The 57,671-nt window shown below is 57.5% G+C and carries 47 protein-coding genes (2 of these 47 cut by a window edge); 19 read left to right on the forward strand and 28 right to left on the reverse strand.

All coding sequences use genetic code 11. From position 1 onward, the window contains the following. A protein-coding gene (locus ACFFK0_RS12970) for a DUF3048 domain-containing protein (protein WP_377470647.1) crosses the window boundary here: on the reverse strand, positions 1–367 show its beginning. Its footprint begins 1,088 nt before the window's first position; only the first 367 of its 1,455 coding nucleotides appear in the window; it begins with the start codon at positions 365–367; its stop codon lies beyond the left edge, outside the window. Positions 368–530: 163 nt separating this feature from the next. On the opposite strand from ACFFK0_RS12970, the gene ACFFK0_RS12975 reads away from it, so the two are divergent. The 7 genes from ACFFK0_RS12975 to ACFFK0_RS13005 all read left to right on the forward strand — a co-directional run bounded on the left by ACFFK0_RS12975 (position 531) and on the right by ACFFK0_RS13005 (position 9,673). Beyond that, complete coding sequence (locus ACFFK0_RS12975) at positions 531–755, forward strand: hypothetical protein (protein WP_377470648.1); 225 nt, start codon at positions 531–533, stop codon at positions 753–755. 26 nt (positions 756–781) lie between these two features. After that, positions 782–1,225, forward strand: coding sequence for a thiol-disulfide oxidoreductase DCC family protein (locus tag ACFFK0_RS12980; protein WP_377470650.1), 444 nt, complete (start codon positions 782–784; stop codon positions 1,223–1,225). Between the two features lie 1,018 nt (positions 1,226–2,243). Further along, the gene (locus ACFFK0_RS12985; protein ID WP_377470651.1) at positions 2,244–3,194 is read left to right on the forward strand and encodes a ring-cleaving dioxygenase; all 951 of its coding nucleotides are present in this window, start codon (positions 2,244–2,246) and stop codon (positions 3,192–3,194) included. Between the two features lie 82 nt (positions 3,195–3,276). After that, the gene (locus ACFFK0_RS12990) at positions 3,277–4,488 is read left to right on the forward strand and encodes a low temperature requirement protein A (RefSeq protein ID WP_377470653.1); all 1,212 of its coding nucleotides are present in this window, start codon (positions 3,277–3,279) and stop codon (positions 4,486–4,488) included. Between the two features lie 19 nt (positions 4,489–4,507). Next, positions 4,508–5,308: a phosphodiester glycosidase family protein gene (locus tag ACFFK0_RS12995; protein ID WP_377470654.1), complete on the forward strand. Its 801-nt coding sequence runs from the start codon at positions 4,508–4,510 to the stop codon at positions 5,306–5,308. Between the two features lie 155 nt (positions 5,309–5,463). Continuing rightward, the gene (locus ACFFK0_RS13000) at positions 5,464–7,284 is read left to right on the forward strand and encodes a bifunctional metallophosphatase/5'-nucleotidase (protein WP_377470712.1); all 1,821 of its coding nucleotides are present in this window, start codon (positions 5,464–5,466) and stop codon (positions 7,282–7,284) included. Between the two features lie 220 nt (positions 7,285–7,504). Continuing rightward, positions 7,505–9,673, forward strand: a complete 2,169-nt coding sequence (locus tag ACFFK0_RS13005) for an ATP-binding cassette domain-containing protein (protein WP_377470655.1) — start codon at positions 7,505–7,507, stop codon at positions 9,671–9,673. 461 nt (positions 9,674–10,134) lie between these two features. On the opposite strand, the gene ACFFK0_RS13010 is transcribed toward ACFFK0_RS13005, so the two are convergent. Together ACFFK0_RS13010 and ACFFK0_RS13015 are read right to left on the reverse strand one after the other, a co-directional pair. Further along, positions 10,135–11,220 carry a PQQ-dependent sugar dehydrogenase gene (locus ACFFK0_RS13010; protein WP_377470656.1) on the reverse strand — a complete coding sequence of 362 codons (1,086 nt, stop codon included), beginning with the start codon at positions 11,218–11,220 and terminating at the stop codon, positions 10,135–10,137. Positions 11,221–11,236: 16 nt separating this feature from the next. After that, positions 11,237–12,013: a metallophosphoesterase family protein gene (locus ACFFK0_RS13015; protein ID WP_377470657.1), complete on the reverse strand. Its 777-nt coding sequence runs from the start codon at positions 12,011–12,013 to the stop codon at positions 11,237–11,239. Between the two features lie 243 nt (positions 12,014–12,256). Between ACFFK0_RS13015 and ACFFK0_RS13020 the strand changes: the two genes are divergently transcribed. After that, positions 12,257–12,580 carry a 2Fe-2S iron-sulfur cluster-binding protein gene (locus ACFFK0_RS13020; RefSeq protein ID WP_377470658.1) on the forward strand — a complete coding sequence of 108 codons (324 nt, stop codon included), beginning with the start codon at positions 12,257–12,259 and terminating at the stop codon, positions 12,578–12,580. Positions 12,581–12,701: 121 nt separating this feature from the next. Here ACFFK0_RS13020 and ACFFK0_RS13025 read toward each other — a convergent pair whose 3' ends face one another. Then, complete coding sequence (locus ACFFK0_RS13025) at positions 12,702–13,514, reverse strand: phytanoyl-CoA dioxygenase family protein (protein ID WP_377470660.1); 813 nt, start codon at positions 13,512–13,514, stop codon at positions 12,702–12,704. Between the two features lie 130 nt (positions 13,515–13,644). Here ACFFK0_RS13025 and ACFFK0_RS13030 point away from each other — a divergent pair, with 130 nt between their 5' ends. After that, positions 13,645–14,418, forward strand: a complete 774-nt coding sequence (locus ACFFK0_RS13030) for a helix-turn-helix domain-containing protein (RefSeq protein ID WP_377470661.1) — start codon at positions 13,645–13,647, stop codon at positions 14,416–14,418. An 11-nt stretch (positions 14,419–14,429) separates the two neighbouring features. Here ACFFK0_RS13030 and ACFFK0_RS13035 read toward each other — a convergent pair whose 3' ends face one another. From ACFFK0_RS13035 to ACFFK0_RS13050, 4 genes are all read right to left on the reverse strand, one after another. Beyond that, positions 14,430–14,795, reverse strand: coding sequence for a hypothetical protein (locus ACFFK0_RS13035; protein WP_377470662.1), 366 nt, complete (start codon positions 14,793–14,795; stop codon positions 14,430–14,432). Between the two features lie 111 nt (positions 14,796–14,906). After that, positions 14,907–15,953, reverse strand: coding sequence for a GyrI-like domain-containing protein (locus tag ACFFK0_RS13040; RefSeq protein ID WP_377470663.1), 1,047 nt, complete (start codon positions 15,951–15,953; stop codon positions 14,907–14,909). 129 nt (positions 15,954–16,082) lie between these two features. Beyond that, entirely contained in the window at positions 16,083–17,042 is a 960-nt protein-coding gene (locus ACFFK0_RS13045) for a helix-turn-helix transcriptional regulator (RefSeq protein WP_377470664.1), read from the reverse strand. Next, positions 17,035–17,823, reverse strand: coding sequence for a DODA-type extradiol aromatic ring-opening family dioxygenase (locus ACFFK0_RS13050; protein ID WP_377470665.1), 789 nt, complete (start codon positions 17,821–17,823; stop codon positions 17,035–17,037). Before ACFFK0_RS13050 ends, ACFFK0_RS13045 begins: the two co-directional genes overlap by 8 nt. Positions 17,824–17,950: 127 nt before the next feature. Here ACFFK0_RS13050 and ACFFK0_RS13055 point away from each other — a divergent pair, with 127 nt between their 5' ends. Continuing rightward, on the forward strand, positions 17,951–18,082 hold the full coding sequence (locus ACFFK0_RS13055; RefSeq protein ID WP_377470666.1) for a hypothetical protein: 132 nt from the start codon (positions 17,951–17,953) through the stop codon (positions 18,080–18,082). Between the two features lie 242 nt (positions 18,083–18,324). Here ACFFK0_RS13055 and ACFFK0_RS13060 read toward each other — a convergent pair whose 3' ends face one another. Further along, positions 18,325–18,591: a late competence development ComFB family protein gene (locus tag ACFFK0_RS13060; protein ID WP_377470667.1), complete on the reverse strand. Its 267-nt coding sequence runs from the start codon at positions 18,589–18,591 to the stop codon at positions 18,325–18,327. 270 nt (positions 18,592–18,861) lie between these two features. On the opposite strand from ACFFK0_RS13060, the gene ACFFK0_RS13065 reads away from it, so the two are divergent. Next, positions 18,862–19,404, forward strand: coding sequence for an ABC transporter transmembrane domain-containing protein (locus ACFFK0_RS13065; RefSeq protein WP_377470668.1), 543 nt, complete (start codon positions 18,862–18,864; stop codon positions 19,402–19,404). Next, positions 19,401–19,841, forward strand: coding sequence for a hypothetical protein (locus ACFFK0_RS13070; RefSeq protein ID WP_377470669.1), 441 nt, complete (start codon positions 19,401–19,403; stop codon positions 19,839–19,841). Before ACFFK0_RS13065 ends, ACFFK0_RS13070 begins: the two co-directional genes overlap by 4 nt. Positions 19,842–19,974: 133 nt before the next feature. Here ACFFK0_RS13070 and ACFFK0_RS13075 read toward each other — a convergent pair whose 3' ends face one another. The 3 genes from ACFFK0_RS13075 to ACFFK0_RS13085 all read right to left on the reverse strand — a co-directional run bounded on the left by ACFFK0_RS13075 (position 19,975) and on the right by ACFFK0_RS13085 (position 24,482). Beyond that, positions 19,975–20,427, reverse strand: coding sequence for a hypothetical protein (locus ACFFK0_RS13075; RefSeq protein WP_377470670.1), 453 nt, complete (start codon positions 20,425–20,427; stop codon positions 19,975–19,977). A gap of 189 nt (positions 20,428–20,616) precedes the next feature. Continuing rightward, the gene (thiC, locus tag ACFFK0_RS13080) at positions 20,617–22,404 is read right to left on the reverse strand and encodes a phosphomethylpyrimidine synthase ThiC (RefSeq protein ID WP_377470713.1); all 1,788 of its coding nucleotides are present in this window, start codon (positions 22,402–22,404) and stop codon (positions 20,617–20,619) included. Positions 22,405–22,910: 506 nt separating this feature from the next. Beyond that, positions 22,911–24,482 carry a copper amine oxidase N-terminal domain-containing protein gene (locus tag ACFFK0_RS13085; RefSeq protein ID WP_377470671.1) on the reverse strand — a complete coding sequence of 524 codons (1,572 nt, stop codon included), beginning with the start codon at positions 24,480–24,482 and terminating at the stop codon, positions 22,911–22,913. Positions 24,483–24,733: 251 nt separating this feature from the next. Between ACFFK0_RS13085 and ACFFK0_RS13090 the strand changes: the two genes are divergently transcribed. The 6 genes from ACFFK0_RS13090 (at position 24,734) to ACFFK0_RS13115 (ending at position 34,478) form a co-directional block, all read left to right on the forward strand. Beyond that, complete coding sequence (locus tag ACFFK0_RS13090; protein ID WP_377470672.1) at positions 24,734–26,440, forward strand: extracellular solute-binding protein; 1,707 nt, start codon at positions 24,734–24,736, stop codon at positions 26,438–26,440. Positions 26,441–27,362: 922 nt separating this feature from the next. After that, positions 27,363–28,325: an ABC transporter permease gene (locus ACFFK0_RS13095; protein WP_377470673.1), complete on the forward strand. Its 963-nt coding sequence runs from the start codon at positions 27,363–27,365 to the stop codon at positions 28,323–28,325. Positions 28,326–28,357: 32 nt separating this feature from the next. Then, the gene (locus tag ACFFK0_RS13100) at positions 28,358–29,254 is read left to right on the forward strand and encodes a carbohydrate ABC transporter permease (protein ID WP_377470674.1); all 897 of its coding nucleotides are present in this window, start codon (positions 28,358–28,360) and stop codon (positions 29,252–29,254) included. A 99-nt stretch (positions 29,255–29,353) separates the two neighbouring features. Continuing rightward, on the forward strand, positions 29,354–31,135 hold the full coding sequence (locus ACFFK0_RS13105) for an extracellular solute-binding protein (RefSeq protein ID WP_377470675.1): 1,782 nt from the start codon (positions 29,354–29,356) through the stop codon (positions 31,133–31,135). Positions 31,136–31,264: 129 nt separating this feature from the next. Further along, positions 31,265–33,019: a sensor histidine kinase gene (locus ACFFK0_RS13110; RefSeq protein WP_377470676.1), complete on the forward strand. Its 1,755-nt coding sequence runs from the start codon at positions 31,265–31,267 to the stop codon at positions 33,017–33,019. Continuing rightward, on the forward strand, positions 32,994–34,478 hold the full coding sequence (locus ACFFK0_RS13115) for a response regulator transcription factor (RefSeq protein ID WP_377470677.1): 1,485 nt from the start codon (positions 32,994–32,996) through the stop codon (positions 34,476–34,478). The genes ACFFK0_RS13110 and ACFFK0_RS13115 overlap by 26 nt, the downstream gene beginning before the upstream one ends. Positions 34,479–34,520: 42 nt before the next feature. Here the strand turns inward: ACFFK0_RS13115 and ACFFK0_RS13120 are convergent, their stop codons facing one another. The 3 genes from ACFFK0_RS13120 to ACFFK0_RS13130 form a co-directional block, all read right to left on the reverse strand. Next, positions 34,521–37,049 carry an S-layer homology domain-containing protein gene (locus tag ACFFK0_RS13120; RefSeq protein WP_377470678.1) on the reverse strand — a complete coding sequence of 843 codons (2,529 nt, stop codon included), beginning with the start codon at positions 37,047–37,049 and terminating at the stop codon, positions 34,521–34,523. A 319-nt stretch (positions 37,050–37,368) separates the two neighbouring features. Further along, positions 37,369–38,277: a peptidylprolyl isomerase gene (locus tag ACFFK0_RS13125; protein ID WP_377470680.1), complete on the reverse strand. Its 909-nt coding sequence runs from the start codon at positions 38,275–38,277 to the stop codon at positions 37,369–37,371. Between the two features lie 917 nt (positions 38,278–39,194). After that, entirely contained in the window at positions 39,195–40,700 is a 1,506-nt protein-coding gene (locus ACFFK0_RS13130) for a sensor histidine kinase (RefSeq protein WP_377470681.1), read from the reverse strand. Between the two features lie 206 nt (positions 40,701–40,906). Here ACFFK0_RS13130 and ACFFK0_RS13135 point away from each other — a divergent pair, with 206 nt between their 5' ends. Then, on the forward strand, positions 40,907–42,085 hold the full coding sequence (locus tag ACFFK0_RS13135) for a S1C family serine protease (RefSeq protein WP_377470682.1): 1,179 nt from the start codon (positions 40,907–40,909) through the stop codon (positions 42,083–42,085). Positions 42,086–42,506: 421 nt separating this feature from the next. Here ACFFK0_RS13135 and purD read toward each other — a convergent pair whose 3' ends face one another. The 13 genes from purD to purE form a co-directional block, all read right to left on the reverse strand. Next, positions 42,507–43,769: a phosphoribosylamine--glycine ligase gene (purD, locus tag ACFFK0_RS13140; RefSeq protein ID WP_377470683.1), complete on the reverse strand. Its 1,263-nt coding sequence runs from the start codon at positions 43,767–43,769 to the stop codon at positions 42,507–42,509. A gap of 18 nt (positions 43,770–43,787) precedes the next feature. Then, a complete protein-coding gene (locus ACFFK0_RS13145; protein WP_377470684.1) occupies positions 43,788–44,516 on the reverse strand; it encodes an IMP cyclohydrolase in 729 nt (242 codons plus the stop codon). 36 nt (positions 44,517–44,552) lie between these two features. Then, the gene (locus ACFFK0_RS13150) at positions 44,553–45,731 is read right to left on the reverse strand and encodes a phosphoribosylaminoimidazolecarboxamide formyltransferase (protein ID WP_446686279.1); all 1,179 of its coding nucleotides are present in this window, start codon (positions 45,729–45,731) and stop codon (positions 44,553–44,555) included. Positions 45,732–45,758: 27 nt separating this feature from the next. Then, complete coding sequence (gene purN, locus ACFFK0_RS13155) at positions 45,759–46,382, reverse strand: phosphoribosylglycinamide formyltransferase (protein WP_377470685.1); 624 nt, start codon at positions 46,380–46,382, stop codon at positions 45,759–45,761. Beyond that, positions 46,382–47,425 carry a phosphoribosylformylglycinamidine cyclo-ligase gene (purM, locus tag ACFFK0_RS13160; protein WP_377470686.1) on the reverse strand — a complete coding sequence of 348 codons (1,044 nt, stop codon included), beginning with the start codon at positions 47,423–47,425 and terminating at the stop codon, positions 46,382–46,384. Before purM ends, purN begins: the two co-directional genes overlap by 1 nt. 236 nt (positions 47,426–47,661) lie before the next feature. Further along, positions 47,662–49,362, reverse strand: a complete 1,701-nt coding sequence (gene purF / locus ACFFK0_RS13165; protein ID WP_377470688.1) for an amidophosphoribosyltransferase — start codon at positions 49,360–49,362, stop codon at positions 47,662–47,664. Further along, positions 49,347–51,593, reverse strand: coding sequence for a phosphoribosylformylglycinamidine synthase subunit PurL (purL, locus tag ACFFK0_RS13170; RefSeq protein WP_377470690.1), 2,247 nt, complete (start codon positions 51,591–51,593; stop codon positions 49,347–49,349). Before purL ends, purF begins: the two co-directional genes overlap by 16 nt. Then, a complete protein-coding gene (gene purQ / locus ACFFK0_RS13175; protein WP_377470691.1) occupies positions 51,568–52,266 on the reverse strand; it encodes a phosphoribosylformylglycinamidine synthase subunit PurQ in 699 nt (232 codons plus the stop codon). The genes purL and purQ overlap by 26 nt, the downstream gene beginning before the upstream one ends. A gap of 232 nt (positions 52,267–52,498) precedes the next feature. Then, entirely contained in the window at positions 52,499–52,747 is a 249-nt protein-coding gene (gene purS, locus ACFFK0_RS13180) for a phosphoribosylformylglycinamidine synthase subunit PurS (protein WP_377470692.1), read from the reverse strand. Between the two features lie 48 nt (positions 52,748–52,795). Beyond that, on the reverse strand, positions 52,796–53,698 hold the full coding sequence (locus ACFFK0_RS13185) for a phosphoribosylaminoimidazolesuccinocarboxamide synthase (protein ID WP_377470693.1): 903 nt from the start codon (positions 53,696–53,698) through the stop codon (positions 52,796–52,798). A gap of 14 nt (positions 53,699–53,712) precedes the next feature. Next, on the reverse strand, positions 53,713–55,008 hold the full coding sequence (gene purB, locus ACFFK0_RS13190) for an adenylosuccinate lyase (protein WP_377470694.1): 1,296 nt from the start codon (positions 55,006–55,008) through the stop codon (positions 53,713–53,715). A 1,157-nt stretch (positions 55,009–56,165) separates the two neighbouring features. Continuing rightward, positions 56,166–57,551 (reverse strand): 5-(carboxyamino)imidazole ribonucleotide synthase, encoded by a 1,386-nt coding sequence (purK, locus tag ACFFK0_RS13195; RefSeq protein ID WP_377470695.1) that lies wholly within the window; start codon positions 57,549–57,551, stop codon positions 56,166–56,168. Next, positions 57,548–57,671: the end of a 5-(carboxyamino)imidazole ribonucleotide mutase gene (purE, locus tag ACFFK0_RS13200; RefSeq protein ID WP_377470696.1), read on the reverse strand. The gene runs 362 nt beyond the window's last position; 124 of the gene's 486 nt are visible here — the last part of the coding sequence; its start codon lies beyond the right edge, outside the window; its stop codon occupies positions 57,548–57,550. Before purE ends, purK begins: the two co-directional genes overlap by 4 nt.

A 57,671-nucleotide genomic window follows, 5' to 3' on the forward strand; every position in this document is an offset into this window, starting at 1 on the left:
GAGGCTCCGGCTGCGTTTTTGGTTCCGGCTGTGCAGTTGGCTCCGGCTGTGCAGTTGGCTCCAGCTGCGCTGTGGGCTCCGGCTGTGCAGTTGGCTCCAGCTGCGCTGTGGGCTCCGGTTGCGTTTTTGGTTCCGACTGTGCTGTGGGCTCCGGCTGTGCAGTTGGCTCCGGCTGTGCAGTTGGCTCCGGCTGTGCAGTTGGCTCCAGCTGTGCAGTTGGCTCCAGCTGCGCTTTAGATTCCACCCAACCTGCGTGCTCCGGTATTCCGTTTGTCGGCGCCGCCGAAGCGCAGCCTGCCGAAGTCAATGCCGCCAGCATGAGAACGGAGCCAAGTTTTACCGCTGCAGCTTGCGTACGAGACGGCATCGGATCACATCTCCTTCTACATAGGCATCAGCAAAGATTCCCTCAGTTTTTCCAGCCCGCACCGCAATTAACCATTGTTTTATGAAGATGTTGTGACAAGAAGGGATTTCACGAGATGACGTCGAAACCAAAATATACGAACATGGATTCGAGGTGATCGGTAATGTCCTCCTCCAAAACTATATCCTCCGATATCGAATTGCTGACCGCAGCCCTGCTTCAGCGCAAGGTTGCCGTATGGTGCCGCACCGCCGACGACATCTATGTCCTTCTTGATGAAGGGGGCTTGATTGAAAAATATTCCCCCGACTCCGTACGTATCCGCTATGCGCATCGCGACCGGGCGGAATACTATCTGCGGAGCGAATGCGAGTTTCGCATCGAATAATCGATCGAGGGTAGAGGTGAATCCAAATGCCCCATAACGACGCACGGCTTCCGAAAGCCCCTGCTATCGTCCTCTTCGACGGCGAATGCGTCATGTGCTCCTTCATCGTCCGCTTCGTCTACGCCCGCGACCCGCAAGCCCGGCTGCGCTTCGCTCCGCTTCAATCCGATGCCGGACAAATGCTGCTTCAGCGGCACGGTCTGTCGACTGACCGCTTCGATACGTTTGTGCTCGTCGAGGGAGACCGCTGCTACACGAAATCGACGGCCGCACTCCGTCTGGCTCGCCGTCTTCGCGGCTTATGGCCGCTGTGCTGCGCCTTCGTCGTCGTTCCGCGTCCGCTGCGGGACGCTGTCTACGGCTTCGTGGCAAAGAACCGCTACCGCTGGTTCGGCCGAAGTGATGCGTGCATGATGCCGACGCCGGAGCTGAAGCGCCGCTTCGTCGAGCCGCAAGATCTATTAGGTTAGTTCCGTTCCGCCTTTCCCTGCCTGTCCAACACCGCTTCTTTCGGGCCCGTATATCATAAAGAAATCTCATAGAAATGCGGCGCATTCTTAACGGATTTTTCTCACGAAATTTCGCATAACTTGGACAAAGCATGCATGGACACTTACCGCCGGAAATCACGAATGGGACACTCTACGCTCTAGCCACACTTTAGGCCGCATCCGTCTTCTTGCCGCATGCAAAGCGATCGGTAACCGGCAGCTTCATCGATGATTAAGCGGAATTCCTCCATCTATTTAAGCCATAAACTTCAATTATTATGTTTTTGCGGGAAAAGCTCCATCTAATTTATACAAATCTCCCGTTTTGTCGGGAAAAGTATCAAAGTAAGCGGATTCATTCCAACTAATCGGCGCAATTGCGTCCATTTTCCGGATGTAAGCGTAACAAATCCCGCTAGTTATCCGTCCCCACCATGCTCAACCCTACGTTCTTCCTTGACGTTCATACTGCGTACAAATTCGTTCAATCCTGCCGGCCGCCGCTCCCCAATACCGCCGTAAACGTACTCATCTGCGTATCCATCATACCTGCCTACACTCACGGCTGCTAGTAATCTGCCTTCTGCACTTCCGCCGAACGGAGATTAACAAAGCCTATTACCCTATTACCCTATTACCCTATTACCCCATTACCCCATTCCCCCATTACCCCATTACCCCATCACCCCATCCCCCTATCCCCCTGTCACACCGGCATCCCCATCACCCCTATCCCCCCTATTCCCCCTATTCCCCCTATTCTCCCTATTCCCCGGCTTACCTCATGAACAGCCATAACCAATCATGCGTGTCCGAGCCGCATTGCTGCGCAGGCAGCATTTTTACAAATAAAGGGTTGACAAATCCACACAAAACAATTATCTTAAATTTAAAATATTTAAATTTAAATAAATAGTCCAGATGTGATAATCCGAAAAAGTAATCTAAGCAAAGCAATCCCTCTCGATAGCAACCATTTTGAAGGAGAAGACCATTCATGTCTAACATGCAAACAGCGGGCATTCATCATATCACAGCTTTCGTTCGGAATGCGCAGGAGACGGTTGATTTTTATGCGGGAATACTGGGGCTTCGCCTGGTTAAGAAAACGGTCAACTTCGACGCGCCGGAAGTGTACCATCTGTACTTCGGCAACGAATCCGGCGCACCGGGTACGGTCATCACGTTCTTTCCATGGCCGATTTCCAGACAAGGCCGCATCGGCGGCGGGCAGGTCGGGATCACGACCTATGCCGTTCCCGTCGGCAGCTTGGCCTTCTGGTCGTCCCGTCTGACGCAGTATGGCACCCGATTTGAGCGGACGGAGCGTTTTGGCGAGACGTATCTCGGATTCAAAGACCCCGACGGGCTGCTGATCGAGCTCGTGGAGCGGGCTCAAGGCGCACCGAGCCAGTGGACGTTCGGCGGCGTGCCGGCCGACAAAGCGATCAAAGGCTTTGGCGGCGCTGTTCTGTACAGTACGGCCCCGGACGCAACGTCGCAGCTGCTTCAGCGGGTGATGGGGCTGACGAGAGTCGGCCAGGAAGGCGCTTATGAACGGTTCCAATCGTACGGAGATATCGGGAATATCATTGACCTCAATGTGACAGCGATGGAGCAAGGCGCGGGCGGTGCCGGAACCGTTCATCATATTGCATGGCGGGCCAAGGACGATGCCGAGCATGCGCTCTGGAGAAGCCAAGTTGAGGAGTGCGGCTACCATCCGACAGCGATTCTGGACCGGCAGTACTTCCACGCGATCTACTTCCGCGAAGAAGGCGGCATCCTGTTCGAAATCGCAACGGATCCCCCGGGCTTTGCCCGAGATGAAGCGCCCGATGCGTTGGGCGAAAGCATCATGCTGCCTTCGTGGTTCGAAGCGAACCGCGCCGAGATCGAGCGCAGGCTGCCGCCTATTCGAGCGAGGGAGATCGAGCCAAACCGCTGAGTAAGGCGTGACGGCTCATGACACCGCATATCCGGTGTGCTAAGATTTTCACAGATCATGGAAAATGGTTAGGAGAGATTCGATGAAGAGCCTGGCTTCGGGAGCGCCCCTCTTTCGCACGCGAGGAAACGCCGACTCGGGAAAAGTATCGTTTATTGAGCTGTTTTTCGACTTGGTGTTTGTGTTTGCGGTAACCCAGATTTCCCACTCGTTCTTAAAGCATTTCACGCTTGAGGGTGCCGTACAGCTCGGGCTCATGACGATGGCTGTATGGTGGGTTTGGATTTTTACAGCTTGGGTCATCAACTGGCTGAATCCCGAGACCCCGCAAGTCCGGCTTATGCTGATCGCCTTGATGCTGCTCGGATTGGTGATGTCGACATCGATCCCTAAAGCTTTCGAGTCGTCGGGGATGTATTTCGCTATCGCCTATTCCTTGTTTCATGTAGGCCGAACCGTTTTTACCGTATGGGTGTTTCGTAATGGGGCGCCGGAGCTTCGCGTTAATTTTATCCGCATCCTATGCTGGCTGGCCTTGTCGGGCTTGTTCTGGGTCGCCGGCGGTTTCGTGAACGACTCGGCTAGACTTGCGCTCTGGGGCGTTGCTCTCCTGATTGAATATGTCGCTCCTTCGGTCGGCTTCTGGCTTCCGAAGCTCGGCAGAACGCCGACGACCGTATGGGATGTGGAAAGCTCCCATATGGCCGAACGCTGCGGCTTGTTTATCATTATCGCTCTCGGCGAGTCCATCTTGGTGACAGGTGCGACATTTGCCGAGATCGCTTGGAATCCCGTTACGATCGCTGCTTTTGCTTCCGCCTTTGCCGGGACGGTGGCGATGTGGTGGATTTACTTCGATGCTACCTCCAAGACCGGGCATTATTATTTGTCCCAGTCGTCGGACCCCGGCAAAATCGCCCGCTCGGCCTATACCTATACCCATCTTCTGCTCGTGGCCGGCATTATCGTGTCCGCCGTTGCGGATGAGCTCGTATTGGCTCACCCATTGGGCCCTGCCGGTGCCAAGACGGCGCTCGTGCTTCTTGGCGGGCCGGCGCTCTTTCTGCTCGGGAATCTGTTCTTCCTGCGCATCGTAGGCGGCATGTTCCCGATTCCGTATTTGGCCGGTCTTGCCGCGCTAGTTGTGCTGGCGGGCTTCGCCGGCATGCTGCCAGCCCTGCTGCTGTCGATCCTCACGACGCTCCTGCTCGCTGCCGTCTCCATATGGGGGCATGTATTCTGTAATCAAGTGTCCCGTAAACGCTCGGCACTGTCCCCATCTACGAATATCTAATGTTAGGATGCGACTCGCTATGAATGTATCTTACCGACTGACGCAGGGAAGGCTGCTGACCGTCTTCCTGTTCATCTTATTGACCGGTGCCGGTGTCGCCGCTCTGCTAAACGATTATGAGGCTAGCCGTGCGCAAGACTACGGCTATTACCGCTATGACAGGCTGCGCGCCTCGAACGGCGTCGACCTTCATGTGCTGCGGACGACGCCGGAGCATGTTCGCCTGCAGGCGATCGAGAGCAACGTCACGGCGACGCCGTACACCGGCATCAACGGGGGCTTCTTCTGGGAGGGCGCGCTGCTCAGCATCGCCGTCGTGAACGACGCGCCGCTTAAGGGTGCTCCGGGCGACTATGGGTCCGGCTGGTACAATACGGGCGTCGACAGCAACTTGAAGCGCGGCACTCTAGTGTGGGACGCCGCCGCGCAGCGGTACAGCGTTCAGCTCGTCTCCCATGCCGGCGAGCTGAACGTCACGGACAAGCTCCGCTATTGGGCGCAGGGCGGCGTCAGTATGCATTTGGCCGACGAACGCAGCGCCGAGCTGGCCCTCACCCAAGAGCAAATGCCGTCTTACGACCAGCCGCATATGCGCTCTGCGCTCGTCTACGACCAAGCGCAGCGGCTGTACATGATCGTCACGCCGACGAGATGCACGATTGCCGAGCTTCGGTCGGCCATTATCGAGACGCTTGGCCCCAGCGGTCTTGTCGACGGCGTCTATCTCGACGGCGACGGCTCCTCGCAGCTGCAGTCCGGCCGCATCCGGCTGACCGGCGACCGCCGCGAAGTGTATCAGATGCTGGCCATTGTGCCGTGAACGGATGTGGAAACGTTTTACTATAACTTTACATTCTCTTAATTCTTCAATAATAGTACTCTCTTATACTTATTTCCAAATAAGAGAGGAGAGTGACAGATTTGAACGTACGCAAAATCACCCTTACCGCCGCAGGCGCTTCGCTGATCAGCGCCATGCTGGCCGGCTCCGCCTTGGCCGCACCGCTGAACGCGGTCAGCCATGCCGGCTGGATGCAGAAGAAGCAGCTGATCGAAGGTGTAGAGAACGGCAACCTGGCTCTGCAGCAGCAGGTGACGCTTGCCGAAGTCGTAACCGTGCTGGCACGGGCGAAAGGCGAGAAGAGCCTCAAGGCCGACCCGGCTATCCGCCACTGGGCATCCGCTCAGCTGTCGTGGGCGAAAGGCTTTGGCGCCATCACAGCGGAGGAGACCGCCGCACCGAACCAGAACCCGAAGGCCGCCCGCATTGCGGAGATCGCCGGTAAGGTCGGATATACGCTCGCTCTGTCTGCGGACGCTCCGGTTACTCGCGAGGCGTTCTTTAACGCATTGGGCGACGCTGCAACCTTACATATTACGATCGGACATACGAACGACGTTCACGGTCATATCGAAGAGAACAAAAGCGGCAAGGAATTCGGCTATGCCAAGATGGCTACCTTGATCAAGGAATGGAAAGCCGAGAACAAGAACTTCCTGCTGCTGGACGCGGGCGATACGTTCCAGGGCACCGTATTCGTGAACCAGTTCAAGGGCGAGTCGATCGTGCCGATCCTTAACTATTTGAGCTATAACACGATGGCGGCCGGCAACCACGAGTTCGACTTCGGCTACGAGCAGCTGCTGAAGCTGCGCGACATGCTGAAGTATCCGGTCATTAACGCGAATGCGTTCAAGGAGGACGGCACGAACCTGCTCCCTCCGGTGTACGAAGCGGAAATCGGCGGCAAGAAGTTCGCGTTCCTCGGCTTCGTGACGGAAGAGACTGCGATTTTGACGCACCCGGACAACGTCAAGGGCATCACGTTCAAGGATCCGGTCGAAGTGGCCAAGACGATGGTGCCTGAGCTGAAGAAGACGCATGACCACGTCATCGTCGTTTCCCACGTCGGCATCGAAACCGACCGCGAAATCGCCAAGAACGTGCCGGGCATCGACCTGATCGTCGGCGGCCATTCCCACACGCCGGTGAAGACGCCGGAGCTCGTCAACGGTACCTACATCGTGCAGGACTGGGAATACGGCAAGTCGCTCGGCCGCGCGGATCTGTATTACCTCGGTAACGAGCTGGTCAACTTCTCCGGCGGTCTGCTGGAGTATGACGATAACGTGAAGGAAGATCCGGAAGTTGCCGCTATGGTGAAGCAGATTTCGGCGGAAATCGACAAGGCTCTGAACGTAGTGATCGCGAAGGCTGAAGTCAACCTCGACGGCGACCGTACGATCGTCCGCAAGCAAGAATCGAACCTCGGCAACTACATCACCGACACGATGCTCGCCCGTACGAAGGCGATTGCCGGCTATGAAGCCGATGTTGCGCTGACGAACGGCGGCGGCATCCGCACGCAGGTTCCGGCAGGCGACATTACGAAGAAAATGCTGTACGACGTGCTTCCGTTCCCGAACACCGTCGTCGTGATGGATGCGACGGGCAGCGAGCTGAAGGCGGCTCTCGAGAACGGCGTCAGCCAAGTCGAGAGCGGCGGCGGCCGGTTCCCGCAAATTGCCGGCATGTCGTTCGTCTATGACGCTACGAAGCCTGCTGGCGAGCGCGTGAAAGAAGTGAAGGTTGGCGGCAAGCCGCTCGACCTGGAGAAGACGTACCGACTGGCAACGAACGACTTTATCGCAGCGGGCGGCGACGGCTACTCGATGTTCACCGGCAAGAAGTTCTACAATACCGGCATTACGCTGTACGAAATGATGGAAGAAGCGATGATCAACCAGAAGACGATCAACGTGAAAACCGAAGGCCGGATCGTAGAGTCGCACTAATTTCTATCGTTACTTTCGCGAAATCCCCCTGTCCCTCCGGACGGGGGGTTTTTGTTGGTTGCTTGTCTGTTATCGAATGCGGGAGCTCGCATCAACCTGTCACGATTTGTTCGGGCTGCCGCCGAAGCAAGCAGGAATGCCGTTCGCTTTAGCGAATAGAGCACATAGTGATTATGACGCCAAAGTTCGACAACACCGGCATCCGGGAGGAAGCTCTTCCATGATACGACTCATCGTTTATTTGCTTCGGCAATACGGCAAGCACCGACTGCACAGTGCCGGAATCCTGCTCTGCATGGCGCTCGGACTTGGATTTACGTCGGCGTTCTCGCTGAGCTTCAAATACTATTCCGACCGATTCCTGTCGCAAGCAAGCTACGAGCGGCTTCTTCCTTTGCTATTCGCGCTGCTCGGCGGGTTTGTCGTGTATTTCTTCTCCCAGCTGCTCAAGGAGTATTGGCTAGCCAGGCTGGCCGCTGCCGTCGCGAACGGCGTGCGCCATACGCTGTTCGAGCAGCTGCAGCGGCTGCCCGTATCGTATTACGGCAAGGTCGGCCGCGGCAGTCTGACCGCACGCTTTACGTCCGACCTGTCGGCGATCCAGACCTCATTCTTGGCGCTGGCTCCCGCGGCTTATGCGCTGATCGCGACCGCCTTGTACGTCATGCTGACGATGACGCTGCATTGGAGTCTAGGCGTGCTGTCGCTAGTCGGAATCTCGCTGTCTCTAATCGTGCCGTTCTTCCTGAACCGCTCGGCCGAGCGCCAGTTCGACGAATTGAAGAAGCGGCAAGTTGTCGTCAACGATTATATTCAGGAGCATTTTGTCGTGTACAAAACGATTCGCGCCTACAATCTCCGCCAGTGGGAGCTCAGCCGCCTGCAGCAGGCCGGGGAAGGTCTGCTGCCGCTGGCCTCTAGGGCGCAGTTCACGGCCAAGATGGTCCCGGTCTCGGTAACATCGGCGATGCTGCTTTTCAATATTATGACAATTTTGGCCGGGGCTTATTTCGTTATGGAGGGCGAACTATCCATCGGGGTTCTGCTGGCGTTCCAGAGCTTGTTCATGGCGCTGAGCCAGCAGGTCAAGGAGCTGACGCAGCAGGCGCCCCAGCTGGCTGCGGCGTCGGCCAGCCTGATGCGAATCGAGCGGCTGCTAAGCGAGCAGCCCGGTCCTGATGCCGCCGTGCCGGAGGCTGCCGCTGCGCTGGAACATGTCGATACAGACATCGCCCTGCAGGGCGTTACCTTCGGGTATTCGTCGCAGACGCCGGTCATTGAAGGGCTGCAGCTGCGGGTTCCGATATCCAGCTATGTAGCGATCATCGGCATGAACGGCTCGGGGAAGAGCACGGTCGTCAGCCTGCTGATGCGATTCTATGAGCCCCACGAGGGCTCGGTGGAGTTCGACGGGCTGGATGTGCGGCGGCTGTCCGCAGAGTCGCTGCGGGAACGGCTCGGATACGTGTCGCAGGATACCGAGCTGATGCGGCTGTCGATTCTGGAAAATATTCGGCTCGGCAAGCCCGGCGCTACGGATGAGGAGGTCATCGCCGCCGCGGAGGCGGCGGGCATTCACCGCTGGATCTCCGGGCTCCCGCAAGGGTACGACACGAACTGCGGGGACAACGGGCATATGCTGTCGGGCGGGCAGAAGCAGCGGATCGCCATCGCCCGGGCGCTCGTGCGCGACCCCGACATTTTGCTGCTCGACGAAGCGACGTCGGCGCTTGATCCCGAGAACGAGGCGTTCATCCATCGTACGATGCGCAGCCTGGCGGGCTCGAAGACGGTCATCAATGTGACGCACCGGCTGTCGGCGGTGACGGACGCGGATTTGATTGTGCTCATGGACGCCGGAAAGCTGGTTCAGGTCGGCACTCATGCGGAGCTGATGGCCAATTGTGCGCTCTACCGGCATCTATGGAACAAGCAGAGCGGCTTCGACGTGAGCGGCGACGGCAGAACGGCTCGCATCGATGTCGAGCGGCTGGAGCGCATTCCGCTGTTCGCAGGGCTGGAGGACGAGTTCCTGGAATTTGTTAGCCAATGCTTGACTACGGAATTCGTGCAGGCGGGCGAAACGGTCGTGGAGCGCGGCGGCGAAGGTGACAAGCTGTACATCGTTGCGCGCGGAACAATCGAGGTGCTGAAGCCGCTGCCGGATGACGGCGACGCGGAGGGGCGGGTGGCGGTGCTGGAGGACGGGGATCATTTTGGCGAAATATCGCTTATGCTCTCTATGCCGCGCACAGCGACGATCCGTACCGTGACGCCGTGTACGTTCTTGACGATTCACCGCACGCTGTTCCAGACGATCCTGGACCGGGCGTCGCCGGAGCTGCGCTGGCGGCTGGAGCAGTCGTGCCGGGAACGGCTGACGTATTGATATGGCTGGAGGCGGTGGCGTTTGATATACTGCAGGACGCGGTTGAAAGCTTGAGTCCGCAGCTCGGAATCAGACCCGCATTGACAGCGATTTTCCGATTTTCCCGAACGGGTGGTCCAAAGACGGTACAAAATGGGCGGTCTTTTCACGCCGAGGTCCCCCGCCGCCCGGTTCCCCGGCAGCCCGAAACGATTAACCGAAGGACGAAGTTGAACATCATACAGAAAGCATTGGCCAGTGTTATGGCGGGGCGCTCGCAAGAAAGGAGCCACTCCACAGAATTTTGCACACGAAGGTGGCCCTAATGGGCATAAAGTTCAGATTGATGCAGTGGCATATCGAGGATACGCAGCATCATACAGCAAATCAAAAAAGACAGCGAATTCCGCTGTCTTTTTTGATCAACAGCCCCAAATGGTTATCCGACAAGAGCCTTACAAAAAGAACACTGCCGGTATCCCCTACTGTATCAGCTTCAGCAGCCTGTCGTCGTTAGCCGCCGGCTGGCCGCGTCCGTCCGTGTTGTTCGTAATGACGTAGACGACGCCTTTATGAATCGCGACGTCCCGCAGCCGGCCTTCACCCTCAAGCACCGTATCGATTTGCTTGGACGGCGTGTTGTACCGGATCAGCTTCGTTCCGCGCAGCGTGGCGATCCAAATGTTGTCCTGCGCGTCGATCGCCATGCCCGAAGGGGCGATGGCCGTATTACCCGTATGATAAAGAGGCTTGATCATGCCGGTCTTCTGCGCGTCGCCGATAATGTCCGGCCAGCCGTAGTTGTTTCCGGCTTCGATCCGGTTCAGCTCGTCGTGTCCCCCGGGGTTGCCGGACGGGCCGTGCTCGGTGCTGTACATGACCCCGTTCTTGTCCCACGCAATGCCCTGCGAATTCCGATGGCCGTACGAGTACACGTAGGAGCCGGGGAACGGGTTGTCGGCCGGAACGCCTCCGTCCAGAGTCATGCGCAGGATTTTGCCGGCAAGGGAGCCCCGGTCCTGGGCCAGCCGGTCCTGACCGGCGTCACCGGTCGTAACGTACAAATGGCGGTCCGGCCCGATCGCCAGTCTGCCGCCGTCGTGAATCGTTCCGCCCGGGATGCCCTCCAGCAGCGCCTTCACTTCCTGCCAGCCTGCCGGCGTCTCCCGCAGCAGCACGACCCGGTTCTGCACCTTGCCCGCTTCTTTGTAGGTATGATAAGCGTAAGCGGTCTTCGACACGGCAAAATCCGGCGCCGCCACGAGCCCGAGGAATCCTCCCTCCCCGAATACCTCCAGCGGCTTGTTCAGCCTGATCGTCTGACGAACCTTCTCCCCGCCGCTTATTCTGACGATCGTCCCTTCACGCTCCGAAATATATACCGTGTCGCCGGAAAACGTAATGGCCCATGGCGCATGCAGCTGATCCGCAGCGACGCTGACGATCGGCTTCGCCGCAGCCGGCGGGGAGGACGCGGCCGTTCCGCCGGAAGCGGAATTGGAGCAGGCGCCGGCCAGCAGCGCAGCTCCGGCGATGAGCGCAGGCAGGGCGATGGATCGGATGTTCATAAGACCGGGCTCCTCCTTAAAGTTGGATTTGTTCCTTACGCACAACAATGCTGCGATCCTGCTTCAGCCCGGCTGCGATATCCCGGGGAACGCGGTGAAACGATCCGAAGCGGTCCAGGGTGCGCTGTGCCGACGCAATGAGCTCGGCGTCGGCGCAAACGACCGTCTCGACGCGAATGTCCGTCCCGCTCACCTCGATATCCCGCCAGCCGGGCAGACAGACGGCCGATGCGGTCTGTATGCAGGTCCATGCCCCGCTGCGGACAATCGAATGCATATGATTATGTCCGTTGAACCAGAAGCGAGGCCCGTCCGCCTGCCGCCCGATAACGTCCAGCAACGCATCCGCCTCCTCTACCCGCATAAGGGGAATGTCGGACATCGTTGTCGTCAGCGGCAGCGGATGGTGGGCAAAGACGAGCACCGGCTTGCCTTGCGCGGCCAACAGCTGCTTGCGGAGCGCCTCCAGCTGAACCTCATCGAGCCGGCCTCCCCAGTCCGCAGGCATTCTCGTCTGGGCCGTGTTCAAGAAGACAAGAGCCGCCTCTTCCCGCTCCAGCACGCCGAAGCCGCCGCGAACCGGATCGGTCCCGCCGCTCCACCTCTCCGTCTCCCAGGCATCGCCCTGCAGCAAATCGTGATTGCCGGGAATATGAATGAAGAAGCGCCCGCCCTTCAGCTCCTCAATATGGCCGAACACGTTACGATGCTCCCGCTCCAAGCCGTCCTGCGTCAAGTCTCCGAGCGACACATACAAATCAGCCTCCGGGCCGTCCTGGAAAAAACGCTGCAAAAACGCTCTGTAAAACGGCTACTCCGCCGTCTCCTCCCCGCCGTGCAGCGAGTAGTGCAAATCGGTCATAATCCGAATGCGCATGGTTTGCTCTCCTTCCTCTCCCCCATCGAACTGTCTGGCTGTCTTTATCATAACGAAGCGGGCGGACGTTTGTCATTCCGTATTTTGGCAGCGCTGAGGAACTGAGGTTAACGCAAGGCGGAGAGATCTGGTAAAATGGGTCTGGGAGGGATATCCAATATGCCAACAATTACAGTTGAAGGAAAAGGTTCCTTCGAAGCAGCGGAAGGCACCAAGCTTGTGCTCGCTCTCGAGGATCACGGCGTGGACATTTTGCACCGCTGCGGCGGCAACGCCCGCTGCACCACATGCCGCGTCGAAGTGCTGGAGGGCGACGCCGGTCCGATCGGCGAAGCGGAAGCCGGGGTCATCGCAGCGAAAGGCATTACCGATTCGAATGTCCGTATTTCGTGCCAGATTCGTGTGGCAGGCGACCTCACCGTAAGACCGCTGAACACGGTGTCCGCCTCCGGCCTGGATGCCGGGCCGCGCCCTCAGGAGTAAGCAACAAATTCCCCCAAAAGTGACGTGAACCTCTGAAGCTTAATCCGATTACTTTTGGGGGAGCTCCCTAGAAAACAGCAAAACGCAGGCACCTCGAAAGAATCGGGGTGCCTGCGTTTTGTTAATGCGCGCCGTAGGGAGCCGTGAACTCGATGCCGCAAGGGCCGCCGTCTTGATTTTCCGGCAGATCGACCGGCTCCCCGTTCGCCCGGTAAAGCGGCCGGTAGTATTTGCCGATCATGCTTGCGGAAGCGTTCGCGTAATGGCAAATGAACGCCCGGCGGAACCGGTCCTTCGACTTGTTCCGGTACGAGCCGTGAATCATGTTGCCGTTGAAGAACAAGATGTCCCCCGCTTCCATAATCGCCGGTACCGGCGCGCGGTCCTTCGGCGGCTTCACCAGATGGGTCGTGAACGACTGGCTGGGGTCGGCCTCTTCCGGACAGACGATGTCGAACTGCTGCGTCTTCGGCACGATCAGCATCCCCCCGTTCTCTTCATCCGCGGGGTCGATAGCCGCCCACGCGGCGATGCAGTTGCCCGGCTCCACCTTCAGGTAGAAGTTGTCCTGATGCAGCGCCTGTCCGCGCGAGCCCGGCGGCTTGTAGTAGAACATGCTTTGCGCCGCCAGCGCCTCCTCCTGGTACAAATCCTCCATGACCGCCATAACTTTCGGGTGCAGCATATACTTCATCGCGACGTCATTGAAGCGGTGCGGGTGAACGATCCGCGGATACCGCTTCAGCGGGTCCGTATTGTCCGCACTCAGATCCGGCTCAAAATAGCCGGGCACCGTCGTATGGCTGATCTGCTCGAACGTGTCCTTGATCTCATTGACCTCCTCCGCCGTTAGCAGCCCTCTTACAATCAGGTAGCCCTCGGTGTCGAATTGATCCTTCTGCTCCGGCGTCAGTGCGTTCAGCTTTCCTGTCATTGCGTTCATCCCCTTCTGGTAAATGTCGTTTTCATGGTTCTATCGTAATCGGAATCGGGGTGCGGCAGAAGAGAGATTATTGCTCAAAAGTGGTTGGATTCTGCTATGATGAAGGTTAGGAGGAGATGGCATGGTCATCGCGGATCAGTTTCGGGAAAACGACAGCTACGACATGTTCAGGCCCGACGGGCTCGCCGATTGGGAATGGTTAATCTGCTTCACGCTGGATGGGGACGGGGAGTTCTGGACGCCTTCCGCCGGGTGGGTGCGGTGCAAGGGCGGGGATATGATTTTGCTGCGGTCCGGGTCGCGGCATCGATACCGTACGGTTAAGGGCGGGACGTGGCGGTTCGTGTGGGCGCATTATAACAGGGTGCCGCAGGGGTCGTATTTTGCCGATACGGAGCTGCTCGTTTGTCCGATGGAAACCGGGCATCGGCGCAAGCGGGTATACCGGGCGTTCCGCAACATTCTCCAGCATTCCCGCGAACGGACGCTGCTGTGGGCGGAGCTGTGCGAGGTGCGGATCGGCGAGCTGCTGCTGATGCTGGCCGAGCAGCGCAACCGCAGCCTCGACCCGCGAGTGGAGCAGGTTCGGCATCTGCTCACCCTGCGCATGAAGGAGCCGGTGCGGATCGAGGAGCTGGCTGCAGCCGTCGGACTGTCCGCATCGCGGCTCTCGCATCTGTTCAAGGAGCAGACCGGCATGTCCGTGCTGCAGGCGCTCACCGAGATGCGGCTGCGCCAAGCGGCGCTGCTGCTCGAACACTCCGGCCGGTCGGCGACGGAGGTGGCTTACGATGTCGGGTTCGGGGATTATCGGCATTTTGCGTCCTTGTTCAGGCGGAGGTACGGCGTCAGCCCGCGCGGGTACGTACAAAGCAGGCCGGGGCTTGGCCGCTGACGGGATGCCGGTTACCTTGCCTTGCCGCTTCTGAGCGACACGATATGGGTCCATAATCCGCCGGCCGCGTCGATCCACGCAAGCACCAGGAAGCTGCCCGGAAGCTGGCCGAGGCTTACGAGAACGGCAAGCATGACGGCAGCACCTATGCGAGTGACAATGGTCAGGCGGCACAATCCCGCGCTCCCATTCACAGCAATCCCGCAATACAGCGTTCCGGTCACCGCAGCGAGCAATCCGCTCAGCCGAAGCCAGCCGTTGTCTTCCGGGTCTACGCCGAGCAGCGCGTCAAGCCAGCCGGGAACGAGCAGCAGGGCGATGCCGAGCAGGATCAAATACAAGCCGAACACATATACCGTGCGAGCTATAGCGCTCATCCCTATCACCTCGAGGTTAGTGTACGGCCCGTACGCACCAAGTATGTCTGCCAAGGCACTAAAAGCCGCCGCTCTCCTCGGTAGGAGTGCGGCGGCCGGCGATTTAGCTGATTAGCGGCGAATCGGCACGTAAATATCCGTTTCCGATCCGGCATCCTCAAGCCCCGTATAACGCTCGTCGTATCGTTCCATATCGTAACCTGCGGCCGGAGTCAGACCGGCTGCTTGCAGTCCGGCCGAATAGATGTAAGCGAAAGCGTCCCCGAACCCGGAGACCGGTCCCCGGTAGGTGAACACCGCATAGTCGCTGTGCTCCGGCTTGCGAACGGCAATACCCTCGGGCTGGGACGAGCCGTCCGTAACAACAGCTGCGACGTACGTATACACGGTTCCCGGGGTAAACGGCTCCGCCGGATACTCCTTTAACCCGTACGTTACAGCCGGCTGAACGCGTCCGCGGATCTCGCTCATGCGGCTGTGAAGCTCACTCCACGCTCCTGCGATCCGGCTGTGCGCCGGCTCGTCCTGCATGGAAGTCGCGCAGGCGATGCCTGCAAGCTCCAGCGCAATGCCGGTCACGATTCGCGGCCGGGCGGCAATCCAGCCTGCTCCTGCGGGAATATACTCCTCCGTCCCGAGAAATCGCTTCAACCGCTCCAGCTGCAGCAGGTGATGGCGGTAATGCATCTCCACCAGCCGTAACCACTCCATCGCGTTCAAAGCGCCTAGTCTCGGATGCGGAGCCGTATGCGTCAGAGGAATATCGGCGACAATCTCCTCCAGCTCTTTCATCCGCTGCAGCACGTGCCGCAGGCCGGACTCCAGCTCCTCTTTGCTCTCCGGCTGTCGCGGCGTATATTGCGGTGAAGGCGGTACACGGATCGGCTCTGGCGGAAAACTTCCCATCCGAAACATTTTCTCGGCGATTTCCGTCCTCTGCCCCTGCTCGCTGCCGCTTCCTCCCGCCCGGCAAGCGTCGACGCTGGCTAACTGCATGCGCAGCGCCGAGTTGATGAGATGCATTAGCATTTGCCCAAGCGACCATTCATCTTCACCCGGCTTGCGCGTCAGCTGCTCCGGACTATACGCCTCCAGCTCGCGTACATATTGATTTGTCAGTTGTTCCATGCTGTTTACGATCATTTTCGTATCGACCACGATAAACACAGCTCCTTGATTCAAATTTGTTGATTTGAACCAAGTGTAGCAAACCGCTCCTGACAGCATTATGTCAGTAGCTTCAGAGGCTTATATGAAAATTTTGCGGCTTGGCTTGCTCCCGAGCGTTCAGACGCCAGCCGAGTAAGCTTCCAGCCCGCGCTGCAGCTCCTGCTTCACCCGATCCCGCAGCTCGGCCGGTTCCAGCACGACAGCCCCGGCGCCCCAACCGAGCACCCAGCCCAGCGCTTCGCCCCACTGCCGAACCCGCAGCGTCAGCAGCAGTCCGTCCTCCGTTATCTCGGCCGACTCCGTGGAATAAAAGTTATTTTCGAGCACCAAGTCCGCCAGCTCCGGCGCGATCCGCACGCGAACCGTAACCGGGCGCTCATCCCGCGGGCGATACGCCTGCAGGTCGAACGTCTCCGGCCGCGCAAACCTCTCCTCCAGCACCTCCAATTCACTCATCCTGCTAACGCGAAAATGCCGCATCTCCCGCCGCAAGCAGCAGAAGGCCACCATCATCCATACGCCCTCGTTCAGCACTAGACCGTACGGCTCGGCCTCCCGGACCGTCTCCCGTTCGTCCGTCCGGTCCGGCATGGCCTTCTTGACATAGCGAAACCGGATCCGCCGCTCCTCGAGAACGGCACGGCGCAGCGAAGCGAGCGCCTCCTCCGAGACGCCTCCTCCTCCCGCCTTGGCTGCAAGCAGCTTCATTCCCGCCCGCACCCGCTCGACGTCGCGGCGTACCGGCTGCGGCAGGATCGATTCGATTTTACCGCGGGCTCCTGACGCCTTATCCCGGTAATGCGCGTCAAATTGCCGCCCGATATAGTCGAGGCCAAGCAGCATGGCCGTCGCCTCCTCGGTCGTGAACGAGACCGGCGGCAGGAAGTACCCATCCATCAGCGAGTAGCCGTGGCCGGGGGCGCCGACGACCGGCACGCCCGCCTCGCAGAGCGCCTGCACATCGCGGTAGATCGTCCTCACGCTCGTCTCGAACAGAGCAGCCAAATCCTCAGCCCGTCTCGTGCCGTGACGCTGCAGCTCCAGCACGATGGCCATCAGCCGATCGGTCTTATTCATCTCCGAACCGCCAGCAGCTGAGGCTCAAGCTTCCGAATTGATACTCGCGATGCAGCAGCTTCGCCGTACGCTCCTCGTCCGCCGCCCCCATCGCCAGCAGCAGCGGTACGAAATGCTCCGGCGTCGGCACCGCGTCGCGGGCATGCGGCGCTCTCCGCTCGTAATCGAACAGAGCCTCCGTATGCCAGGTCTCCAGCTGCTCTCCGATCCATTCGTCGAACCGGGCCGCCCAATCCGCCGCGGCCCCCGGGCCGGCGTTCCAATCCAGCCGCCGCAAGTTGTGCACGATGCCCCCGCTACCGGCGATCAGCACGCCTTCCTTGCGAAGCGGCGCGAGAGCGCGGCCGATCCGGTACTGCTCCTCCGCCGCGAGACCCGGATGCACGGACATCGCCACGACCGGAATGTCCGCCTCCGGGACCATCAGCATCAGCGGCGCCCAAGCGCCGTGATCGAGCCCGCGCGAATCGTCCGCTTCGCAGGCGATGCCCTCCCCTTCCAGCAGCTCGCGAACCGACATGCTCAGAGCCAAATCGCCCGGAGCGGGATATCGCAGCCTGTACAGCTCATCGGGGAAGCCGTAAAAATCATGGATCGTTTCGTACCGGGCGGCGCTGCCAATCTTCTGGACGGCGCTCTCCCAGTGTGCAGAGAACATCACGATTGCGCGCGGCCGTGCAGGCAGCGTTCCGACCAGCCCCTTAAGCATATGCGTATAGCCCGTTTGCTCCAGAGCTAAAGTCGGCGCTCCGTGGGCAACGAATAATGTCGGCATTTTCATAAAGGATACCCCCATCTCATGTCCTGCTGTAAAAGAATATAATCTCATTGTAGCATAACCCCGGTGAATGGAAGCATCCGCCAACGCACACCCTATAATCAACTACACTACCGGGAGGTACGCGCGTATGGACGGCATTTGGATGTTTCTCAAGCAGTATTGGCTGACCATCACCCTTATTGCCGGCGTCGTTATCGCTGTCTACAAAGTGTATAAGGAGAAGAGCAAGCTGATGCCGGAGGAGGACGGTCCCCCGTAACCTCCTCTGCCTTTCCTATAAAATCGCCGCACCTGTCTGCGGAAGAGCATCTTGTCCGGCAGCGCAAACTGTCCAGTCGGATTGTCGGATCGTCGACAACTGCTTCGGGACGCAGCGCCGGCACGCCGGCATTCGCCGCCCGCCTGCGCTCGCTCCGGTTCAATTTATCCAGACGGCTTGCGGAACGCCAAACAGGCCAGCCCCGGTTAAGGAGCTGGCCCGCTTTATTCCTCGAATCCAACCTATTGATGATTCTGATTGCTCTCCACAATCTGAGCGGCGTTGAAGAACTCTCTCATCACATCGGATTGAATCTGGCGATCCATATAGTTGCTCTTGATGAACAGCTTTCCCTTCTCGCTGGACGTATACTTCGGAGGCAGCCGGTTCAGCACAAGAGCGAGAATGTCCTCTTTGCATCTGTCGCAGGAGCACTTTAACGTGTACTGCTGCTGAAACTCCTCGAAGAGCTGCATCACGATGATTTCATTCGCATTCACTAATCCCATTGTCCAATGATTCCCCTCTACAGGCAACGCTTATAGTACTGATTATACTGAACGCATCCAAGTAAAATAGAGACCGAAGGACTAATTCTTATGTAAAATGCAATCTTCGTCCGAAGTCAAGAGGATTCGATTGTAATGTTTATGCGACGAACGCCTTGATTTATTTTACCATGATGATCTGCAAATTCAAAAAAGCTTGAGAGTGCTTCCCAACATGTTGAAACCTGTTAAAATGAAAGAGTCCGGAACACATCGCTTGGGAGGTCTCTGATGAACTCCTTTTACAGCTTGCTGATAGCACCTTTCACGAAATATAAACCGAAGATGGCATTGTTGCTGGCCGCCGTTTTCGTCGAGCTCGGCTTTGAAACGTTCATGCCGTTAAGCTTTAAATTTATTATTGATTTGGCGATTATGCCCCGCAACTACTCCATACTCATCACGATACTGGCTGCCGTGATTTCCGGCGCGCTGCTTACCGTATGCATCGGCTTGTTCCGCGACCGCATGTTTGCGGGGCTCGGCTCGCAGGTCGTGAGCGATTACTATAAATGGCTGTTCGACCGATTGCAGACGTTATCCACCGGCTTCTTTCAGCACGTGCCCAGCGGGGATATCGTGTCGCGCTTCAACAACGACATGATCTCCGTCGATTCCTTCATCAAATTAATTCCTTATACGCTGCTCTCCGTGCTCGGACTGATCTTCAACGTGGCGGTGCTGTCTATGCTGCAGTGGCAGCTGGCCCTGTTGGCCGTCGTCGGCTTGCCGCTCTGTCTGGTCGGTCCGAAATGGGGCTGTTCAGTTTCATGAAAATAAAGAAAGCATTCATCATCGCTGTAGGCATTGTTGTCATGAGCTGGTTCCTGTTGCTTGTTGCGTATTACGTCGTACCATCGGTATCCGGAGAAATGACCGCATCTCATTTTCTGGACGACTTGGCAAACAAGCGGTTCGCTGCAGCTGCAAAACGGATCGATACGGCTAACGCTGAAGAGTGGACAAAACTCATGGAGGAATTAGATACAAAGGGTGTAGCTTTGGCGGGTTATTCCGGTCTCCGCGTTAATATTGATGACAGCGCTCTCGACGGTCAAGCGACCGTTGATATTCAAGCAGGCGAAGCCGTACAACTCGAAAATAACGCCCTCATAACGGCCTCCCTCGCTTTCCATGTTATTCGACGAATCGACTTCATGGCTTACTCACGAATGTCCTGCGTTGGGTCTCTTTACGCTTACGTTCGATGATTTCCTTGATCAAAGGTGTATGAAGCTGCCGAAGCGGCGGGCTTACTTGGGATGTAGGTACGTCAGAGGAACGTCGGTGTGCTATTTTCGGGGGCGTCAGCAGACTTGCATTTCGTTGCGGAACGTCAAATGTTCACTTTGTTCCGTCTATATCTATATTTCTCCACAACCAAAGAACTAACATAACCAACACGACATAAGCCGCCAGTTTAAGAATATATAACCCCATGATTTCCCAGTAACTAGGAATAAGCCTCTGGCTTTTATCCGGCACTCTTGTATAAGGAACAAACTCTTTCAGACTCCGATCAAGCACTAACTCAGATTTGATATCACAAGATCCTCCTATAAGTACTTCCTTGCCAACTATTAATCCATGAACTGTTAGGTTAGAATGATATAAATCTGCTTCCCACACATTTCCTTCTATGTAGTTACTTTTGAATTGTATATCTTCGACAACTGCCCCTTGCTCTGTACAAACGGAATATATAAATTTTTGAACCGCCGGTCGTAAATCGCTTTCTAAATCCGAAATTATTTTTGGCCGATCGTCTTCATATCTAGGAAAAAAAATGATGCTCAATAGAGTGATCCCAATAAGTACGATTTTAGATTTTTGGATACGATCACCTCAAGTAGATCTTTTTCTCTATTGGAAGTATTATACCGTATTGTACACTTGATAGACTACTTTTGAAATGACATTTTGAAGCTGCTAAGTAAAAAAACAGCCGCACAGCACGTTCCCGCGCTGTACGGCCTTCACCCGCTATTATCGATAAATCAAGCCGCCCGCTTGTTTAAACTCCTCCGACTTCTGCTCCATGCCCTTCGATAGCGCTTCGGTGTCGTCCAGCCCGTGCTGCTTCGCGTACTCGCGAATGTCCTGCGTAATGCGCATAGAGCAGAACTTCGGTCCGCACATCGAGCAGAAGTGCGCGGTCTTGGCGCCTTCGGCCGGCAGCGTCTCGTCGTGGTATTCCATCGCCCGCTCCGGATCGAGCGACAGGTTGAACTGATCGCGCCAGCGGAACTCGAAGCGCGCCTTGGACAGCGCGTTGTCCCGCTGCTGCGCGCCCGGATGCCCCTTCGCCAGGTCGGCGGCGTGGGCGGCAATCTTGTAGGCGATGACGCCTTCGCGCACGTCGTTCTTGTTCGGCAGGCCGAGGTGCTCCTTCGGCGTCACGTAGCAGAGCATCGCGGTGCCGAACCAGCCAATCATCGCCGCGCCGATCGCCGACGTAATGTGGTCGTAGCCCGGGGCGATGTCCGTCGTCAGCGGACCGAGCGTATAGAACGGCGCTTCCTGGCACACTTCCAGCTGACGGTCGACGTTTTCCTTGATCATATGCATCGGCACGTGGCCCGGACCTTCGATCATGACCTGCACGTCGTGCTTCCAAGCGATTTGCGTCAGCTCGCCCAGCGTCTCCAGCTCAGCGAACTGCGCTTCGTCGTTCGCATCGGCGATCGAGCCGGGGCGCAGGCCGTCGCCGAGCGAGAACGCGACGTCATACTGCTTCATAATTTCGCAGATTTCTTCAAAATGCGTATACAGGAAGTTTTCCTGATGATGCGCAAGGCACCATGCGGCCATAATGGAGCCGCCTCGCGATACGATGCCGGTAACGCGCTTGGCCGTCAGCGGCACGTAGCGCAGCAGTACGCCGGCGTGGATCGTGAAGTAGTCGACGCCCTGCTCCGCTTGCTCGATCAGCGTGTCGCGGTAAATTTCCCAAGTGAGCTCCTCCGCTTTGCCGCCGACCTTCTCCAGCGCCTGGTATAACGGAACGGTACCGATCGGCACCGGCGAGTTGCGGATGATCCACTCGCGGGTCGTGTGGATGTGCTTGCCCGTCGACAGGTCCATGACGGTGTCGGCGCCCCAGCGCGTCGCCCAGCGCATTTTCTCGACCTCTTCCTCAATGGACGAAGCGACGGCGGAGTTGCCGATGTTGGCGTTGATTTTCACCAGGAAGTTGCGCCCGATGATCATCGGCTCGCTCTCCGGATGGTTGATGTTCGACGGAATGATCGCCCGGCCGCGGGCCACTTCGCTGCGTACGAACTCGGGGTCGACATTCTCGCGGATGGCAATGTACTCCATTTCCGGCGTAATGATGCCGCGTCTGGCGTAGTGCATCTGCGTTACGTTGGCGCCTGGCTTCGCGCGGAGCGGCCGGTTGTTCGTGTTCGGAAAAATTTCTTGCCCGGTTGCGCTGTCCGCGCTCTTGAAGCCATTGTCCTCCGGCTTAACCGCACGGCCCTCGTACTCCTCCACGTCACCGCGCTCCAGGATCCACTGGCGGCGGTTCAGCGGCAAGCCTTGACGGATATCCACCTTGTGGTCACAGTCCGTGTACAGGCCGCTGCTGTCGTAGACGCGGATCGGCTCGTTCGGCTGCTCGCCTGCAGGGCCCGTCGTCGGGCTGAGCGAGATTTCGCGCATCGGGACGCGCACGTCGGGGCGGGAGCCTTGCACATACACCTTTTTACTGCCTGGGAATGCGTTGATATTGGGGACGACCTCGTTCCCCTTCGGTTGGTTCGTTTCGTTCATAGCCACTCCGATTCCTCCTCAGCATGTTTGTAAGCAGGCGGAGTCCACAGGTCCCGCAAGCGCAAAAAAGACCGCATCGCTAAGTCAGGATGCGGTCTTTGCGTGCTTGTGCAAAGATCGAGTCCCTCCGCTGCTCTACCATCCGCACATATCGGCAAGACGGTTCGCACCGGGGGAAAGAATACAGGAATACGGAAATCGACATACACGACTCCACAGCATATCCCTGTTATCGGCATATTCTCTACGCTGGCATTACCCAGATCAGATACGGTCAGTGACATACGGTCACAATCTCAGCCTGACTTCATCAAGCCCCCGGTGCGTATTCAATTAGCTTGAGTGTAGGGGAAACATTCCCAGTTGTCAACAAGGAGATTTTGAGACCGGCCCTTACATGTTTGCAAGCACGCGGAATCCGGGTCTTTCCAAGCGAAAAAAGACCGCATCGCTAATTCAGGATGCGGTCTCTGCGCTCTTCTGCAAAGATCGAGTATTATCTCCCTCTATTGTTCATAAATATTGACCCTTCTCAGCAAGTGGTACTGCCGGTCGTACATGACTACATTTCCGTTTTCATTAATTGCAAAATAACCGAATGACAGAGGCGCTCCGTAGGCGGCCCCCTTGTTGAAAAATGCATTCTCGTCGTAAGTGCCGGTCTTTGGAAGATAAAGCCCCTGGTTAATCCCCGAGATATCCTTCATGCCTATATATGGACGGGTTTCTCCGGCTGTCGATACTTCCCAAATCTGACGTTCCCCTGCTGCATAAAATACGCCATCAGCTTCATATATCCACGTAATCTCTTCCTTAATGTCGATCGGAGCAACATATTTCAGATTTGCTCCTTCTTGCAATTCATAGACGGCTTGCTTGGCCATATCCAGAACAAACATGCTGCCATCCTTCACGACGGCGGCCAGCTTGACCTTGTCACCATCGTACGAGTAAGGCGACATTGCTTTCGCTTCTTTTCCCGATTCGCCCGCGTAGATCGTATGATGAAGAATATCGCTAAAGTAAAACCGCTTGCCATCCGGTGTCGCTACAAAGTTTCCGGGATGGTAGGTCATATTGCCGATTGTATAGGTCATCATTTGCACTTTAGGGGCAATCTCATAAATGACCGTAGATACGCCGGTATCCGATGCGAAACTGCTGCTAGCCAGCAAAAACAGCTTATCCAGCTTGGTATCGTAGAAGATCTTGTGCGGCGAAAGCACGCCGGCGTCAAAATGCCCTTCTCTCAACTTCGAGTCCGTATAGTCAAAATCAAAGCTCTCGTTAAACTGGCTGAACAGCACCTTCATTTCACCTGTAACTTCGTTGTACACTCGAAGAACGAAGGACATCTCCGAAGCCGCATGCTGTTCCAAGATGTAAACCTGATGATGACGGTCGGCTGCCATACTGATCACTTTCATATTCGGCCGCTCAAAATAGAAGTTATAGTTGAAGCCCATATCGGATGCCGTGGTCAAGTTGTCGATCCGGATTTGTTGAGCTCTCTGTTTTAGCGCAGCTGTGACGACCGTCTGCGATTCTTGGGCTGGCTGTCGAGGTTTTGTTGTGACGTCCCTCTGCGATTCTTGAGCTGGCTGTCGAGGCGTGGTGATAACGACGCTTTGCGTTTCCGGATCGAAAGCAACGTCTTGATTCAAGCTTTCGGCGATAAATCTTAGCGGCACCATCGTGGTGTTATTTACGATCACGGCCGGCTGCTCCAGCGTCAGCATTTGCTGATCAACACGGACATTCCGGTCATCGATAGATAGCTTTATGGTATGGTCAGCATATTGGATGGTGATGGACCGCTCCTCGGCATGCCATGTCAGATCCGCTTTCAGTGCATCCGCAATAAATCGAAGCGGCACCAAAGTCGTATTATGAACCAGTACCGGCGGTGTGGAAAGCTTCATGGTCCTCCCGTTAACCATTGCCGATTCATCGTTTACCGTCAATCGAATGTCTACTTTATCCGTGATGGTTCCGGCTTCGGCATTGATTACAGGGGCATAACTGTGGAATAGAATACTCGTTACTACTGCAACTGCCAAACATAACCGATACAGCACGTTTTTCACTCCCGTATTATAGTTATTGCAGGTACATATTTTACCATATTAGGGGTATTTGTGTAGCGCGATTTCTGTCGAATCCCCCCTCCGAAGGGAACCGGAGCGAATCGCCTCGAAATTCGGGGCGCTCGCACCATGGGCACACAAAAGTTCCGCACCGATTCCCTATTATGCTATAGTGAAGGAAGAAACAGGTTATCGCCATGGATGTATATAGAAGCCCTGATACGAAAGGACTCGATGGTACCATGAGGCTAGCACCGCGAAGCTTGAAGCTGACAGCGGCACTCCTGCTTCTGTGTCTTGCAGCTGCAGGCTGTATCCATCTCGGAAATCCGTTATCCGAAAGCGCTTCCCCAAGTTCATCCGATCCCGCCCCGACCCGTTCAGATCCATCTAATCAATCGCCGGCCTACCAGCCCTACAAAGAGCCCGTCACCCTGCATGTCGGTTTCCTCATTCCGGATTCCAAGCTGCCGCCCGGCGATTCGAACGATAACAATCCGATCTCGCGTTATTTCGAAGCATTGACGAACATTCGCGTGATCCATTCGTGGGAAGCCAAAGGGAGCGACGCTTACAAGCAGAAGGTCGACTTCGCCATTGCGAGCAACGATATCCCGGATGCGATGGTCGTGGACCGAAACCAGCTCCGCACACTGGTCAAGAACGGCATGATTCAAGATCTAACGGAGACGTACAAGAGCTACGCGTCCGAGCTGGTGCGGACGATTTACGATTCGACGCAGGGCTCGGCGCTGCGGGACGCCACCTTCGGCGGCAAGCTGTACGGGCTGCCCAATGTGGCGCTTGACGCGGACTCGCCATCGTTGCTGTGGGTGCGCGAGGACTGGCTGGAGAAGCTGCATCTGGCCCCGCCCAAGACGATGGACGACATCGAACGGATCGCGCAGGCGTTCACTACGCAGGATCCGAACGGCAACGGCAAGAACGATACGGTCGGACTGACCGGGTTCAAAGGAATCGTCTACGGGCAGAAGCCGCTGTCTAACGGTTTCGATTCGATTTTCCATTACTACTACGCCTTCCCGAAGAATTGGATCAAGAACAGCGACGGCAGCATCGTATACGGCTCGATCACTCCGCAAACGAAGCAGGCGCTGGAGAAGCTGGCCGATTGGTACAGGCGCGGTCTCATCGATAAAAATTTTGCGCTGTACAACGAAGTCGAAGAGCCGATCATCGAAAATAAAACCGGCATGTTCTTCGGGCCGTGGTGGATGCCTTATTATCCGCTCAACTTCGCCGTGGAGAAGGATACAAAAGCGGAGTGGCGGGCTTATGCCGCGCCGATGGACAGTGCTGGCACCTATGTGACCCACATGGCCCCCGCGACCGACCGGTACCTGGTCGTGAAGCGCGGCTACCCTCATCCCGAGGCGGCGCTGAAGCTGCTCAATGCCTTCACCCGGCTGGAACGAAACCGCGATCCGAACATCGCCGAGGTGAACAAGCTGAAGGACTATGTGACCAAGACGGGGGTTCAGCCGAGGAACTTGTATCCGTTCGACCTGCTCCTCGACTATTCGAATTCGATTGAGCAGCGGTATTTGCAAGTGCAGAAAGCGTTGAACGGCGACTTGAGGCTTGCCGAGCTGGACCCGGACGCCCTGAATGTCTATCGGTCGATGATGGCGGAACGGGAAAATCCGAAGAAAGACATCGACCACTGGAAAGTATCGACGGCCAATCAATACGGAGCGGGCGTGCTCGCTTCCACCAGCATGAGGAGAGTGCACAGCGTGTTCCACGGCTCTACGCCAACGATGGAAACGAAATGGGCCGAGCTGCAGAAGCTGGAGAACGAAGCCTTTCTTAAAATCATAATCGGCGATCAGCCGGTCAGCTCCTTCGACGACTTCGTAGCGAAGTGGCGGGAGCTCGGCGGCGACCGGATCACCAAGGAGGTAGCCGACGCCGTGAACAAACCGTAGTATGCTGCGCATTTGTAACCGCCGATTCCGGACATGGAATTCGGCGGTTTTTTTTGCGATGAGGCAGTGCAGGCCCAAGACCGCCCTGTTTGGGCCGTCTTTGCGGCAGTTCACCGCCTTCGCCGCCCAAGACCGCCCTTTTCGGGCCGTCTTCGCATCATTCCCCCCACTTTCACCGCCAAAGACCGCCTTTTTCGGGCCATCTTCACACCGCTCCCCCACCTTCACCGCCAAAGACCGCCCTGTTTGGGCCGTCTTCACGGCAGTTCACCCCCTCCGCGCTCAAGTCGGGTACACGTTGCGTTAACGATGTTAACCATCCTTCGACACTACGAGGACCGTCTGTGTGGGCGTCGTAGCGATGAAAAGCATCGGTAAAGTTAGGAGCAGTGCGCCAGAGTGTGGGTGTCCAGGGCGTTAGCGATGCAGAACATCGTTAACCTTCCCCATGACCTTTGGTAATACCGCCGAAACGATGTTAAACATCGTTAAAGCAAGGGAACAGTGCGCCAGAGTATGGGATCCAAGGCGTTAACGATGTGGAACATCGTTATCCTCTCCCGCGACCTTTGTTGTCGTCGTCTTAACGATGTAACACATCGTTAAACTACTGGAACAAAGCCCCAGATTATGGGTTTCCAAGGCGTTTGCGATGTACATCAATAATTCTCCCGAGTTTGCGTACCAGCATCCGGCTGACTAGTTTAGCCAGCACCCGGCTGACTCGTTTAGTTTCCGGCAAGCGTTTGCTTCTCTAGCAGCCATAGGGTGAAAACGGTCCGTTCGCGTATGAAAACGGTTCACTAACTCGCAACCGCTATAACCTCAATGTGTCCGGGATTCTCTCGTCCGACGCCCGCCGCAGCCTGTAAGATAATACCATTAAAACTATGCAAGCTGAGGAGCTACTGGAGGAGACGTTATGCAAACCACGACCGGCCTCGATACCGAGACTTCTTTGACCACACAAAGAAAGCGATTACACACCAAAGGAGGATTCACCCTATTCCTCTACGCGCTTCCGTTTCTGATCCTGGTGTTTCTGTTCTCGTATTTGCCGCTCTACGGTTGGATTTATTCGTTCTACGACTACCGCCCCGGCATTCCGCTGTCGCAGAGTAATTTTATGGGGCTGCACTGGTTCAAGGCGATGGTGTCCAATCCCATCCAGCGGGAAGAGGTCGTCCGCGTCCTGCGCAATACGGTAGCGATGAGCAGCTTGAGCATTCTGACGTCGGTGCTGCCTGTCGTATTCGCTATCTTCCTTGCGGAAATCCGCACCGGCTGGTTTAAGAAAACGGTGCAAATTTTTACGACGCTGCCGAATTTCATCAGCTGGGTCCTCGTTTACTCCTTTGCCTTCATGCTGTTCTCCGTCGACAACGGCTTCGTCAACCACCTGCTGATGTCGCTCGGGCTCATTGACCGGCCGCTCAATCTGCTCGCCTCCGATGACAACACCTGGCTGGCGATGACGCTCTGGGGCATATGGAAAACGCTGGGCTGGAGCGCGATTATGTACATTGCGGCGATAGCGGGAATCGACCAGGAGTTGTACGATGCCGCCAAGGTCGACGGCGCCGGCCGTTTCCAGCAGATGTGGCACGTGACCGTGCCGGGGCTTATGTCCACCTTCTTCGTCCTCCTTTTATTGTCGATAGCTAATTTCATCAACAACGGCTTCGAGCAGTATTACGTGTTCCAGAATGCGATCAATATGAATCATATCGAGGTGCTCGACCTGTACGTCTACAACATCGGCATGCAAAATTCGAACTTCTCGTTCTCGACGGCCATCAGCATGCTGAAATCGTTGATCAGCGTCTTCCTGCTGTTCGTCGCCAACAGCATGTCGAAGATAGTCCGGGGCGAAAGCATCATATAGCCGAGCGAGTAAAATCGAGAGGAGTTCCAACTATGCCTACGATAAGCAAGTCCCGCTTCAGCTTGTTTACGATCGTAAACGCTACCGTCTTTGCCCTGTTTACGCTAATATGCATCTTCCCTTTCTACTATTTGTTCATCAATACGATCAGCGCCAACGATCTTAGCGACAAGGGCTTGATCATGTTTTACCCGCAGGGCATTCACTTCACCAACTACGAACATGTATTGAAGCTGCCGGGGCTGATGACCGCGATCGCCGTTTCCGTATCCCGCACCGTCATCGGCACGGCGCTTACCGTCGCCGCCTCCGCCTTCCTCGGCTACTTGTTCACCAAGAACGAGATGTGGGGACGGAGGTTCTGGTACCGCTTCCTGATCGTGACGATGTATTTCAACGCCGGTCTCATTCCGTGGTATTTGGTGATGCTGAACCTGGGGATGGTCAACAATTTTCTCGCCTACATTTTGCCGCATATCGTCTCGCCGTTTTTCATCATTCTGGTGAAGACGTTCGTCGAGGCTACGCCGAATGCGCTTCAGGAATCGGCGCAGATCGACGGGGCCGGCTATTTGACCATCTTCTACAAAATTATCGTGCCGCTCATTATGCCGATTCTCGCTACTATTACGATATTTTCCGCGGTGAATCAATGGAACATGTTCACGGATACGCTGTTCCTGATTACCGAAAACAGGCTGTTTACGCTGCAGTTTATTTTGTTCCGGTATATGAATGAAGCGACTTCGCTGGCGCAGCTGATGAAGGGCCTGCAGGGCGGCGGCAGCATCAATCCGGCCAACCTGGTGAACCCGACGACGATCCGCACGACGGTCTCAATGTTCGTTGTGGCGCCGATTATTCTGGTCTACCCGTTCTTCCAGCGATATTTTGTCAAAAGGATTATGATCGGGGCTGTGAAAGGATGAGGCACTGTTCACGGATACCCTTGCAGGGGGTGATCGGCTTCTAGGCTATCGCAGTGTGACCCCGCGCTTAACCAATTCTAAGATGAGGTGACCCTAACTATGAGAAAAGGGAATACATGGCCGCGTACAGCCGGAACGGTCGCCGCGCTGCTGGCGCTGCTGACTGCCTGCACCGGCGGCGGCACACAAACCCCAACGCCGAACGGAACGTCGACACCGGCAACGGGCGACACGACCGGCTCGCAGAACACCCAACCGGAGTTAACGATCAAGGTGTTCTCGATGCTCGCCAACTACGCCGGCGATCAGCCCGGCTGGTTTGCGAAGATGGTCAAAGATAAATTCAACGTCAAGCTGAACATTATCGCCTCCAACCTGGCCGGCGGCCAGCAGAAGATCGCGACGATGATGGCCGGCGGCGATTTGGGCGACCTTGTCGTCTTCGGCTCCAACGGGCAAGATTATCAGGATGCGATCAAAGCCGGCCTGCTGCTCGATTGGAACAAGGACGGCCTGCTGCAGAAGCACGGTCAAGATATCCTGAAGCACGCGGGCAAGGCGATCGACGCCAACAAGCAGCAGTTCGGCGGCGGAGAAAAGGTGTACGGGATCGGCTTCGACGTCGGCACCGGAACGGGCCCGTCCGAAGGCGCGGATATGACGTTCGGCCCCGATCTGCGCTGGGATCTGTATCAGAAGCTGGGCAGCCCAAAGATTACCAACATCGAAGATTATTTGCCCATTCTGAAGAAAATGCAGGAGATGGAGCCGAAGAGCGACAGCGGCAAGCCGACGTACGGTATCTCGCTCTGGTCCGACTGGGACGGCACATACATGACGCTGGCCAAGGTCATCGCGCAGCTGCACGGGTACCAGGAAGGCGACGGCTTCAATCCCGGCGATCTGATTCTCGTCTCCGCCGACAAGCCGAACGACTATCAGAGCATGCTCGACGATAACAGCTACTACATGAAGGGGCTAAGCTTTTATTTCAAAGCCAATCAGATGGGACTGCTCGATCCCGATTCGCTCACGCAGAAATTCAGCGATGTCTCGAACAAGATGAAGGACGGGCAAGTGCTCTTCTCGCTCTTCCCTTGGTTTGACAACGTGTACAATACGCCGGAGCACACCTCGCAGGGCAAGGGCTTTAAGCTGGTGCCGTTCGAGAATGAAAAAATTTATGCCTACGGCTTCAGCCCGTACGGCGGGACGCGCGTGTGGGCGATCGGCGCAAAGGCGAAGGATCCGGCTCGTGTCATGCAGCTGATCAATTGGCTGTATTCTCCGCAGGGCGTTATGGAGTCGAACTATGGCCCGAAAGGTCTGGCCTGGGATCTTAAGGACGGCAAGCCGTTCGTTACCGAATATGGCTGGAAGGCGCTGCCGGCGAACAGCGAGCCGGTTCCGGAGCAATATGGGGGCGGAACGTTCAAGGACGGCACAAACCAGATCAACAACACCACGCTGAAGTTATCCAACATTAACCCGGAAACCGGGGATCCTTACGACTATCAGATTTGGAAATCGTCGCTCGAATATAACACCGATCCGGTCACGAAGAGCTGGCGCGAGGCGATGGGCGTCATGACGCCGAAGGAGTATTTTGTCAAGAGCAACAAAATGGCCCTCAATACGCCGATCTTCACCGGCAAAGCGCCGTTACCGGAGCCGTCCGACCTCAAGCAGAAGAAAAGCGAAATTGCCAAAGTGATCAAGTCGTATTCCTGGAAAATGGTGTTCGCCAAGAGCGAGAACGAATTCAACGCCCTGAAGCAGGAAATGCAGCAGAAGGCGAAAGGGCTCGGCTATGATGACGTCGTGAATTGGCAGCTGGAGCAAACGAAAAATACCGTTTGGAAAGCGATGAGCGCCAAGTAACCGCTGGCATCTGGAATGCATGTCCCGTACTCGTGAAATTCACGGCTGCGGGACTTTCGTTTGATACCTCATCGGCGGAGCAAAATGGTATAATCTGCTGAGAATGTACAAATGAGGGAGAAACGATCGATGCTTCGTCCATTGCCCCGCGCTAGTGTTCGGTCGCTTCGGCGTACCTTGGTGTTCTACCTGATGGTCGCCTGCCTGCTGCCTCTGATTTTGGTCGGCGTGATCACCTACTACTCCACCTATTCCATTCTTGCCGGCAAAATCGAAAGCGGCGTTCGCGCCAACCTGAGTATTGAAGCGGCCAGTTTGGAAAACGCTATCAATAACCTGGACTTCGCTTCCAAGCAATTTGCGCTGGACGGCCAGATCGTGGCGGAAGTGACCAACTATTTGAACGAGCAGGATGTATTCAAGAAGTCCCAGCTGATGAGCTCGATTAATGCAAAGATTAATCTGGTTAATTTTACGAATCCGAATCTCGGGTTGACCGCTTACGTATCGCCGGACTCCGCCGACCCTGTCCTGTTTACGAATCTGAACCTGAAGAGCGACTTCCGGCTGGAGGAGCTGCCCGGGTTTATTCATTATAACGGAGCGATCTATTCCGGTCCGCACAAGACGCTGTACAGCTTCAGCAATAATTACGTGTTTTCCGAGCAGCGCGAAATCGCCGTGAACGGCAGCGGTAAAGTGATCGTTTATCTGGAGACGAATTACAACCTGTTCCGGAAAATATTAAATACCAACTTGTACGGAATGAAAGTGTCCCATCTGCTCGTCAATCAGAACGGCGCAATAACGTATATCGAGGACTCCGAGGTGCCAAGGCACGTGCTGGAGGAAGTGCGGCGCAACGCAGCCTCCTCCTTCGACTATGACGGCTACAAGCTGTTCCGCTACGGCAGTCCGCAAGGCTGGCAGCTGCTGACGGTTGTCCCGACCGCGGCGTTCGACAGCGAAATTAACGCATGGCTGCGCAATATGCTGATTTTAGCGCTCTCGATGCTCATCTTTGCCGTTGTCCTGGCGTACGTCATCTGGAAGAAAGTGTATCACCCGCTGCGCAACGTGAACCTGGAGATCGTCCGCATGGCCGAGAACAGGGCCGCTCCCGTATCGTTCACGAATGTTATGGAGTTTGACTCTGTGCTGCGAAATTTTCAAAAGATGAAAACAACGATCAACGATTTGATCGAAACGGTTGCTTTGAACGAGAAGAGGAAGAGCGAGCTGGAAATTGAAAAGCTGCTGGGCCAGATCAATCCGCATTTTCTTCATAATACGCTGAACACGGTCCAGTGGCTGGCGCGAATGAACGGGCAGAAGGAAATCGACCGGCTCGTGACGCTGCTCGTCAAAGTGCTGCAATACAATTTGGGCAAGCAAAGCTTGATCGTCAGTATTCAGGACGAGATTGAAGCGCTTTGCAACTATATGGAGCTTCAGAAAATACGGTACGATTACGAGTTTGACTTCCATATCCATGCCGAGGAAGACACGTTATCCGTCGCCGTCCCCCGCTTCCTGCTGCAGCCTCTGGTGGAAAATGCAATCTACCACGGCATGAGCGACAGCAACGGCCGGATTGACGTTACCGTGCTTATGAAGGGTGACGAGCGCGTGCAGCTGAAGGTGGAGGATAACGGGGCCGGTATGGACGAGGCCGCCATTGAGCGCATGCTCTCGGACGGCGCGGCCAAGGAACGGGGGCTCGGCATCGGCCTTTCCTATGTGAAGCGAATGCTCCACCATTATTTCCGGGACCGGATGGAGTTTCAGATCGATAGCGCCATCGGCTCGGGAACGGCGATAACGATCACCATTCCGAGGATGAGCAAGGAGGATTTCGATGATCAAAGCGATGGTCGTGGATGATGAGCGGCTCGTACGGAAAGGCTTTATTTCTTTGGTCGATTGGGCTTCCTACGGCATCGTGATCGTCGGTGAGGCGGCGGACGGCAAGTCGGCGCTGGAGCTGCTGCAGCATACCGAGGTGGATTTGCTCTTTACGGATATTACGATGCCCGGCATGTCGGGCTTCGACTTCATGAAGCAGGTCCGGCAGTTGTATCCCCACATCCACTCCGTCGTCCTCACCTGCCATCATGAATTTGATTATATTCAAGAAGCGATTCGTCTCGGGGCGATCGATTATATTGTGAAAACGCTGCTGGAGATGGAGAGCGTCGACAAGGTGATGCGGCGGATCGTGGAGAGGATCGAATGGGAAGCGGGCAGCCGCAGAATTCATCAGGCGGTCAAGCTGGACCGGCGCATTCCTGCGAAGGAGGCGCTTTGGTTCCGCCCGGTGGCGGGTCCTCCCCTGCTCGATGACTTGTACCGGCTTTCGATCGTGCAGCGAAATACGCTGATCGAAGAGGGCGGCTCGTGGCTGGCGCCTTTGATCCATTCGGCTTCCCGCGAGCAGCTCGTTAGCGATGTCAGGCAGGCCAGGTTGAATTGGCAGGCAGTGCTGCTGACGGATGTCCAGGACCGGCCGCTCGAAACGGTCGTTCCTGTCGTTAAGGAGCATGCGGACGTGCTGCTGTTCTATGTTAGCGATGCGTCGGAGCTGGTTCGTGTTGATATGAACGAGCTGCTTTCGAGGAAGCGTTCGTCCGGCGCAGCGGGTGCCGCGGGTATGGCGGGTGGGGCTAGCGCGGCAGGTACGGCAGGTACGGCTGGCGCGGCGGGTGCTGCTTCGGTGGGGGCGACTGGAGGCGGGCTCGAAGCGCAGCTCCTCGAGCTGAAGTGGACGTTGTTCGCCGCGGACTGGGACGGTCTGCTGCGGCGGATCGACGAGCAGCGCCCGGCGCCGGAGCTGTTCTCCCGCGTCGGCAAGAGCCTCTGCCAGCTGTGGGGCGGCTATGCGCTGCTGCGCGAAGAGGCGGAGCAGCTCGCCTCGGCGGCCGGCACGAACCGGATCTGGCCGGAATGGAAGCTGTGGCTGCACCGGTTCGCGGACGGCGTGAAGGGCCGTATGCTCGAGCTCGGCTTGTCCAAGGAAGTCATGTACAGCTTGATCCGAGCGATGAGCTTCATGAGGGACCGTGCCGGCGACAAAATCAATCAAAAGGACGTAGCCGCGCATATCAATATGAGCCGCAGCTACTTCAGCCAATGCTTCGCCAGATTCGCCGGCGAAACGTTCGGCGAGCTGCTGCGCCGCCTGCGCATGGAGCAAGCGAAGGAGCTGCTGCTGGGCAGCGATTATCCCGTCTATGAAATCGCCGCCCGGGCCGGATTTGAGGACGAGAAATATTTTAGCCGCCTGTTTCGGGAGCTGGTGGGGATATCCCCGTCGGAGTATCGGTCAAGGAACGCAAAAACCTGAGGCCTCAAACAGCCTCAGGTTTTTGGTGTGGTTTTTTGCCGATTATTGCAGCTTTACATGAATACTATTAGCGCCATATAGCAATATGCTGTAGTACCCTGCAGATAAATCGGCTGTAAGAAGCTGAACGGCCCGATCGACGTCATCTTGACCGACCACGACTTTGGAAGCCCGTTTGGCCACCACTTCGTTCTCCAGATCAAACCTCGTATTCCATTGGAAATCTTCACGAACCAAATATATGGTAGCCGGCGCATTCACTTGAACCTCGATGGGCTCTCCGATAGTGAAGGTCGTGGCAGTCGACGCCTTCGTAACGATCGGCATCGCCTTCATCGCGTTGGTCGTCAGTTCTTGGTCGTATACGTGGCCTTCAGGGTCGCGAACCGCCCCGGCTGCCAGCCGCAGCTTGTTATTCTCTCCGCGATACGGTTCGTCAAAATATACGGTGATTTCATTGCGAAACAGTTCTACCCGGTCATTCGCCGCAAGCGGCCGGAAGTTGACGCCATCATCGGAGAACGTAATGGCCGCTTTCAGCGCATCCAAGGATGCCAGATTATTGACAAGCGTCTTATTGAAAATGAACAAAATGCCTTTATTGGTGTAGTCTCCGGCTCTATATGCGTCAAATGCGAACTCCAGCACATCTTCCGGTGCTGCCAGCAGCGTGACAAATCTCGGATCGGAAATCTGATTGTCTTCGCCGACTACGAAGATGACAAAGCTTACTTTCGTCTTACTTAAACCGTTCGTCGGTACATCTGCGCTGTAGACACCTTCCGTTACCGTGCTTGTCGACAGAGCATACTTGACGGCTCTTCCCGTGTTGACCGCTTCATCCAGCACTGTGAGCGATCGGGTTACACCGCTCTCTACGATGTAAACTGTTCCGGCACGATCGCTGGCCACATATACGCTTTGTCCCACTGTACCTTCATAATCTGCTTGAAGGATGGTTGGAAGCGGTCCTGTCGGCAATGGGTCGGTAGGGATTTGACCGCCGTTATCCGGGTCGGAGCTGCCGTCATCGGGAGCGGGATTCGGGTCGGACCCGCCGTTATCCGGGTCGGAGCCGCCTTGATCCGGAGTCGGACCCGGATTGGAACCGCCGTTATCGCTACCGCTATCCGAGTCATCGCTGCCGCTACCGGAGGAGCCGCCGCTGCTTCCTGGATTCGCGGCCGGGCTTCCCCCGCCGGCGTTCGAAGCACTCGGTTCTCCTACAGCTACGTCGCTGCCGCCAATATTCAGCTTCAAATCGGCAGGAGCGTCTGCGCCCTTTGTCGTTTTCTCCGGCGCCTTCTCCATCGAAACCCCGGAAGCGTTGATCGTTGCGTTCTGTACGTTGCCTTGACCGACAATGTTAGCGGCAGCATTCACAATAAGTGAAATTATGGCTGCTTCTTTACCAACATTGACCTTGGAGCCGTTAGCCTGATTCGCAACATTGAACTCCTTAACCGCGCCCTTCGGTATTTCCACGACAATGTTCTTCGCAACGATGTTGACGGTCTCAAAGGACCCGACCATCTGGACTTGGGAATTCGGAGGCAGCGCCTCAGACATCGTCACACTATTAATCTTAGAACCGCCGTTAGCCTCCAGCTTCACATCGGACTGCACGGTGATGTCCGCAATCCGCGTAGCGCCATTCGCTACAATGCGCACTTTGCCGCTGGCTTTATCGACCACAACGGTAACCATGATCGAATCCTCGAGATGGATGCTGTTTTCGCCGCCGCCCTGAACGGTGGTTGTGCCGGCAACCTTCACATTTTGAAGAAATACGTCGCCTTCGCCGATTTCTTTACCGAGCAGCAGGTTCCCCTTGATCTCCATATTACGAAGCGTAACACCCGGGGCCGTGATCGCGACGTCATGCTGAATCGTCTCCACACCGTCGGCGGGCCCGTAAGTGCCTCCTTCGGAATACGTAACCTTGAATTCGTTCAAAGCCCGGTCAATGACGGTGATCGCTTCTGCCCGGGATACGTTCCCTTGCGGCTTGAAGAGCTGATTTTCATAGCCCTTCATCAGCCCGGCGTCGATTACGCCGCCAATCGCGGCTATACTCCATTCCGGACTATTGGCAGTATCGCTGTAGCTTCGGGCAGAGCCGGAGTCCTTCAGCGAAAGCAGCTTCGAGAATATGACCGCCATCTCTTGGCGGGTAATCGATGCGTTAGCACGAAACGTCCCATCCTCGTAGCCGGACATGTAGCCGGACTTCTGAGCGGCTCCGACGGCCTCATAGTACCAATCCCCGGCTTTAACATCCGTATAAGCCGGTGTTCCCGGCTCCTGCAGGCTGAAGGCCTTATTCATGAGAGTGGCGAATTCAGCCCGCGAGATCGACGAGTCAGGCCGGAAGGAACCGTCCTCGTAACCGCTGATAAGACCTTTGCCGGTATAGCTTTGAATCGTTTGCTCCGCCCAATGGCCTTTAATATCTTTGAGCACAATTTCCGAGCCGTTGCCAGCATTCACTTCTGCGAAGCTAGCCGTTGGAATGGCCAGACTTGCAGCCAGTCCTAGGACCGAAGAGCTGCGCAAGACCTTTTTCCACATGTTCTTTCCCTCCTGAAGTCTTAGTTTATTCGCCTATATTCGACACGGTTTTCACTTTACCATTGTTTAGGCATACTGGCAACGATTTTTGTAATATACAAGCGAATATTTCGGAGAGTCCATTCGAACAACCGATCAAAAGCTGTTCACGCCGTTCCCCGAGCTCACCCTTAAGCGGTTAGCCGGATATTGAAGTGGCAAGCGGCTGCGTCAATGCACAAAAGGCTTGCGCAGCTGCCATGTCGGCAATTGCACAAGCCTTTGCGGTGCGAAGCATGATCGTGAGATGAACACGTGCTCCACTGTTTATTTCAGATTATTAACTAAGGTACTTCTCGATCTGCGCCGCTGATGTTTTCTCCGATATCCACGCCGAAGACATCGTCGAGATTTGCTCGTTCAGCAGGGTGTCGTGAATTTCTTGCTTTTTCTCTTCCAGAGTCGGAGTGCTCGCAGCTTTGCGCTCGGATACTTTGATCACTTCGTACCCGCTTGACGTTTGAACGACATCGCTCAGACCTCCTGCCTGCAGCGCAAAGGCCGCCGTATCGAACGCTTCCTCTCCTTGTCCCTTCGAAACATATCCCAGGTCACCGCCGTTCTCCTTGGTGCTGGTGTCGGACGACTTTTCCTTGGCGACAGCGGCGAAGTCCGCTCCGTTCTTCAGGTCGGCAAGGATGGCGTCGGCTTCCTCTTTCGTTGCGGCTACGATATGGGCAGCTTTGACTTGCTCGGGCGTTTTGAGCGATTCCAGATTTTGATTGTAGTAGCTTTTGATTTGGTCATCGGTAATCTGAACTTGTGGCTCCAGTATTTTTTTCAGTGTGACTTGGTACTTCAGATTTTGCTTCAGGTCATCGACGGTCATCCCATAGGATTCAAGCACCTGCTGGAATTGCACCTCGCCGCCGGTTTGCTGAATGATCGATTCCAGCTCTTTGCTGATATCGTCACCAGTCACTTGAACGCCGGCCTTAGCTCCCTCTTGGCTAACGATTTCGTTCGTGATCATGTTGTCGAGCGCTTGTGCGCCCCCGCCAGATACCATATTGTCATACAGCTGTTTGGAGGTAATAGTCACTCCATTGACCTTGGCGACAGCTTGGCTGTTGTCTTCCGAAGCGCTCCTATTCATCGGAGGATACGCAATTACGTATACGACCAATAAGATCAATAGTATAGATGAAATGATCATCCATTTGCGGCTTGCAGTTTGTGTATGGTTCAACTTCATTTCCTCCTTTGTTTAAGCCGGTTAACGTTCGGCTCATGCTTCTCAATATAAACGATGAGCCTGAATGCTGTATGAGTTGAACCTGAATATTTGATGAATACATGATTTGGATGTTGTTGAGCGGAACAGCCCGATGCTGGCGCAACAAGGGCCGAATGGGCGTTGTTGGGGGCGGACGCGGCATGTGCGACTCGTAACAAAGACCAAATGGGAGTTGTTGGGGCCGGGCGAGGCAGTACGGCTCTCAACAAGGGCCGAATGGGCGTTGTTGGGTGCGGACGCGGCATGTACGGCTCTCAACAAGGGCCGAATGGGCGTTGTTGGGGACCGTCGAGGCATGTACGGCTCTCAACAAGGGCCAAATGGGCGTTGTTGGGTGCGGACGCGGCATGTGCGACTCATAACAAGGACCAAAAGGGCGTTGTTGGGGGCGGACGAGGCATGTACGGCTCTCAACAAGGACCAAAAGGGCGTTGTTGGGCCGGGCGAGGCATGTGCGACTCGTAACAAGGACCAAAAGGGCGTTGTTGGGTGCAGACGCGGCATGTACGGCTCTCAACAAGGGCCGAATGGGCGTTGTTGGAGGCCGACGCGGCATGTACGGCTCTCAACAAGGGCCGAATGGGCGTTGTTGGGGACCGTCGAGGCATGTACGGCTCTCAACAAGGGCCGAATGGGCGTTGTTGGAGGCCGACGCGGCATGTACGGCTCTCAACAAGGGCCGAATGGGCGTTGTTGGGGCCGTCGAGGCATATGCGACTCGTAACAAGGACCAAATGGGCGTTGTCGGGGCCGGGTGAGGCATGACGGCTCTCAACAAGGGCCCAAAGGGCGTTGTTGCGGACGCATGTCGGCATGACAGCCCGCAAGCGACGCCCTATCTGGCATAAAGTGTCCCTTGTTAATCGCGCCTATTCCCAGCTTGGGAGGCATACCGTAAACTTTCTGCCTACCCCAAGCGTGCTCTCGACACCGATCGTACCTCCGTGAGCTTCGACGATAGACTTCGAAATGGATAAGCCCAATCCCGCTCCACCATACATACGAGTGCGCGACGAATCGCTGCGGTAAAATCGTTCGAACAGATGCGGCAGATGCTCTTCGGCGATTCCGGGACCATTGTCGCTGACACTCAGCCCCGCGTCGCCGTTCGCGGTCGCGTACGCCGATACGACGACTCGCCCGCTGACAGGATCGGTATGTTGAACGGCATTATGCGCCAAGTTGAGAATCACCTGCTTGATTTTGTCAGGTTCGCAGACGCATTCGCTCCCATCGCTCACATTCAGCTCCAGCTCTCGGCCGTCGGCCAATAGGCGAAGCTGCGGCTCCATGTCGCCGATAATGTCGCGGAGATCCGCCTTCTTCAGCATCAGCTCGGGAGAGCGGTCCAGCTTCGCCAGCAGCAGCAAATCCTGCACCAGCTTATTGATCCGCACCGATTCGCCGTGCATGGAAGCCAGCACCTTGTTCATCTGCTCGGGCTGCTTCACGGCTCCCCTCAATAATATCTCCAAAAATCCGTGAATGGACGTAAGCGGCGTCCGCAGCTCGTGGGAAGCATCCGCCACGAACCGGCGCATCCGCTCTTTCGCTTCCTTCTCCGCCTCGAATGAAGCCCCGAGCCGCTCCAGCATCCCATTGAACGAAACGGCAAGCCGGTCCACTTCCGCCTGCCCCTGATGAATGGGGAAACGCTCGTTTAAATTGCCTGCGTCGATGCGCTCTACCGTCGTCACCATTTTTGACAGAGGGAGCAAGGTTTTCCTCAACACGGGAAGGAAGGCGAGAAGTCCGGCAAGCAAAGCCAGGAACGACAAGCCCAGGAATGTAGTCAACTGCTGGACCAGAACGTCCTTAAGCTGCTTCGTGCTGGTGCTTAGCTGAATGAGTCCCAGCTGTTTGCCATGGTTATAGAGAGGCTGCAGCACGAGGAGCTGCTCTTCACCCTGCTCGTTATTAGCTACCCGATAGTCGACACCCCCGGTTCCGCGCTGCATGGCCGCTGTATACTGCTCGCTGCTCAGCTGCACGGCGCTCGTCGTATCTGCATGGCCCCCGGATATAACTGTCACCTCTCCGCTGGGACTGATGTACGAAAGTGTGGAGTCCGGCATCAGCACAATCGGTATTTTACCTTTGCCGCCACCGCCGCCGTCCGAGGCATCGTCGCTCTTATCGTCGGATAAATTCCAAGCGTCATAAGGAAGAGACAGCATTTGATGCTGGATCGTCTGAGCCTTATTTTTATAGACAAATTGCTGCATAAACACATATTGAAATACTCCGATCAACAACAGCAATGCCGCAAGAACCAGAAGCGACCGGGAAACGATTTGAAACCGCAAAGATTTGGGAAAGCCGAACCGGCTGCTTCTCATTAGTAATTTAGGATGCTCTAGTTGTAACAACGTCATGTATGCCGCCTCCCTCGTTCTTGATGTGATTCCTATTATCCTACGGCTCGCTGAATCCCATCTGTATAGTTTCTGAAGACTTGCTGAGTGAAAAACAGACCGGATTTCAGGAAATCCTCAGCGCGAAATCATGTTCATTTCAGGTTTGGGGTTCATGATAAATACCGTAACGCAGCACAAAACCGATCCAGAGGAGGACAATCATCATGCAGAAAACACCATTTAAACATATGTTCGCGGCCTTCATGGCCGGTTCCGTCGTCGTAGGCAGCCTGATGTTCGCATCCGATCAACTGAATGTATTTAGCGGCGGTATTGCCGCAGCGACTCCCGCAGCGACTCCCGCCACAACGGCTGCAGCGGTGCAAACAGCTTCCGCTACGGCTTCTTCACAAGCTTCCGCATCGCTCGCAGCGGTTAAAGCCGGGAACGCTTCGGTATCCGATATCGCGAAGGCGGCCAGCCCGGCCGTCGTCAAAATCGAAACGGTCGTCCAATCGGCCGGAAGCCGCAGCTTTACCGGTTCGCAGGAGGGGAGCGGCATCGGCTCCGGATTTATTTTCGATGCGTCCGGATACATCCTTACCAATGAGCATGTCGTGGACGGCGCATCCCAAATTCAGGTGTACGTGCAGGGCTATGACAAGCCGTTTACAGCAACGCTGCTCGGCAGCAGCTACGATCTGGACCTCGCCGTATTGAAGATCGAAGGAGGACAAGCCTTCCCTACGCTTGCGCTTGGCAGCTCCGAGAACGCGCAAGCCGGGGATTGGGTCGTGGCGATCGGCAATCCGTATGACTTCGACTACACCGTTACGGCCGGCGTCCTCAGCGCGAAGGAACGGGAGATCAGTATCGATGATTCGCAAGGAACGCGAAATTACAAGCATCTGATCCAGACGGACACCTCGATCAATCCCGGCAACTCGGGGGGACCGCTGCTGAACATGAACGGCGAAGTGATCGGCATTAACACGGCCGTCAGCTCGGAAGCCCAAGGGATCGGATTCGCCATTCCGGCCGAAACGGTGAGCTCCGTCATCGACAAGCTGAAAAATAACGAAAGCATACCGAAGCAGGCATCGCCGTACATCGGGGTCAGTGTGCAGGATGTGACGGAGGATATGCAAGCGGACCTTCAGCTCAATGAGGCGGCCGGCGTAGTCGTGATGTCGGTGCAGCGGCAGTCCCCTGCCTTTCAGGCGGGAGTTCGCCAATATGACGTCATTACCGCCGTTAACGGCAGCAAGATTTCCAATACGGAAGCTCTAACCAAGCAAATTCAAGCCGCACAAGTCGGAGATACGCTGTCCTTGACCATCAACCGGGCTGGGAAAACGCAAAATATCAGCGTCAAAGTGAACGACAAGAACGCGGCGAATTGATTGGGAACGAGCGGTACGGTCCAACCGTCAACTTCGGCTCGCGAGAACAAAAAACGACACGGTCAGAACCTGAAGGAGCGGCCCGGAATTTTGTAACACTCGGCGCATTGGACATTTTTTCAATATCGATCCACTCACTGGCCCGTAAGCCTGCAAATGTGCAGAAATCAGTCGGGCAGTGGAGCCTGGTTCGGCAGGATTCATGCAAATGCGCAGGCTTCTGAAGCGGTAAAGCTCCGGCGAAAGCCCGTCATGAAAATATGACTGTACTTCTGCACGCATTCATCCTAAAGGGGATGTGGCGGAGCATGATTCCTGTACTTTTGCTTTCATCATTACTTGGCAAGTCTTTGTAGTATGAAAAAATCCACCGGCTCGCACGAATTCCATCGTGCAAACCGGTGGATTTGATTTTTCCGTCCTACTTCAGCGCCTTCATCGCAATATCGGTACGATAATGCTTGCCTTCGAAGCGGATTTTATCCGCTTCGGCGTAGGCGCGCTCCCGCGCTTCGCGAATGTCCCGGCCGAGGCCGGTAATGCCGAGCACGCGGCCGCCGTTGGTGACGATGCGGCCGTCTTCGGCTACCGCCGTACCGGCGTGGAACACGAGCGCGTCCCTCACGTCGCCCAGCCCTTCGATCGGCAGCCCCTTCTTATACGCTCCCGGGTAGCCGCCCGATGCGGCAATCACGCAAACCGCCGCCTGCTCGCTCCACTTGATGTCGAGGTCGGCGAGCGTACCGTTCATCGTCGCCAGCACGATATCGAGCAGCGGCGTCTCCAGCCGCGGCAGCAGCACCTGCGTCTCCGGATCGCCGAAGCGGGCGTTGAACTCGATCGTCTTCGGCCCCTGCGCCGTAATCATGAGTCCCGCGTAGAGAATACCGCTGAATTTGCGTCCTTCCGCGACCATAGCCCGCGCCGCCGGCTTCACGATCGTCTCGATCGCCTCGTCGACGATCGCTTGCGGGATGTGCGGCACCGGCGAATACGTGCCCATGCCGCCCGTGTTCGGACCTTCATCGTTGTCGAACACCGGCTTATGGTCCTGCGACGGCACCATCGGCCGCACCGTTTCGCCGTCTACGAACGCGAGCAGCGACATCTCCTGCCCCTGCAGGAACTCCTCGATCACAACGGCATTGCCGGACTCGCCGAACACCTTGTCGACCATAATATCGCGTAAGGCCTTCTCGGCTTCTTCCCACGACCGCGCAACGATAACGCCCTTGCCTGCGGCAAGACCGTCCGCCTTAATGACGATCGGCAGCCGCTGCTGCTGCAAATACGCCAGCGCCGGCTCGAACGACTCGAACGATTCGTAGGCAGCCGTCGGAATGTTATACTTGCGCATAAGCTCCTTCGTGAACACCTTGCTGCCCTCGATAATGGCGGCGTTGGCGCGCGGTCCGTACGCCTTGATGCCGCGCTCCTCCAGGTAATCCACCAGTCCCGCGGACAACGGGTCGTCGGGCGCTACGAAGACGAGGTCGATGTTCCGTTCCAAAGCGAACGCCGCAATTTTATCGAAATCCAGCTCCCCGATCGGAACGCACTCCGCCAGCTCGGCGATGCCGCCGTTGCCCGGCGCGCAATACAGCTTCGTAATTTCCGGGCTCTTGCGCAGCGCCCAAACAATGGCATGCTCACGGCCTCCGCGGCCAATCACCAATACTTGCATCGCAGTAGTCCCTCCCGGTTACTTGTTAATGACCGTCAATACCGCTTCCCCGTTATCGCGGCGAATCGTCTTCACCAGCAGGGAAATCCGGTTGTCCGCATTCAGCAAATCCCAATAATAACGGGCCGTCTCCCCCGCATCGTCGAACAGGGGCGCAAGCCGCGGCTCGCCGTCGAACGAAGGCAGCGGATTGCCGTCGCCCTGGTACGTCGAGATGAAATGCCCGTACCCCGCAATCGCCTGCTCATAGTGAAAATACTGCCGCTTCGTCTGCGACTCGTCGTTGTCGTTCGACTTCAGAATCGACAGCTTGTAGGCGTTTTGCTTGTCGCCGAGATCCACAATGCCCGAAATGCGCGGCGTAAAATTCGGACCGTCCGGCTCATACGTGCGAGTCGCCAGAGCGCTTTCGAACGTGCCGCCGTTTTGCAGCGCCTCATAGATCGTGTCGGTCTGATCGCCGTTCGTGACGATATGCGCCCCGCCGACGTGACGAACCGGATAATAAATAATAAGCGAAGGATCGGACAGCTTGGCCGGATCGGCCGCTTCCGTCCGCAGGAAGCCGTTCGGCTCCTCTACGAAAATCCGATTGCGGCTGTTCTCGCTCCGCCCCATAATCCAATACACCTGCACGAACCGCGTACCGTCCGGCGTCAGGCCGATAACGATGCCCCGCCCCGGGTACGAATTCCCCTTCAAATCGCTGATCGTCCGCTCCGCCAGCGCCTTCCATGCTCCTGCCATAGCCGTCCAAATCCCCTTTTTGAAAAATCTCTAGAATTAGTGGTGGAACAACCGTACGCCGGAGTATACCATCACCATACCGTAGTCGTTAGCCGCCTGAACAACCTCTTCGTCGCGCATCGAGCTGCCGGCCTGCACGACGTACTTCACGCCGCTGCGGGACGCGCGGTCGATGTTGTCGCGGAACGGCAGGAACGCATCCGAGCCGTACGCCACGTTCGTCAGACCGCTGAGCCATTCGCGCTTCTGCTCGCGGGTCAGCCGCGGCGGCACTTCCTCGAACGCCTGCTCCCAGCTTGCCTGCTCGATCGGCGTCAGCTCTTCCTCCAGCCACAGGTCGATCGCGTTGTTCTGCTCGGCGCGCGCGAGCCCTTCGCGGAACTTCATGTTCAGCGCGATCGGGTGCTGGCGAAGGTACCAGCGGTCCGCTTTGTCGCCCGCAAGACGCGTACAGTGAATCCGCGACTGCTGCCCGGCGCCGATGCCGATCGTTTGACCGTCCAGCGCGTAGCAGATCGAGTTGGACTGCGTGTATTTCAGCGTGATCAGGGCAACAAGCAGGTCACGCTTCGCGCTGTCCGGCAGCTCCTTGTTCTCCGTAACGATACGCTCGAAGGAGGCCTCGGTCAGCACGGCGTTGTTGCGCTCCTGCTGCAGCGTCAGGCCGAACAGGTTGCGCTGCTCGATCGGCTCCGGCACATAGTTGGGGTCGATCTCAAGGATGAGGTACTTGCCGCCCTTCTTCTGCTTCAGAATTTCGAGCGCCTCCGGCGTGTAGCCGGGAGCGACGACGAGGTCGGATACTTCGCGCTTCAGCAGCTGCGCGGTCGAAGCGTCGACGACGTCGCTCAATGCAGCCGCGTCGCCGAACGACGACATGCGGTCCGCGCCGCGCGCACGCGCATAGGCCGTAGCGAGAGGAGACAGCTCCAGGCCGCTGACGCCGTACGCCTTCGCCAGCTCCGGCGTCAGCGGGCTGTATACCGCCGCGCCCGCAGGGGATACGTGCTTGAACGAAGCCGCCGCCGGCTGGCCCGTCGCATGACGCAGCTCGCGCACAAGCTGGAATGCGTTCAGCGCATCAAGCAGGTTGATAAAGCCCGGATCGCCGTTTACGACGCGAAGCGGCAGCGGCTTGCCGCCGTTCGTCAGCTTCGCTTCTTTCTGATGAGGATTCATCCCATATCGCAGGGAAAGCTCGTACACATCCGTCATGGTCGTTGTACCGTCCTTATTTCCGTATTAGTGAATTCGTACCCGGCGGCCGTCCTCGTTCAGCTTTACGCGACCCGCGCGCAGCCAGCCGATAACCTCCGGGTACAGCTCGTGCTCGATGGAATGAATTCGGGCCGCCAGCGTTTCCGCCGTATCGTCTTCCCGGATCGGGAGAGCCCGCTGCGCAATGATCGGTCCGGTATCCATGCCGCCGTCAACGAAATGCACGGTGACCCCCGTCACCTTCGCCCCATGCGCCAGCGCCTGACCGATGGCATCGTAGCCCGGAAAAGCCGGCAGCAGCGACGGATGCACATTAATCATCCGCCCCGCATACGGCTCCACAAGCTCCGCCGTAATGATCCGCATGTAACCCGCGAGAACGATAAGGTCGATGCTCCGCGCCTCCAGCTCCGCCCGAATCATCCGTTCGTACGCCTCGCGGGAGTCATACTCCTTCGGCCGGAACGCGAGCACGTCGACACCCGCCGCTTGCGCCCGTAGGGCGACCTTCGCCTGCGGCCGGTCGCAGACAAGCAGCCCGACCGTTGCGTCGAGCCGCCCATCCTGCACTGCATCTACAATCGCTTGAAAATTAGAACCGCTCCCGGAAGCAAACACCGCAATCCGGTAAGGGGACGGTGCAGTCATTAGACAACCGCTCCCCGGAACGTAACGACGCGCTCGCCGGCCGTCACGCGGCCGAGGCGGTATACGTCTTCGCCCTGCTCGCGCAGCAGCTTGACGGCCGCTTCGGCATCGTCCTCAGAGACGACGATAACCATCCCGATGCCCATGTTAAACGTGCGGAACATGTCATTGTTGGAGACGGAGCCGACTTCCTGCAGCAGGCGGAAAATCGGCTGGATCGGCCATGAGCCGTAGTCGATCTCGACATTCACGCCGTCCGGCAGGACGCGCGGGATATTTTCGAGGAAACCGCCGCCCGTAATGTGCGCCATCCCTTTGACCGTAACGCTCTCCATCAGCTTGAGCAGCGGCTTCACGTAAATTTTCGTCGGCGCGAGCAGCACGTCGCCAAGCACCTTGCCTTCGAGCTGGTCAAGGCGGTCGGTCAGCTTGTAGCCTTTCTTCTCCAGCAGCAGCTTGCGAACGAGCGAGAAGCCGTTCGAGTGAACGCCGCTTGAAGCGAGTCCCAGCACGACGTCGCCTGCCGCAATGGACCGGCCGTCAACGATCTTCTTCTTATCGACGATGCCGACGGTGAAGCCGGCGATGTCGTACTCGCCTTCCGCGTACATGCCGGGCATCTCCGCCGTTTCGCCCCCGATGAGCGCTGCGCCCGCCTGGCGGCAGCCGTCGGCGATGCCGGAGACGATCGCTTCGATTTTCTCCGGGATCACCTTGTCGCAAGCGAGATAGTCCAGGAAGAACAGCGGCTCCGCACCCTGAACGACGACGTCGTTCACGCACATCGCAACGGCGTCGATGCCGATCGTGTCATGCTTGTCCATCGCAAACGCCAGCTTCAGCTTCGTGCCGACACCATCCGTTCCCGATACGAGCACCGGCTCCTCATACTTGTCCTTGTTCAATCCGAACAGGGCGCCGAAGCCGCCGAGGTCCGTCAGAACCTCCGGACGGAACGTCGTCTTGACGTGCTTCTTCATCCGCTCGACCGCTTCGTTTCCGGCGGCGATGTCCACCCCGGCTTGTTTGTACGCGTCCGACATTAGTACACACTCCTTGTTTTGTTCGCTCTGCGGCGTCTTGCGGGCCGCTCTATCTATTCGTCCACCAAACGGCGGCGCGAAATCCGTTATGTCACATCGTTATCCTAACAACCTTGTAAAGGGTGTACTTTGCGCAGTACGTTTTCGCATGGCGTAGTACATTTTCGGATTACGCATTACGCATCACGCATTACGCATCACGCAAATCGCACTGCGCTTAACCGCATATCGCCCCATCAGTCGCAGCCGCAGCCTGCCTTCGCATGATCCGTAATTTCCGTCGGATACTTGTTGTCGAAGCAAGCCGTGCAGTGACCGCGGTTCTCCTCCTGCGCCGTCCGCCCGATCGCCTCCAGCAGCCCTTCCTGACTGAGAAAATGCAAGGAATCCGCGTTAATCGCCTTGCGAATTTCTTCGATCGATTTCTGCGCGGCAATCAGCTCCTTGCGGTCCGGCGTATCGATGCCGTAGAAGCAAGGGTTCTGGAACGGCGGCGAGGAGATGCGCACATGCACCTCGGTCGCCCCCGCTTCACGCAGAAGGTTGACGATGCGAAGCGATGTCGTGCCGCGCACGATCGAATCGTCGATCATGACGACGCGCTTGCCTTCGACGACCTTGCGCACCGCACTCAGCTTCATCTTCACGCCCTGCTCGCGCAGCTCCTGGCTCGGCTGAATGAACGTCCGGCCCGTGTACCGGTTCTTGATCAGCCCGAGCTCGTACGGGATGCCCGTTTGCTCCGCGAAGCCGATCGCCGCCGAGATCGAGCTGTCCGGGACGCCGGTCACTACGTCCGCATCGACGAACGACTCCGTCGCCAGACGCTTGCCCATCCGCTTGCGCGCCGAGTGAATGTTAATGGCGTCGATATCGCTGTCCGGGCGGGCAAAATAAATGTATTCCATCGCGCAGATCGCGCGCTTCTTCGCTTCCGTAAACCGATCCAAATGCAGACCGTCGCGATCCAGCACGAGCAGCTCGCCCGGCTCCAGATCGCGCACCGCTTCCCCGCCGACCGCATCGAAGGCGCACGTCTCGGAAGCGAACAAATACGCATCGCCAAGGCGGCCCATCACGAACGGGCGCAGCCCGTGCGGATCGAGCGCGGCGATCAGCTTATCCTTCGTCATGACGAGGAACGCATAAGCCCCTACGATCTGCCCAAGCGCATCCTTAACGGCGTCAACAATATCGTCGTGCTCGGAACGCGCAATCAGATGCGCCAGCACTTCGGTATCGCTCGTCGTTTGGAAAATCGACCCCATCCGCTCCAGCTTGCGGCGCAGCTCCGGCGCGTTGACCAGGTTCCCGTTCGTAGCAATCGCCAGATCGCCTTCGCGATACTTGAACACGAGCGGCTGCGCGTTCTGCAGCTTGCTCTCGCCAGCGGTCGAATAACGGACATGCGCAACGGCGCCCGTCCCTTGCAGACCCGGCAGCGTGTTGTTGTCGAATACTTCCTTCACGAGCCCCATACCGCGGTGGTAATGGAAATTGTCCGCATCCGCGGTACAGATGCCCGCGCTCTCCTGACCGCGGTGCTGCAGCGCGTGCAGCCCGTAGTAGCAGAGCGACGCGGCGTCGGGGTGACCGAACACCCCGAACACGCCGCACTCCTCGCGCAGCTTGTCGGTCCAGCCGTCGTGCGGAGACGTGCCTTCGTTATAGTAATCGCCGCTCCACAGCGTCTCTACGTCCGACGAGGCCACGGCGTCCCAGGCCCGCTCGGCGCCGGGCACCGTGCCCGAAGCGAACGACGACCCGAACTCCATGCTCAGCAGCCCGCTGTTGCGAGCTGCCGAGCTTCTGTTCGCAGGCGCCGCCATATCCGCACCGCCTGCCGCCATCGCTTGAGCGTCGCTACCAACCGCTGACTGACCGTGTGACTGACTCTGGTTCCCCTCTTCATCCGACGCTCTTATTTCATATAGCATGGGATCGCTTCCTTCCAGACTTTTTCCAACGTTGCAACTTCCGAGCGGATCCCTTCCTTACCGTTAACAGTAACCGTCAGCTGCGAACCGCCGACCTTGCCGATCTCGCGGCACGGCACGCCGCGCTCCGCGAGCAGCTTTTGAAGCGCAGAAGCCTTGTCCGGCTTGGCGCTCAGCACGATGCGCGACTGCGACTCGCTGAACAGCGCTACATCGGCGCGCAGCTCGCTGTCCACGGCAACCGTGGCGCCGATGCCGCCGCTGATGCAGGACTCCGCCAGCGCAACCGCCAGACCGCCCTCGGACAAATCGTGAGCCGAGGCGACCAGTCCGCCGCGGATCGCTTCCAGCACCGCCTGCTGCAGCTTACGCTCGACAGCCAGGTCCAGCACCGGCGGACGGCCTTCCGTTACGCCGTGCACGACGTACTGGAACTCGCTGCCGCCCAGCTCCGCCTTCGTTTCGCCCAGCAGCAGCACAACGTCGCCCTCAGCCTTAAAGCCTTGCGTCGTAATATGATCAACGTCCTCGACGAGACCGACCATGCCGATAACCGGCGTCGGGTAGATCGCGCCTTTGGCGTTCTCGTTGTACAGCGATACGTTGCCGCCGATAACCGGTGTGTCCAGCTCGCGGCAAGCTTCCGCCATGCCGTCGACCGCTTTCTCCAGCTGCCAGAAAATTTCCGGCTTCTCCGGCGAACCGAAGTTGAGGTTATCCGTTACGGCAAGCGGCAATCCGCCGGAGCAGACGATATTGCGCGCCGCTTCGCTGACCGCAATGCGGCCGCCGACTTCCGGATCGAGATACACATACCGGCCGTTGCAATCGGTCGTCATGGCAAGCGCCTTACGCGTTCCCGGCACGCCGACCACCGCAGCGTCCGAGCCCGGACGAACGAACGTCTCCGTGCGAACCATCGAATCGTATTGGTTGTACACCCATTCCTTCGAAGCGACCGTCGGCGACGCGAGCACCTTCTTCAAGGCGTCCGTCAGATCGGTTACTTCGGCGTAACGGAGCGTGTCGACGGCACCATTTTCCGCATAGTAGGCAGGCTCCCTGGAAGGCTTGTTGTACACCGGGCACTCGTCGACGAGCGCGCCGACCGGCATGTCGCCCACCAGCTCACCCTTGTGGAACAGCTTCAGACGGCCGTCGTCGGTCACCTTGCCGACCTTCGCGCAGATGACGCCCCACTTCTCGAAAATCGCCCGCGCCTTCGCCTCGTTCTCCGGCGAGACCACGAACAGCATCCGCTCCTGCGACTCGGAGAGCATCATTTCGTACGGGGTCATGCCGATTTCGCGCTGCGGCACTTCATCGAGGTACAGCTCGATGCCGTTGCCGGCCTTCGACGCCATCTCCGCGGACGAGCAAGTCAGACCCGCTGCGCCCATATCCTGAATGCCGAGCACGATACCGGAAGCGATCAGCTCCAGGCACGACTCCATCACGAGCTTCTCCATGAACGGATCGCCGACCTGTACCGCAGGACGCTTCGACTCGGACTCCTCCGTCAGCTCCTCGGACGCGAACGTCGCCCCGTGGATCCCGTCGCGGCCCGTTGCCGGTCCGACGTAGAACACCGGGTTGCCGACGCCCTTCGCCACACCCTTCTGAATCTGATCATGGTTAATAAGACCGACGCACATGGCGTTAACGAGCGGATTGCCTTCGTAGCTCTCGTCGAACATCACTTCGCCCGCAACGGTCGGGATGCCGATACAGTTGCCGTAGCCGGCGATACCGGACACGACATGCTCGAACAGGTAACGGACGCGGTCGTTCTCCAGACGACCGAAGCGCAGCGAGTTCAGCAGAGCGACAGGACGCGCCCCCATCGAGAAAATATCGCGGATAATGCCGCCCACCCCGGTCGCCGCGCCTTGATAGGGCTCGATGGCCGACGGATGGTTGTGCGACTCGATTTTGAATACGACAGCCTGATTGTCGCCGATATCGACGACGCCAGCGCCCTCGCCCGGTCCCATCAGGACGCGAGGGCCGCTTGTCGGGAAGCGGCGCAGCACCGGCTTGGAATTTTTGTACGAGCAGTGCTCCGACCACATGACCGAGAACACGCCGATTTCGACGTAGTTCGGCTTGCGCCCGAGGAAGCCGCAAATTTTCGCATACTCGTCGTCGGTGACACCCATTTGCTTGTAGAGCTTCTGCTCTGCGATTTGCTCCGCGTTCGGCTCCTTAGCCGCCGATAACTGCTGTGCCACTCTGTTCCCTCCATGCGTTCAAGATCGATGTAAACATACGCTTGCCGTCCGCCGAGCCGAGCAGCTCGTGCACGGCGCGCTCCGGATGCGGCATCATGCCGACGACGTTGCCGGCTGCGTTCGATACGCCTGCGATATCGTCCACCGAGCCGTTCGGGTTGTTGCCCGCTTCGTAGCGAAACACGATTTGGCCGTTTTGCTGCAGCTCCTTCAGTGTCGCTTCATCACAGTAGTAGCTGCCTTCGCCGTGCGCGATCGGAATGTCGATCAGCTCGTTCTCCGCGTAATCGCTGGTGAACGGCGTCCGGTTGTTCACGACGCGAAGCTTCGCGCTATGGCAGCGGAATTTCAATTCCTTGTTGCGCAGCAGCGCCCCCGGCAGCAGACGGGCTTCGGTCAAGATCTGGAACCCGTTGCAAATGCCGAGAATGTATTTGCCCTTCTCCGCCGCTTCCTTCAGCGCGGCCATGACCGGCGCGAATTGGGCGATTGCCCCGCAGCGGAGATAATCCCCGTAAGAGAAACCGCCCGGCACGAGAATCGCGTCGTAAGCGGAAAGATCCGTCGATGTATGCCATACGTATTCCACCGGTTGACCGATCGTCGACTCGACCGCCTTGAAGCAGTCGATGTCGCAGTTCGAGCCCGGAAACACCAGTACTCCGAATTTCATGATTGCCGAGGCCTCCTCACAAGCTCATCTTGGAAAGCTGTCATCGTAAGCAAAAATGCTGCCGTCTCTGCGAAAGCGCACTTGACGTGCGCCGGTGTCTGTCCGTGCACAGCGTCACGCGTCAGGAAACGCAAGCTTGCGTCCGCTGACTCACCGTAACATGCGTCGCTGTCCATCCGTCCCTTGCGTCCGTCGGAACCGGGTTCCCGCGCAACTCCACGGGCCGTGCCGGTTACGCCTGCTCCAGCTCGTAACGGTAATCTTCGATCACCGTGTTGGCGAGCAGCTTCTCGCACATCGCCTTCACGCGGGCTTCCGCTTCGTTCTTATCCGACGTTTGCAGCTCCAGCTCGACATACTTGCCTACGCGCGCCTTGCCGACTTCGCCGAAGCCGAGCGCGTGCAGAGCGCCTTGTACGGCGCTGCCTTGGGGGTCGAGTACATTTTGCTTAATGGTGACGTATACCTTCGCTTTCATCATGGGGGGTTCTCCTCCTCCGGGGGTTTAGGGTACTGCTGTCTTTCGTGCTTAGTCTATTTTCGAAGTCAGTTTGCGGTAAATGTCATGGTAGCGATCCGCCGTAGCTTGCACCACTTCGTCCGGCAGCGGATCCGGCTCGCTGTTTTTGTCCCAGCCGGAGTTTGCCAGGTACGTGCGCACCGGCTCTTTGTCCAGACTGTCGATCTCAATATCAAGCGCGTACTTGTCCTTCGCCCAGAAACGGGACGAATCCGGCGTCAGCATTTCGTCGATAATGAGCAGCTGGTCGCCGATGAAGCCGAATTCGAACTTCGTGTCGGCGAGGATGATGCCGCGGTCTTCGCAGTATACCTGAGCATTGGCGTAGATATGCTGGCTGCGCTGCATCAGCTTCTTGGTCATATTTTCGCCGAAGCGCTCTATCATTTGGTCAATCGTAATATCCTCGTCGTGGCCGACATCGTTCTTGATCGCCGGTGTGAAGATCGGGCTCGGCAGCTTTTCGTTCTTGCGCAGTCCCGCCGGCAGCTCATGCCCGTTGATTTTGCCCGTTTCCTGGTACTGACGCCAGCCGCCGCCGGTAATGTAGCCGCGGACGACGCATTCGACCGGAATCCGGATCGCCTTGTACGTCACCATCACGCGCCCAACTAGAGGCTGAGCGTTCTCAGGTCTGACATACCCCTGATCGATCAGCTTGGTGATGTCCGTATGAATCATATGGTTGGCGAAGAAACCGCCCATCTGATTGAACCAAAATTCGCTCAGCCGATTGAGCACGCGCCCTTTGTCCGGCACACCCGGCTTCAAGATGTAGTCGAAAGCGGAGATGCGGTCGGTCACGACGATCAGAAAATGTTCCCCCAGGTCATACAGCTCGCGAACCTTGCCTTTGTATACGAGCGGAGCTTCCACTAAGCCTTCTGCAGTCAATAGCGCGTTGTTCGTCATGAGCTTGCTGCCTCCTATTCGAGTCCCAATCGGGCAAAAATCGTATCCACATGCTTCAAATGCCAGCTCGGATCGAAGCAGTCGGCGATTTCTTCAGCGGATAGCTGCTCGGCGATCGCCGGCGTATTCTCGATAATGTCGCGGAACGAGCGCTGCTCCTCCCACGCCTGCATCGCTCTCGGCTGCACGGTGTCGTACGCCTGCTCGCGGGAGAAGCCTTTGTCGATCAGCTTCGTCATCACGCGGCCGGAGAACGGTACGCCGTACGTCGATTGCATATTGCGCAGCATGTTGTGCGGGAACACCGTCAAGTTCTTCACGATGTTGGAGAACCGGTTCAGCATGTAATCCAGCAGGCAAGTCGCATCCGGCAAAATGATGCGCTCCACCGACGAGTGGCTGATGTCGCGCTCGTGCCAGAGCGGTACGTTCTCGTAAGCCGACAGCATGTGGCCGCGAATGACGCGCGACAAGCCGGAGATGTTCTCGCAGCCGATCGGGTTGCGCTTGTGCGGCATCGCCGACGAGCCCTTCTGGCCCTTCGCGAACGGCTCCTCAACCTCGCGGAACTCGCTCTTCTGCAGCGCGCGGATCTCGGTCGCGAACTTGTCGAGCGACGTTGCGATCAGCGCCAGCGTCGCCATGTATTCGGCATGGCGGTCGCGCTGCAGCGTCTGCGTCGAGATCGGCGCCGCCTTCGTGCCGAGCTTCTCGCACACGTATTGCTCCAGGAACGGATCGGCGTTGGCGTACGTGCCGACGGCTCCGGAGATTTTACCGTATTGGACCTGCTCCGCCGCGGTGCGGAACCGCTGCAGGTTGCGCTTCATCTCTTCGTGCCACAGCGCCATCTTGAGACCGAACGTGGTCGGCTCGGCATGGACGCCATGGGTACGCCCCATCATGGGCGTGTGCTTGTATTGGATCGCTTTATCTTTGAGAATGTCGATGAAGCGGATGATGTCCTGCTCCAAAATTTCGTTCGCCTGCTTCAGCAGGTAGCCTAGCGCCGTATCGACGACGTCCGTCGAGGTGAGGCCGTAATGCACCCATTTGCGCTCCGGACCTACCGTTTCCGATACCGCCCGCGTGAACGCGATCACATCGTGGCGGGTTTCCTGCTCAATCTCGTAAATGCGGTCGATGTTGAAGGTTGCGTTCGCGCGCAGTGCGGCGACGTCCTCCTTCGGGATGACGCCGAGCTCCGCCCATGCTTCGCAGGACAGCAGCTCCACCTCCAGCCAAGCCTTGAACTTGTTCTCTTCCGTCCAAATACGCGCCATCTCCGGCCGTGTATACCGTTCTAACATGGTTGTTCCTCCACTCCGAATGTTCGGTTTTTATCTATATAAGGTTTGGTTATCGATTGATGGGCCGGTTATCGGCGTTCGTCCTGCGTGTGGAGCACTTAGGTTACTTTGAGCACTTAGCTACTTTGAGCACTTAGCTACTTTGAGCACTTAGCTACTTTGAGCACTTAGCTACTTTGAGCACTTAGGTTACTCGAGCATTTAGGAAGACTCTGAGCGCTCCAGGGACTTCTGTCACTTCGAGGACTGCAGATACTGGTGAGCACCTCAGGCTGTTCAAGCACTACAGGGATTGGAGCACACTTCAGGTGTATCGAGCACTGCAGGTATTGAGTGCACCTCGGATTTTTCGAAAACTGAGAGCACTTCGAACACTTCATGGCTCTTGCCCGATCCGCTCAACAACGACCTTTCGGCCCTTGTTTCACCTCGCCGGATGCCCCGTCCCGCTCAACAACGCCCATTCGGACTTTGTTTCACCTCGCCGGACGCCCCGTCCCGCTCAACAACGCCCTTTCGGACTTTGTTTCACCTCGCCGGACGCCCCGTCCCGCTCAACAACGCCCTTTCGGCCCTTGTTTCACCCAGCCGGTCGCCCGCTCCGCTCAACAACGCCCATTCGGCCCTTGTTTCACCCAGCCGGTCGCCCGCTCCGCTCAACAACGCCCATTCGGCCCTTGTTTCACCTCGCCAGACGCCCCGTCCCGCTCAACAACGCCCATTCGGACTTTGTTTCACCTCGCCAGACGCCCGCTCCGCTCAACAAAGCCCATTCGGCCTTTGTTTCACCTCGCCAGACGCCCCGTCCCGCTCAACAACGCCCTTTCGGCCCTTGTTTCAACTCGCCAGACGCCCCATCCCGCTCAACAACGCCCATTCGGACTTTGTTTCACCTCGCCAGACGCCCGCCCCGCTCAACAACGCCCTTTCGGACTTTGTTTCACCTCGCCGGACGCCCGATCCGCTCAACAACGCCCTTTCGGCCCTTGTTTCACCCAGCCGGTCGCCCGCTCCGCCCAACAACGCCCTTTCGGACCTTGTTTCCATCTTTGCAAGACACTCGCCACGTCCAACAACGTCCTTTTAGCTTTTGCTGCAACCTACGCCGACAAACAGTTCCGCCCTGACATCGCCCGTCCTGACCTTACTGTTACAGTCTATTCTCGCTTCTGCTCCCGCCAAATGCCGGTGCGCTCCACCCAGGCGAGCGCCTTCTCCACATCGTCGGTCAGCAGATTGATATGCCCCATCTTGCGCTTATCCTTCGCTTCATGTTTACCGTACAGGTGCAGCTTCACCGTAACGCCGCCAATGCCGTTTCCTGCAGCATCTCTCCGGGAGCCTTCCGCCGCATTGCCTGCGACAGCGGCCGAAGCGGCATCGGCTGTCCGCGCAGCACCACACGCCGCCCCGCCACAGGCTCCGAATCCCTCCGGCTCCGCCGACGCCAGCCAGCTCAGCAGCGGCTCCACGTGCTCGCCGAGCACGTTCACCATGACGACCGGCGTACGCAGCGTCGTCGGTCCGAGCGGCAGGTCGCAGATCGCGCGCACATGCTGCTCGAACTGCGAAGTGACGCAGGCCTCCATCGTGTAATGGCCGGAGTTGTGGGGCCGCGGCGCGAGCTCGTTCACGAACAGCTCGCCGCCCGCGGTGACGAACATCTCCACTGCCACCAGGCCGACGACGCCGAGCGCCTCGGCGATGCGGCGCGCCAGCTCCTCCGCGCGGGCGATCACATCCTGCGGCACTCGGGCGGGCACGATCGAGAGATGCAGGATGTTGTCCACATGCACGTTCTCCGCTGCCGGGAACGTGCGCACCTCGCCGCTCGGACTGCGGGCGGCGATGACGCTGAGCTCGCGCTCGAACGTAATCCACTTCTCGAGCACGAGCTCGACCTTGCCACGGCCGAGCGCCTCATAGGCCGCTTCCAGCTCGTCCTCGGCGCGGATCACCCGCTGCCCTTTGCCGTCGTAGCCGCCGGTGGCCGTCTTCAGCACGCACGGCAGGCCGAGCCGGGCTGCGGCCTCACGCAGCTGCGAGGCGCTGACGATCTCCTCGTAGGGAGCCACCTTGACGCCCGCCGCCTCGATCGCCCGCTTCTCGCGCAGCCGGTGCTGCGTCACGTAGAGCAGCCCGCTGCCCTGCGGAACGTAGCATTCCCGCTCCAGCAGCTCGGTAACGCGGGCGTCGACATTCTCAAACTCATACGTAATGACGTCGGACAGCTCCGCGAGCGTACAAGCCGCTTCCACATCGTTGTAAGCCGCCGTAAGCTGGCGCGAAGCTACTTGCCCGCAAGGCGAGTCCGGCGTCGGATCGAGAGTGACGAACCGGTAGCCGAGGTGCGAGCCGGCGAGCGCCATCATCCGTCCGAGCTGGCCGCCGCCGAGAATGCCGATCGTCGCCCCCGGGAGTATGCGTTTCCCGGCAGATGCCGCCGGCTGGCCCGCTTGCCGCGGCTGAGTCGTGCCTCCGCCGCTCTTTTCATTCATCGACACGCCGATCCCCGCCTTTCCTGCAACGCCGTCTCCGCTCATTCCAGCTCTCCCGCTTCCAGCACCGCCTGCTTCGTCTTCTCGCGGCGCACGCGCACGCGCTCCCGCAACTCCGGCTCGAACGCGCCGATCATTTGTGCTGCCAGCAGCCCGGCATTCGTC

Source organism: Paenibacillus chartarius (genome assembly GCF_042432825.1).
In the GTDB taxonomy this organism is placed as follows: domain Bacteria; phylum Bacillota; class Bacilli; order Paenibacillales; family NBRC-103111; genus Gordoniibacillus; species Gordoniibacillus chartarius.

Bases quoted from the DNA above. Each gene is read 5' to 3' on its own strand.
- purN (WP_377470685.1), bottom strand. From the start codon at position 46,382: ATGACTGCACCGTCCCCTTACCGGATTGCGGTGTTTGCTTCCGGGAGC.
- ACFFK0_RS13135 (WP_377470682.1), top strand. From the start codon at position 40,907: ATGCAGAAAACACCATTTAAACATATGTTCGCGGCCTTCATGGCCGGT.
- ACFFK0_RS13010 (WP_377470656.1), bottom strand. From the start codon at position 11,220: ATGAACATCCGATCCATCGCCCTGCCTGCGCTCATCGCCGGAGCTGCG.
- ACFFK0_RS13150 (WP_446686279.1), bottom strand. From the start codon at position 45,731: ATGACGGATGTGTACGAGCTTTCCCTGCGATATGGGATGAATCCTCAT.
- ACFFK0_RS13035 (WP_377470662.1), bottom strand. From the start codon at position 14,795: ATGAGCGCTATAGCTCGCACGGTATATGTGTTCGGCTTGTATTTGATC.
- purQ (WP_377470691.1), bottom strand. From the start codon at position 52,266: ATGAAATTCGGAGTACTGGTGTTTCCGGGCTCGAACTGCGACATCGAC.
- thiC (WP_377470713.1), bottom strand. From the start codon at position 22,404: ATGAACGAAACGAACCAACCGAAGGGGAACGAGGTCGTCCCCAATATC.
- ACFFK0_RS13000 (WP_377470712.1), top strand. From the start codon at position 5,464: ATGCTGGCCGGCTCCGCCTTGGCCGCACCGCTGAACGCGGTCAGCCAT.
- ACFFK0_RS13065 (WP_377470668.1), top strand. From the start codon at position 18,862: ATGAACTCCTTTTACAGCTTGCTGATAGCACCTTTCACGAAATATAAA.
- ACFFK0_RS12975 (WP_377470648.1), top strand. From the start codon at position 531: ATGTCCTCCTCCAAAACTATATCCTCCGATATCGAATTGCTGACCGCA.
- purD (WP_377470683.1), bottom strand. From the start codon at position 43,769: ATGCAAGTATTGGTGATTGGCCGCGGAGGCCGTGAGCATGCCATTGTT.
- ACFFK0_RS13020 (WP_377470658.1), top strand. From the start codon at position 12,257: ATGCCAACAATTACAGTTGAAGGAAAAGGTTCCTTCGAAGCAGCGGAA.
- ACFFK0_RS13130 (WP_377470681.1), bottom strand. From the start codon at position 40,700: ATGACGTTGTTACAACTAGAGCATCCTAAATTACTAATGAGAAGCAGC.
- ACFFK0_RS13115 (WP_377470677.1), top strand. From the start codon at position 32,994: ATGATCAAAGCGATGGTCGTGGATGATGAGCGGCTCGTACGGAAAGGC.
- ACFFK0_RS12990 (WP_377470653.1), top strand. From the start codon at position 3,277: ATGAAGAGCCTGGCTTCGGGAGCGCCCCTCTTTCGCACGCGAGGAAAC.
- ACFFK0_RS12980 (WP_377470650.1), top strand. From the start codon at position 782: ATGCCCCATAACGACGCACGGCTTCCGAAAGCCCCTGCTATCGTCCTC.
- purF (WP_377470688.1), bottom strand. From the start codon at position 49,362: ATGCTATATGAAATAAGAGCGTCGGATGAAGAGGGGAACCAGAGTCAG.
- purB (WP_377470694.1), bottom strand. From the start codon at position 55,008: ATGTTAGAACGGTATACACGGCCGGAGATGGCGCGTATTTGGACGGAA.
- ACFFK0_RS13145 (WP_377470684.1), bottom strand. From the start codon at position 44,516: ATGGCAGGAGCATGGAAGGCGCTGGCGGAGCGGACGATCAGCGATTTG.
- ACFFK0_RS13100 (WP_377470674.1), top strand. From the start codon at position 28,358: ATGCCTACGATAAGCAAGTCCCGCTTCAGCTTGTTTACGATCGTAAAC.
- purK (WP_377470695.1), bottom strand. From the start codon at position 57,551: ATGAGCGGAGACGGCGTTGCAGGAAAGGCGGGGATCGGCGTGTCGATG.
- ACFFK0_RS13110 (WP_377470676.1), top strand. From the start codon at position 31,265: ATGCTTCGTCCATTGCCCCGCGCTAGTGTTCGGTCGCTTCGGCGTACC.
- ACFFK0_RS13120 (WP_377470678.1), bottom strand. From the start codon at position 37,049: ATGTGGAAAAAGGTCTTGCGCAGCTCTTCGGTCCTAGGACTGGCTGCA.
- ACFFK0_RS13050 (WP_377470665.1), bottom strand. From the start codon at position 17,823: ATGAAAATGCCGACATTATTCGTTGCCCACGGAGCGCCGACTTTAGCT.
- ACFFK0_RS13095 (WP_377470673.1), top strand. From the start codon at position 27,363: ATGCAAACCACGACCGGCCTCGATACCGAGACTTCTTTGACCACACAA.
- ACFFK0_RS13045 (WP_377470664.1), bottom strand. From the start codon at position 17,042: ATGAATAAGACCGATCGGCTGATGGCCATCGTGCTGGAGCTGCAGCGT.
- ACFFK0_RS12985 (WP_377470651.1), top strand. From the start codon at position 2,244: ATGTCTAACATGCAAACAGCGGGCATTCATCATATCACAGCTTTCGTT.
- purS (WP_377470692.1), bottom strand. From the start codon at position 52,747: ATGATGAAAGCGAAGGTATACGTCACCATTAAGCAAAATGTACTCGAC.
- ACFFK0_RS13090 (WP_377470672.1), top strand. From the start codon at position 24,734: ATGAGGCTAGCACCGCGAAGCTTGAAGCTGACAGCGGCACTCCTGCTT.
- ACFFK0_RS13005 (WP_377470655.1), top strand. From the start codon at position 7,505: ATGATACGACTCATCGTTTATTTGCTTCGGCAATACGGCAAGCACCGA.
- ACFFK0_RS13105 (WP_377470675.1), top strand. From the start codon at position 29,354: ATGAGAAAAGGGAATACATGGCCGCGTACAGCCGGAACGGTCGCCGCG.
- ACFFK0_RS13030 (WP_377470661.1), top strand. From the start codon at position 13,645: ATGGTCATCGCGGATCAGTTTCGGGAAAACGACAGCTACGACATGTTC.
- purM (WP_377470686.1), bottom strand. From the start codon at position 47,425: ATGTCGGACGCGTACAAACAAGCCGGGGTGGACATCGCCGCCGGAAAC.
- ACFFK0_RS13060 (WP_377470667.1), bottom strand. From the start codon at position 18,591: ATGGGATTAGTGAATGCGAATGAAATCATCGTGATGCAGCTCTTCGAG.
- ACFFK0_RS12995 (WP_377470654.1), top strand. From the start codon at position 4,508: ATGAATGTATCTTACCGACTGACGCAGGGAAGGCTGCTGACCGTCTTC.
- ACFFK0_RS13070 (WP_377470669.1), top strand. From the start codon at position 19,401: ATGAAAATAAAGAAAGCATTCATCATCGCTGTAGGCATTGTTGTCATG.
- ACFFK0_RS13055 (WP_377470666.1), top strand. From the start codon at position 17,951: ATGGACGGCATTTGGATGTTTCTCAAGCAGTATTGGCTGACCATCACC.
- ACFFK0_RS13185 (WP_377470693.1), bottom strand. From the start codon at position 53,698: ATGACGAACAACGCGCTATTGACTGCAGAAGGCTTAGTGGAAGCTCCG.
- ACFFK0_RS13025 (WP_377470660.1), bottom strand. From the start codon at position 13,514: ATGACAGGAAAGCTGAACGCACTGACGCCGGAGCAGAAGGATCAATTC.